Origin of the sequence: Sphaerisporangium fuscum (assembly GCF_018531465.1) — a bacterium.
GTDB classification, from domain to species: domain Bacteria; phylum Actinomycetota; class Actinomycetes; order Streptosporangiales; family Streptosporangiaceae; genus Sphaerisporangium; species Sphaerisporangium fuscum.
In genome coordinates this window covers 111,788-167,538 of record NZ_JAHDTF010000006.1, presented here as the reverse complement: position 1 = coordinate 167,538, position 55,751 = coordinate 111,788, and the positions used below count along the sequence as shown (strand labels likewise).

The 55,751-nt window shown below is 71.2% G+C and carries 56 protein-coding genes and 2 pseudogenes (2 of these 58 running past the window's edge); 18 read left to right on the top strand and 40 right to left on the bottom strand.

The annotated features are described in order from the left end of the window. The 7 genes from KIK05_RS09835 to KIK05_RS09805 form a co-directional block, all read right to left on the bottom strand. Positions 1–1,385, bottom strand: partial view of a family 20 glycosylhydrolase gene (locus KIK05_RS09835; protein WP_214410292.1) — the 5' portion only. It extends 184 nt beyond the left edge of the window; 1,385 of the gene's 1,569 nt are visible here — the first part of the coding sequence; the start codon lies at positions 1,383–1,385; the stop codon falls past the left edge of the window. Further along, positions 1,382–2,575 (bottom strand): glycoside hydrolase family 1 protein, encoded by a 1,194-nt coding sequence (locus KIK05_RS09830; protein ID WP_308249840.1) that lies wholly within the window; start codon positions 2,573–2,575, stop codon positions 1,382–1,384. Before KIK05_RS09830 ends, KIK05_RS09835 begins: the two co-directional genes overlap by 4 nt. Positions 2,576–2,601: 26 nt before the next feature. Continuing rightward, complete coding sequence (locus KIK05_RS09825; protein ID WP_214410290.1) at positions 2,602–3,456, bottom strand: carbohydrate ABC transporter permease; 855 nt, start codon at positions 3,454–3,456, stop codon at positions 2,602–2,604. After that, positions 3,453–4,415: a carbohydrate ABC transporter permease gene (locus KIK05_RS09820; RefSeq protein ID WP_214410289.1), complete on the bottom strand. Its 963-nt coding sequence runs from the start codon at positions 4,413–4,415 to the stop codon at positions 3,453–3,455. The genes KIK05_RS09825 and KIK05_RS09820 overlap by 4 nt, the downstream gene beginning before the upstream one ends. Positions 4,416–4,418: 3 nt before the next feature. Then, on the bottom strand, positions 4,419–5,681 hold the full coding sequence (locus KIK05_RS09815) for an extracellular solute-binding protein (RefSeq protein WP_214410288.1): 1,263 nt from the start codon (positions 5,679–5,681) through the stop codon (positions 4,419–4,421). Between the two features lie 120 nt (positions 5,682–5,801). Further along, positions 5,802–6,875, bottom strand: a complete 1,074-nt coding sequence (locus KIK05_RS09810; RefSeq protein WP_214410287.1) for a LacI family DNA-binding transcriptional regulator — start codon at positions 6,873–6,875, stop codon at positions 5,802–5,804. A 93-nt stretch (positions 6,876–6,968) separates the two neighbouring features. Continuing rightward, a complete protein-coding gene (locus KIK05_RS09805; protein ID WP_214410286.1) occupies positions 6,969–7,583 on the bottom strand; it encodes a TetR/AcrR family transcriptional regulator in 615 nt (204 codons plus the stop codon). 118 nt (positions 7,584–7,701) lie between these two features. Here KIK05_RS09805 and KIK05_RS09800 point away from each other — a divergent pair, with 118 nt between their 5' ends. Then, the gene (locus tag KIK05_RS09800; protein WP_250562516.1) at positions 7,702–8,721 is read left to right on the top strand and encodes a glycoside hydrolase family 113 protein; all 1,020 of its coding nucleotides are present in this window, start codon (positions 7,702–7,704) and stop codon (positions 8,719–8,721) included. A gap of 212 nt (positions 8,722–8,933) precedes the next feature. After that, positions 8,934–10,124, top strand: a complete 1,191-nt coding sequence (locus KIK05_RS09795) for a serine hydrolase domain-containing protein (RefSeq protein WP_214410285.1) — start codon at positions 8,934–8,936, stop codon at positions 10,122–10,124. Positions 10,125–10,185: 61 nt separating this feature from the next. Here KIK05_RS09795 and KIK05_RS09790 read toward each other — a convergent pair whose 3' ends face one another. After that, positions 10,186–10,770, bottom strand: a complete 585-nt coding sequence (locus tag KIK05_RS09790) for a helix-turn-helix domain-containing protein (RefSeq protein WP_214410284.1) — start codon at positions 10,768–10,770, stop codon at positions 10,186–10,188. A 112-nt stretch (positions 10,771–10,882) separates the two neighbouring features. Here KIK05_RS09790 and KIK05_RS09785 point away from each other — a divergent pair, with 112 nt between their 5' ends. Together KIK05_RS09785 and KIK05_RS09780 are read left to right on the top strand one after the other, a co-directional pair. Beyond that, complete coding sequence (locus KIK05_RS09785; protein ID WP_214410283.1) at positions 10,883–11,719, top strand: EamA family transporter; 837 nt, start codon at positions 10,883–10,885, stop codon at positions 11,717–11,719. A gap of 42 nt (positions 11,720–11,761) precedes the next feature. Continuing rightward, the gene (locus KIK05_RS09780; protein ID WP_214410282.1) at positions 11,762–12,409 is read left to right on the top strand and encodes an FMN-binding negative transcriptional regulator; all 648 of its coding nucleotides are present in this window, start codon (positions 11,762–11,764) and stop codon (positions 12,407–12,409) included. Between the two features lie 33 nt (positions 12,410–12,442). Here the strand turns inward: KIK05_RS09780 and KIK05_RS09775 are convergent, their stop codons facing one another. Beyond that, entirely contained in the window at positions 12,443–13,180 is a 738-nt protein-coding gene (locus KIK05_RS09775; RefSeq protein ID WP_214410281.1) for an SAM-dependent methyltransferase, read from the bottom strand. A 178-nt stretch (positions 13,181–13,358) separates the two neighbouring features. Here KIK05_RS09775 and KIK05_RS09770 point away from each other — a divergent pair, with 178 nt between their 5' ends. Together KIK05_RS09770 and KIK05_RS46745 are read left to right on the top strand one after the other, a co-directional pair. Next, on the top strand, positions 13,359–14,303 hold the full coding sequence (locus KIK05_RS09770) for a phosphotransferase family protein (protein WP_214410280.1): 945 nt from the start codon (positions 13,359–13,361) through the stop codon (positions 14,301–14,303). 162 nt (positions 14,304–14,465) lie between these two features. Continuing rightward, positions 14,466–15,464 (top strand): sensor histidine kinase, encoded by a 999-nt coding sequence (locus tag KIK05_RS46745; protein ID WP_214410279.1) that lies wholly within the window; start codon positions 14,466–14,468, stop codon positions 15,462–15,464. A 29-nt stretch (positions 15,465–15,493) separates the two neighbouring features. Here the strand turns inward: KIK05_RS46745 and KIK05_RS09760 are convergent, their stop codons facing one another. The 13 genes from KIK05_RS09760 to KIK05_RS09700 form a co-directional block, all read right to left on the bottom strand. Continuing rightward, entirely contained in the window at positions 15,494–16,408 is a 915-nt protein-coding gene (locus KIK05_RS09760) for an LLM class flavin-dependent oxidoreductase (protein ID WP_214410278.1), read from the bottom strand. A gap of 29 nt (positions 16,409–16,437) precedes the next feature. Then, a complete protein-coding gene (locus KIK05_RS09755; protein ID WP_250562565.1) occupies positions 16,438–16,620 on the bottom strand; it encodes a hypothetical protein in 183 nt (60 codons plus the stop codon). Beyond that, positions 16,599–16,769 (bottom strand): hypothetical protein, encoded by a 171-nt coding sequence (locus tag KIK05_RS09750; protein WP_214410277.1) that lies wholly within the window; start codon positions 16,767–16,769, stop codon positions 16,599–16,601. Before KIK05_RS09750 ends, KIK05_RS09755 begins: the two co-directional genes overlap by 22 nt. 13 nt (positions 16,770–16,782) lie before the next feature. Continuing rightward, positions 16,783–17,874, bottom strand: a complete 1,092-nt coding sequence (locus KIK05_RS09745) for an NAD(P)/FAD-dependent oxidoreductase (RefSeq protein WP_214410276.1) — start codon at positions 17,872–17,874, stop codon at positions 16,783–16,785. A 511-nt stretch (positions 17,875–18,385) separates the two neighbouring features. Then, the gene (locus KIK05_RS09740; protein ID WP_214410275.1) at positions 18,386–19,030 is read right to left on the bottom strand and encodes a response regulator transcription factor; all 645 of its coding nucleotides are present in this window, start codon (positions 19,028–19,030) and stop codon (positions 18,386–18,388) included. Next, positions 19,018–20,235, bottom strand: a complete 1,218-nt coding sequence (locus KIK05_RS09735; protein WP_214410274.1) for a sensor histidine kinase — start codon at positions 20,233–20,235, stop codon at positions 19,018–19,020. Before KIK05_RS09735 ends, KIK05_RS09740 begins: the two co-directional genes overlap by 13 nt. Before the next feature lie 194 nt (positions 20,236–20,429). Beyond that, a complete protein-coding gene (locus tag KIK05_RS09730) occupies positions 20,430–22,394 on the bottom strand; it encodes an acetoacetate--CoA ligase (protein WP_214410273.1) in 1,965 nt (654 codons plus the stop codon). Then, entirely contained in the window at positions 22,391–23,230 is an 840-nt protein-coding gene (locus tag KIK05_RS09725) for an SMP-30/gluconolactonase/LRE family protein (protein WP_214410272.1), read from the bottom strand. Before KIK05_RS09725 ends, KIK05_RS09730 begins: the two co-directional genes overlap by 4 nt. Next, positions 23,227–24,717: a bifunctional 3-(3-hydroxy-phenyl)propionate/3-hydroxycinnamic acid hydroxylase gene (locus KIK05_RS09720; RefSeq protein WP_214410271.1), complete on the bottom strand. Its 1,491-nt coding sequence runs from the start codon at positions 24,715–24,717 to the stop codon at positions 23,227–23,229. The genes KIK05_RS09725 and KIK05_RS09720 overlap by 4 nt, the downstream gene beginning before the upstream one ends. An 11-nt stretch (positions 24,718–24,728) precedes the next feature. Beyond that, the gene (locus KIK05_RS09715; RefSeq protein ID WP_214410270.1) at positions 24,729–25,958 is read right to left on the bottom strand and encodes an MFS transporter; all 1,230 of its coding nucleotides are present in this window, start codon (positions 25,956–25,958) and stop codon (positions 24,729–24,731) included. Between the two features lie 119 nt (positions 25,959–26,077). Continuing rightward, entirely contained in the window at positions 26,078–27,043 is a 966-nt protein-coding gene (locus tag KIK05_RS09710; protein ID WP_214410269.1) for an amidohydrolase family protein, read from the bottom strand. Between the two features lie 56 nt (positions 27,044–27,099). Then, complete coding sequence (locus KIK05_RS09705; protein ID WP_214410268.1) at positions 27,100–28,026, bottom strand: VOC family protein; 927 nt, start codon at positions 28,024–28,026, stop codon at positions 27,100–27,102. Between the two features lie 13 nt (positions 28,027–28,039). Next, a complete protein-coding gene (locus tag KIK05_RS09700; protein WP_308249839.1) occupies positions 28,040–28,822 on the bottom strand; it encodes a fumarylacetoacetate hydrolase family protein in 783 nt (260 codons plus the stop codon). Between the two features lie 166 nt (positions 28,823–28,988). Between KIK05_RS09700 and KIK05_RS09695 the strand changes: the two genes are divergently transcribed. Next, the gene (locus KIK05_RS09695; protein ID WP_214410266.1) at positions 28,989–29,684 is read left to right on the top strand and encodes a GntR family transcriptional regulator; all 696 of its coding nucleotides are present in this window, start codon (positions 28,989–28,991) and stop codon (positions 29,682–29,684) included. Between the two features lie 71 nt (positions 29,685–29,755). Here KIK05_RS09695 and KIK05_RS09690 read toward each other — a convergent pair whose 3' ends face one another. Both KIK05_RS09690 and KIK05_RS09685 read right to left on the bottom strand, forming a co-directional pair. After that, on the bottom strand, positions 29,756–30,493 hold the full coding sequence (locus KIK05_RS09690; RefSeq protein WP_214410265.1) for an SDR family NAD(P)-dependent oxidoreductase: 738 nt from the start codon (positions 30,491–30,493) through the stop codon (positions 29,756–29,758). Positions 30,494–30,498: 5 nt separating this feature from the next. Next, on the bottom strand, positions 30,499–30,816 hold the full coding sequence (locus KIK05_RS09685) for a hypothetical protein (RefSeq protein WP_214410264.1): 318 nt from the start codon (positions 30,814–30,816) through the stop codon (positions 30,499–30,501). Positions 30,817–30,886: 70 nt separating this feature from the next. Here KIK05_RS09685 and KIK05_RS09680 point away from each other — a divergent pair, with 70 nt between their 5' ends. After that, positions 30,887–31,777 (top strand): LysR family transcriptional regulator, encoded by an 891-nt coding sequence (locus tag KIK05_RS09680; protein WP_214410263.1) that lies wholly within the window; start codon positions 30,887–30,889, stop codon positions 31,775–31,777. A 68-nt stretch (positions 31,778–31,845) separates the two neighbouring features. On the opposite strand, the gene KIK05_RS09675 is transcribed toward KIK05_RS09680, so the two are convergent. Next, a complete protein-coding gene (locus KIK05_RS09675) occupies positions 31,846–32,538 on the bottom strand; it encodes a TetR/AcrR family transcriptional regulator (RefSeq protein WP_214410262.1) in 693 nt (230 codons plus the stop codon). A gap of 53 nt (positions 32,539–32,591) precedes the next feature. Between KIK05_RS09675 and KIK05_RS09670 the strand changes: the two genes are divergently transcribed. After that, the gene (locus KIK05_RS09670; protein WP_214410261.1) at positions 32,592–33,746 is read left to right on the top strand and encodes an FAD-dependent oxidoreductase; all 1,155 of its coding nucleotides are present in this window, start codon (positions 32,592–32,594) and stop codon (positions 33,744–33,746) included. A gap of 112 nt (positions 33,747–33,858) precedes the next feature. On the opposite strand, the gene KIK05_RS09665 is transcribed toward KIK05_RS09670, so the two are convergent. After that, entirely contained in the window at positions 33,859–34,467 is a 609-nt protein-coding gene (locus KIK05_RS09665) for a histidine phosphatase family protein (RefSeq protein WP_214410260.1), read from the bottom strand. 11 nt (positions 34,468–34,478) lie between these two features. Then, entirely contained in the window at positions 34,479–35,708 is a 1,230-nt protein-coding gene (locus KIK05_RS09660; protein ID WP_214410259.1) for a PEP/pyruvate-binding domain-containing protein, read from the bottom strand. Positions 35,709–35,767: 59 nt separating this feature from the next. On the opposite strand from KIK05_RS09660, the gene KIK05_RS09655 reads away from it, so the two are divergent. Together KIK05_RS09655 and KIK05_RS09650 are read left to right on the top strand one after the other, a co-directional pair. Continuing rightward, positions 35,768–36,163 carry a DNA-binding protein gene (locus KIK05_RS09655; protein ID WP_214410258.1) on the top strand — a complete coding sequence of 132 codons (396 nt, stop codon included), beginning with the start codon at positions 35,768–35,770 and terminating at the stop codon, positions 36,161–36,163. Continuing rightward, entirely contained in the window at positions 36,160–36,795 is a 636-nt protein-coding gene (locus KIK05_RS09650; RefSeq protein ID WP_214410257.1) for a DUF885 domain-containing protein, read from the top strand. The genes KIK05_RS09655 and KIK05_RS09650 overlap by 4 nt, the downstream gene beginning before the upstream one ends. A gap of 111 nt (positions 36,796–36,906) precedes the next feature. Here KIK05_RS09650 and KIK05_RS49395 read toward each other — a convergent pair. Continuing rightward, positions 36,907–37,008 (bottom strand): annotated as a pseudogene (locus KIK05_RS49395) (AraC family transcriptional regulator); the annotation flags it as partial. A gap of 645 nt (positions 37,009–37,653) precedes the next feature. After that, positions 37,654–38,652 carry a LacI family DNA-binding transcriptional regulator gene (locus KIK05_RS09640; protein WP_214410256.1) on the bottom strand — a complete coding sequence of 333 codons (999 nt, stop codon included), beginning with the start codon at positions 38,650–38,652 and terminating at the stop codon, positions 37,654–37,656. A 131-nt stretch (positions 38,653–38,783) separates the two neighbouring features. On the opposite strand from KIK05_RS09640, the gene KIK05_RS09635 reads away from it, so the two are divergent. Beyond that, complete coding sequence (locus KIK05_RS09635; protein WP_250562513.1) at positions 38,784–39,566, top strand: SDR family NAD(P)-dependent oxidoreductase; 783 nt, start codon at positions 38,784–38,786, stop codon at positions 39,564–39,566. Positions 39,567–39,608: 42 nt separating this feature from the next. On the opposite strand, the gene KIK05_RS09630 is transcribed toward KIK05_RS09635, so the two are convergent. The 6 genes from KIK05_RS09630 to KIK05_RS09605 form a co-directional block, all read right to left on the bottom strand. Next, the gene (locus tag KIK05_RS09630; RefSeq protein ID WP_214410255.1) at positions 39,609–40,460 is read right to left on the bottom strand and encodes a permease-like cell division protein FtsX; all 852 of its coding nucleotides are present in this window, start codon (positions 40,458–40,460) and stop codon (positions 39,609–39,611) included. An 85-nt stretch (positions 40,461–40,545) separates the two neighbouring features. Next, positions 40,546–41,445 (bottom strand): MEDS domain-containing protein, encoded by a 900-nt coding sequence (locus KIK05_RS09625; RefSeq protein ID WP_214410254.1) that lies wholly within the window; start codon positions 41,443–41,445, stop codon positions 40,546–40,548. Between the two features lie 164 nt (positions 41,446–41,609). Then, the gene (locus KIK05_RS09620; protein ID WP_214410253.1) at positions 41,610–42,086 is read right to left on the bottom strand and encodes a PPOX class F420-dependent oxidoreductase; all 477 of its coding nucleotides are present in this window, start codon (positions 42,084–42,086) and stop codon (positions 41,610–41,612) included. A 50-nt stretch (positions 42,087–42,136) separates the two neighbouring features. Next, positions 42,137–43,597, bottom strand: a complete 1,461-nt coding sequence (locus KIK05_RS09615) for an MFS transporter (RefSeq protein ID WP_308249838.1) — start codon at positions 43,595–43,597, stop codon at positions 42,137–42,139. A 73-nt stretch (positions 43,598–43,670) separates the two neighbouring features. After that, a complete protein-coding gene (locus KIK05_RS09610; protein WP_214410252.1) occupies positions 43,671–44,159 on the bottom strand; it encodes a MarR family winged helix-turn-helix transcriptional regulator in 489 nt (162 codons plus the stop codon). Between the two features lie 74 nt (positions 44,160–44,233). Then, complete coding sequence (locus tag KIK05_RS09605; RefSeq protein WP_214410251.1) at positions 44,234–44,956, bottom strand: FadR/GntR family transcriptional regulator; 723 nt, start codon at positions 44,954–44,956, stop codon at positions 44,234–44,236. A gap of 136 nt (positions 44,957–45,092) precedes the next feature. Here KIK05_RS09605 and KIK05_RS09600 point away from each other — a divergent pair, with 136 nt between their 5' ends. From KIK05_RS09600 to KIK05_RS09580, 5 genes are all read left to right on the top strand, one after another. Then, entirely contained in the window at positions 45,093–45,683 is a 591-nt protein-coding gene (locus KIK05_RS09600; protein ID WP_214410250.1) for a gluconokinase, read from the top strand. After that, on the top strand, positions 45,680–47,053 hold the full coding sequence (locus KIK05_RS09595; RefSeq protein WP_214410249.1) for a GntT/GntP/DsdX family permease: 1,374 nt from the start codon (positions 45,680–45,682) through the stop codon (positions 47,051–47,053). The genes KIK05_RS09600 and KIK05_RS09595 overlap by 4 nt, the downstream gene beginning before the upstream one ends. Before the next feature lie 104 nt (positions 47,054–47,157). Further along, positions 47,158–47,640 carry a cation:proton antiporter regulatory subunit gene (locus KIK05_RS09590; protein ID WP_214410248.1) on the top strand — a complete coding sequence of 161 codons (483 nt, stop codon included), beginning with the start codon at positions 47,158–47,160 and terminating at the stop codon, positions 47,638–47,640. Between the two features lie 6 nt (positions 47,641–47,646). Next, complete coding sequence (locus KIK05_RS09585) at positions 47,647–48,804, top strand: cation:proton antiporter (RefSeq protein ID WP_214410247.1); 1,158 nt, start codon at positions 47,647–47,649, stop codon at positions 48,802–48,804. A gap of 47 nt (positions 48,805–48,851) precedes the next feature. Continuing rightward, on the top strand, positions 48,852–49,409 hold the full coding sequence (locus KIK05_RS09580) for a ferritin-like domain-containing protein (protein ID WP_214410246.1): 558 nt from the start codon (positions 48,852–48,854) through the stop codon (positions 49,407–49,409). Positions 49,410–49,434: 25 nt separating this feature from the next. Here the strand turns inward: KIK05_RS09580 and KIK05_RS09575 are convergent, their stop codons facing one another. Both KIK05_RS09575 and KIK05_RS09570 read right to left on the bottom strand, forming a co-directional pair. Continuing rightward, complete coding sequence (locus KIK05_RS09575; protein WP_214410245.1) at positions 49,435–50,406, bottom strand: MBL fold metallo-hydrolase; 972 nt, start codon at positions 50,404–50,406, stop codon at positions 49,435–49,437. A 265-nt stretch (positions 50,407–50,671) separates the two neighbouring features. Further along, the gene (locus KIK05_RS09570) at positions 50,672–52,033 is read right to left on the bottom strand and encodes an MFS transporter (RefSeq protein ID WP_214410244.1); all 1,362 of its coding nucleotides are present in this window, start codon (positions 52,031–52,033) and stop codon (positions 50,672–50,674) included. A 133-nt stretch (positions 52,034–52,166) separates the two neighbouring features. Here KIK05_RS09570 and KIK05_RS09565 point away from each other — a divergent pair, with 133 nt between their 5' ends. Further along, positions 52,167–52,796 (top strand): TetR/AcrR family transcriptional regulator, encoded by a 630-nt coding sequence (locus KIK05_RS09565; RefSeq protein ID WP_214410243.1) that lies wholly within the window; start codon positions 52,167–52,169, stop codon positions 52,794–52,796. Between the two features lie 480 nt (positions 52,797–53,276). Here the strand turns inward: KIK05_RS09565 and KIK05_RS46735 are convergent, their stop codons facing one another. The 3 genes and pseudogenes from KIK05_RS46735 to KIK05_RS09555 form a co-directional block, all read right to left on the bottom strand. Then, positions 53,277–53,753 carry a hypothetical protein gene (locus KIK05_RS46735; RefSeq protein ID WP_250562606.1) on the bottom strand — a complete coding sequence of 159 codons (477 nt, stop codon included), beginning with the start codon at positions 53,751–53,753 and terminating at the stop codon, positions 53,277–53,279. Positions 53,754–53,871: 118 nt separating this feature from the next. Further along, positions 53,872–54,570: pseudogene (locus tag KIK05_RS46730) on the bottom strand (MFS transporter); the annotation flags it as partial. 352 nt (positions 54,571–54,922) lie between these two features. Continuing rightward, positions 54,923–55,751 carry the 3' portion of an amidohydrolase family protein gene (locus KIK05_RS09555; RefSeq protein ID WP_250562512.1) on the bottom strand. Its footprint extends 380 nt past the window's final position, so only the last 829 of its 1,209 coding nucleotides appear in the window; its start codon lies off the right edge, out of view — the gene reads right to left on this strand; it ends in the stop codon at positions 54,923–54,925.

The following is a 55,751-nucleotide window of genomic DNA, read 5'->3' as shown; positions in this document are numbered from 1 at the left end:
AACGCCAGGTCGTCGAAGCCGGTGATGGTCTCCGTCCAGATCGCGGCTTCCACACCGGCGATCCGGACGTCGAGTCCCGAGACCAGTGACCGCGGTGTCCAGTCGAACATCTCACGCAGCGTCTTGGCCGGATAGTCGCGGAACCCGAGCCGGGCCCGGCGGGCCTCTCCTTCGGCGTCGGCGGCCGGTTCCGCGTACGGGCGGTCGAGGTACAGCACGTCGCTGGAGGACAGGAGCACCGGCAGTCCGGCGGCCGCGGCGGCGGGACCGTCGGAGGGGGCGAGGGCGAACAGGTCGACCATCTGGTCGACGAACGGGTGGGCGGCCGGCGGCAGCTGGGCCTTCTTGGCGTCGGCGTCGATGCTCGTCTCCGCGCCGATCCACAGCTGCACGATGTCGTCCGGGCCGAGGGCGCCGGTCCGTACGGTCTCCTGCCAGCCGACGACCTGCCGTCCGGCCCGGTGCGCCGCGGCCACGGTGGCGCCGACCGCGCGGGCGTAGGCCTGGTGCGGCATGCCGAAGGGTTCGTCGCCGCCGACGTGGACGAAACGGCCGGTGGACGCCCGCGCGAACTCGGTGACGGTCTGCCGGAGGAACGCCTCGGCCTCCGGCGCGGAGGGGTCCACATAGCCCAGCCGGGCGGCGGCCCCGCCGAGGGTGAGACGCGGGTAGGCGCGGACCGCGGCGAGGGAGTGACCGGGCAGGTCGATCTCGGGCACGATCGTCACTCCGCGCGCCGCGGCGAAGGCCGTCAGCGCGTCCAGGTCACCTCGTGTGATCAGCTCGCCCGGCGAGGTGGCGTTCAGTTTCGGACGGGACCGCGACTGCAGCCTCCACCCCTGGGTGTCGGTGAGGTGAAGGTGCAGGACGTTGAGCTTGTAGCGGGTCAGCAGGTCGATGACGCGGCGGATCTCCTCCAGGGTGAACGGGTGCCGTACGACGTCGAGCATCAGGCCGCGCCAGGCGAGGGCGGGCCCGTCGGCGATCCGTCCCGTCGGCAGCCGGCCTTCGGAGCACTCGGCCAGCTGCACCAGCGTCGCGGCTCCCCGAAGGACCGCCTGGGGGCAGGCTCCGGTCACCGTCACCTCACCGGGGGTGATCGTCACGGTGTGCCGTTCGTCCTGCGCGACCTCCTGCGGCGCGACCCCGCCGGCCGCCGGCACGTCCCGGGGGGCCTGCCCGATCAGCAGGACGATGCGCAGCGGCGGTGGATCGCCGGCGGGGGTGGTGGCGCCGGCGAGGCGGGTGAGCCGGTCCTGGAGCCACTGGCGGGCATCGCGCAGCGTGTCCTCGGCCTCGATCGTGACGCGGCCGGGGTCCAGGAGCGTCGTCGTGGCGCCGTCGAGGGTGACCGTGTGCGGCCACGGCACCAGCGCGGGCCTCACCGCCGGCCTGCCCGCGGATCGGCGTGGCCGCGGGCGAGTCGTCCGAGCCAGCGCGCGCTGGGTTTGACCGTCCGCCGGAACGTCGTGCGGTCGACCGCGACCAGGCCGAAGGTGGGTTCCCAGGAGCCCCATTCGAAGTTGTCCAGCAGCGACCAGTGCAGATAGCCGCGTACGTCGATGCCGTCGCTCATCGCGCGTGACAGGCCGGTCAGGGCCTCGCCGGTGTACTCGATCCGTTCGTCGTCGTCGCCGGTCGCGATGCCGTTCTCGGTCACCAGCAACGGTGTCGATCCTCCCAGGCGTGCAGCGGTGTGACGGACCGCGTCCTCCAGGGCGCGGGGGTAGTACTCCCAGCCGTTCATCGTGCGTCTGTCGGCCGGGCCGGGGGCGATGACGCCCTGCTCCCCCGCCCGGAGCCGGCTGTAGGCCTGCACGCCGACGAAGTCGTCTCCCTTCGCGACGTCGAGGTACTGATCGTCGATCAGGTAGGACATCTCGGCGGTGCGGTCGGCGCCGGCGCCGTGGTCCTGGACGTTCTGGTTGGCGACCGTCCATCCCGACCTGACGCCGGGGACGGAGGCGAGCAGTTCCCGGGCCTGCGTGTGCGCGCGTGTCAGCGCGGCGGTCATCTCGGGATCCGGGGGGACGAAGGAGGGGGCGGAGGCGGCCCGGTCGGCGCGCCGCGCCGTCGTCCAGGCGAGCATGTTGGGTTCGTTGATCGTGCAGACCCAGGGCACGCCGTCGAGGATCGGCAGCACCGCGCGGACGTACTCGGTGAAGTGCGCGATCGCCTCCTTGGACGTCCATCCTCCTTGGTCTCTCAGCCATGCGGGGCTGGTGAAGTGGTGGAGCGTGACGACCGGCGTCAGGCCCCGCTGCCCGCATCCTTCGATGATGCGGCGGTAGTGCTGCAGCACCGCGAGCGAGGGGTGACCGGGTGTGGGGACCACCCGCGCCCATTCGATGCTGAACCGGTAGGCGTTGAGGCCGAGGCTCTGCACGATGTCGAGGTCTTCGGCCCAGCGGTGGTAGCTGTCGCAGGCGTCCCCCGACCGGTCGGGAAGGCTCCAGGTGCCGTCGTTCTCCGCCTGCCAGAAGTCGCTTCCCACGTTGTTCCCCTCAACCTGGTGCGCCGCGGTCGACGCTCCCCAGAGGAACTTCTCGGGGAAGGCCAGGGCGTGCGGATTCACTACGTCTGCTCCTTGTGTGGGTGGTGTCATTTGAGCCCTGCGGTGGCGATGCCCTGGACGAAGTAGCGCTGCAGGAAGACGAACAGGGCGAGGATCGGTGTGATGATCAGGACGGCGCCGGCGAGCAGGGTGCCGTAGTCGGTGGAGTACTGGCCGGTGGAATAGAGCGAGAGCGCCACCGGCAGGGTGTACATGGACTCGGACTGGCTGGCCACGATCGGCCACAGGAAGTTGTTCCACGAGCCGAGGAAGGTGAGGATGCCGAGCGTCGCCAGTGCGGGGCCGCAGAGCGGCATCACGATGCGGGTGAAGATCCTCAGCTCCGACGCGCCGTCGATGCGGGCGGCTTCCATCAGGGAGTCGGGGATGTCGAGCATGAACTGGCGCATCAGGAAGACGCCGACGGGCTGGGTGAGGAACGGCAGCACCAGGGCGCCGTAGGTGTTGAGGATCCCGAGCTTGGCGACGATCACGAAGAGGGGAACGAAGGTCACCACGCCGGGCACCATGATGGTCACCAGCACGACGCCGAGGAGGACCCGTTTACCGGCGAAGTCCATCTTGGCGAGGGCGTAACCGACCATGGAGCAGAACAGCAGATTGCCCAGCACCGTGATCACCGCGACGAGGAGACTGTTGGTGAAGTAGGTGCCGAAGTGCAGCTGTGTGAGCCAGCGTGTGAAGTTCCCGGTCGTGGGAGACCGTGGCCACCATGTCGGAGGATCGGCGAAGATCTCGTCCTGCGTCTTGAACGAGCCCAGCACCATCCAGGCGAACGGCATGAGCCACACCGCAAGGCCCGCGGTCAGCGCCGCGTGGCTGAGCGTTCGCGCCGGGGGGAGTCCGCGCCAGGGCCGGGAGCGTGCGGTCGTGCGGGTCATGTGGTTCTCCTGAGCACACGGAACTGCACGACACCGGCCACCGCGATGACGACGAACATGATGTAACTCGCCGCCGACGCCTTGGCGAGGTCGCCGAAGCCGAAGCTGTTGAAGGTGTAGTAGGTCATGGAGAGGGTGGAGCCGAGCGGCCCGCCCTGGGTCATCACGTAGGCCTCCTCGAAGAACTGCAGGTAGCCGACCGAGATGAGGACACCGCCAAGGAGCATCGTGGGGCGCAGCAGCGGGAGCGTGACGCTGCGCAGGCGGCGCCAGGGCCCGGCGCCGTCCATCGCGGTCGCCTCGGTGATCTCGGCCGGGATGCCCTGCAGGCCGGCCAGGAAGATCACCATGAGCGTTCCGGTGTTGCGCCAGGCGGCCATCACGATCAACGACGGCAACGCCCAGGTGGGGCTGTTCAGCCAGTCCGGCCCCTGGATGCCGGCCACCGCCAGGAGCATGTTCAGCAGTCCGTCGCGGGCGAGGATGTAGCGCCAGATGACCGAGACGGCGACGACGCTCGTCACCACCGGCGCGTAGAAGCCGAGGCGGTAGATCGGCCTGAACCGCCGGGTCCCCGAGTTGAGCGCCAGTGCCAGCGCCAGGCCGAGCCCCACGGTGAGGGGGATGCCGACGAGCACGAACAGCGCCGTCACGCGTGCCGCGTGCAGGAACTGCGGGTCGGTGAGCACGTCGGCGTACTGCCGCAGCCCGACGAAGTTCACGTTGAACGGCTTTCGGATGTCCCGGGCGGTCATGTCGGTGAAGGAGAAGCCGAGTGAGCTGAGGATCGGAAGGATCATGAACACCGCGAAGATGACGACGAACGGCGCGGCGAACATCCAGGCGATCATCGTCTGGCGGCGCCGGCGGGCGGAGCCCGGTCCTCCTGCCGGGCGGGGGCGCACGTCGCCGGACGTGCGCGCCCGCCCTGGCGTCGCCAGGAGTGTGGATCTCGGCACGGCTCAGGACTCTCCGATGGCGTCGGCCCGCTGCTGGAGTTCCCGCAGCGCGTCCGCCACCTTCCCGCCGCCCTTGACGATCTTCTCGATCGCGGAGTCGCCGGCGGCGCCGACCTTGTCGAAGGAGACGATCTGCGGTGGCGCCTTGGCGGTCTTGAGCTGCTCACCGAACGCCGCGAGCGTCGGGTCCGAAGCCAGTGCCGGGTCCTGCCACGCGCCGCGCACGGCGGGCAGATCCCCGCTGGCCGCGTACCAGGCCGCCTGGGTCTGGGCCTGACTGAGCCACTGCACCAGCTTCCATGCCGAGTCGGGGTTCTTGGCGGCCTTGAAGACCACCAGGTTCGACCCTCCGACGAACGATGTGGAGCTCTTCTTCGCGGGAAGCGGCGCGGTGGCGTACTTGCTCGCGAACTGCTTGCCGGCGGCCATGGCGATGATGCTGCGCACATAGGGGCCGTCGACCACCATGGGCGTCGTACCGGCCAGGAAGTCCTTCACTTCCGCGGCGGTGGCGGTGTCGACGTTCGGGTCGGCGATGCGCTGGGTGAAGTACGACGCCAGGTACTCGTAGGCCTCGGCGAACCCGGGGTTGTCGAGCGTCCACGCCGACCGGTCGGCGTTCATGAGGTCGGCGCCGTTCGACCACGGCATCCACAGGGTGGACAGGAACGATCCCGTCGTGCCGGCGGGCAGGCGGATGCCCCATTTCGCGCCGGCCTTCTGCTGCATGTCCTTGGCCATCCGCCGCAGTTCGTCCCAGGTGGCGGGGGCCTTCTTCCAGCCGGCCTTCTCCGCCAGATCCGTCCGGTAGTACAGGACGCGGACGTCGACGTACCAGGGGACTTCGAGCAGCCGGCCGCCGATCGTTCCCGTGGAGACGGCCCCGGGGTACATGCCACTGGTGTCGATGGCGTCGGGGACGGGGGCGAAGGCGTCCTTGAAGACCGGCAGGCCGGGCATCATGGCGACGTCTGGAACGTTCCCCGACGCGATGGCGGTCTGGAACTTCTGGTAGGCCGCGTCCCAGGGCACCGCGGTCACCTCGACGGTGACGCCGGGATTGGCGTCCTGGAATTTCTTCACGAAGCCGGGCAGGAGTTTTCCTTCGTTGCCCATGGCCCACATCGTGATCGTGCCCGTCGCCTTCGCCGCGACGGTGGAGGACGGCTGGGCCTGCCCGCCGTCCTCGTCGGTTCGGCCGCACGCCGTGAGCGTCGCCGCCATGGCGAGCATGGCCACGACAGCCCCCGCAGGTCTGTACCGCACGTCCGGTTCCTTCCTTTTTGTCGACCTCCTGCGAGAATCTAAGCGCTTAACAGACACAAAATCTAGTTCTATACGCGATTGAGACCCAACTTGGCCGGGCAGGTCACGCGGCCGATGTCGTCACAGACAGCCGCAGCTGCCGCCGATCACCACTCGCGTCGGCAGCACATAGGACTTCGGGTGTTCGAGCCCCGCCGCGGCGTCGGTGAGGATGCGCACCGCCAGACGGCCCATCGACGCGAACGGCTGACGGACCGTGGTCAGCCGGGGGGCCGACAGGCGCCCGGCGATGATGCCGTCGAAGCCCGTGATCGCGACGTCCTGCGGGACCCGGATGCCATGCCGGGCCAGAAGATCGAGCACGGTGAGCGCGAGCTGGTCGGTGGCGCACACCAGCGCGTCCGGCAGGGCGCCGCAGGCGATCGCCTCCCGCAACGACCGCAGACTGTCGCGGGTGAGCGCCGTGGTGTCGAAAGGCTCCTCGGGGACCGGCAGCCCATGGGCGGCCAGCGCGACCTGGAACCCTCTGAAACGCGCGGCGATGTCGGGGGCGGCCAGCTCCCCCAGGAACGCGACGGACCGATGGCCGTGGTGATCGACCAGGTGGTCGACGAGCTCCCGCACGGCGGTCTCGTTGGCCACGGTGATGTGATGCAGCGAGTCGTCCATCGGCGGGCTGCTGAAGATCACCACGGGAACGCCGCGCCCCACGTGCTCCAGCAGATCGCGCGCCGCGTCCCCCGGGAAGATCGCCAGCCCGTCGACGCTGCCGGCCAGGTCGATGCTGCCCAGAGAGTCGCGGCTCGCCCCCGACCCGAGCATCACCGAACGCCCCAGCCGCCGCGCCTCGAGCTCGAACCCGCGCTGGATCTCATCGACGTACAACGGGAACCGGCGTACGTCGCCCAGGCCGTCGAGCTCGCGCTGGACCAGGGTGTCCAGGTCCGCGGGGGCGGCGCTGAGGTCGGAGGGCAGGAACATGTCGAAGGCGTACAGGCCGAGCGCCTGCGATCGGCCCTTCGCCAGCCCCCGCGCGCTCCCGCTTGGCACGTACCCCAGGACCCGCGCCGCCTGCAAGACCAGCTCACGGGTCTCGGGACGAACCCTTTCCGGCTGCCGGAAGGTGTACGACACCGTCGCGATGGACACGCCCGCCCGCTGGGCGACGTCGTAGACGGTCGTCCTGTTCGCCATCGGGCAACCCACCGCCTCTCCGGACATCTCCCCCGGGGACGATCGTAGCCGCTCGCGTCACCGCCGCCGGGACGGCGTGGGATGGGGAGCGCCTCACGCCGGGCCCCGTCGCCGCACCAGGGGCAGGTACACCTCGTCGACGATCTCGACGAGAACCTCGTCGGGTGCGGTAGGGGCTCCACGCAGGACGAACTCGTTGCGCAACAGGACGATGGCGACGGTGGCGACCCGCGGATGGAGCGCCTGGGGGTCCGCCTCACCGCGCGCGACCGCCCGCCCCAGGAGGGTCAGCCAGGGGGCGGCCGCGGCGTCACCGGACTGGTCCTGCAACCGCGCCAGGAGTTCCGGCGCACCGCCGGCCGCGGCGAACAGCTCGCGCAGGATCGCGCCGAGCGGGGAACTCCAGTGACGGTTGGCCTGGCGCAGCAGTTCAAGGACGTCGCCGCGCAGGCTGCCGGTGTCCGGGAGCGGGACCGTCGTGGCCAGCCGCCGGTAGGCGGCGACGCCGAGCGCCAGGCTGTTCGGCCAGCGGCGGTAGATGGCGTTCTTGTTGGTGCCGGCGCGGGCGGCGACCTTGTCCATGGTCAGCCCGGCGTATCCGGACTCGGTGAGCTCGTCCACCGCGGCCTGCAGGATCGCCTCCTCCAGGGCCGCTCCGCGCCGCCTCGTCTGCCTGGCACCTGGGTGCCGCGCCGGATTCCCCTCCATGGCCCCTTCCCGGGAACGGTACCGATCGTACCTTCCCATTCTGGTTGACATCCCACGAACGACAGCAAGTAGGGTACGGCGCGTACCGTAATGGTCTTCACAGGAGGAAGGGAACCACGTGCGCGCCAAAGGCATCAGCTACGACACCGGCTTCGTCAAGAACGGAGCGATCTCCCGTAAGCGCTTCGACCCGGAGGTGGTCAGGCGCGAGCTGCGCGTCATCCGCGACGACCTGCACTGCGACGCGGTCCGCGTCATGGGCGGCGACCCCGAACGGATCGAGGTGGCGGCCGGGCATGCCGCCGACCTGGGCCTGGAGGTCTGGTTCTCCCCCTACCCCCTCGAACTGGCCGCCGAGGAGATGCTGTCGCTGTTCGCGGACTGCGCCGAACGGGCCGAGCGGCTGAGGCGGCGGGGAGCCGAGGTGGTGTTCGTCACCGGCGCCGAGCTGAGCCTGATGAATCCCGGGTTCCTGCCCGGCGACGGCACCGGGGAGCGGATCGCGTCGCTGACCCGGTCGGATCAGGTGCGCGAGCACATCCAGGAGGCCGGCGCACGCGTCAACGAATTCCTCGGCAGGGCGGTGCCGCTGGTCCGGGAGCGCTTCGGCGGCAAGGTGACCTACGCCTCCGTGCCGCTCGAGCGCGTCGACTGGGCGCTCTTCGACATCATGTCCATGGATCTGTACCGGTCGGCCGAGATCGCCGACCGCTTCGCCGAAGGCGTCCAGGGCCTGGTCGCGCAGGGGAAGCCGGTCGCGATCACCGAGTTCGGCGCGGCCGGCTACCAGGGGGCCGGCGACAGGGGCGCTCTCGGCCTGGAGATCGTCGAGTACGACGACGAGGGCCCTGTCCGGCTGAACGGCGAGTACGCCCGGGACGAGGCCGGTCAGGCCAGGTATGTGCGGGAGCTGCTGGAGGCGTTCGACGCCGGCGGCGTCGACACCACGTTCGTGTTCACCTTCGCGCTGTACGACCACGTGCACCGTCCCGACGGTTCCCCCCGCGAGGACCTGGACCTGGCCAGTTACGGCATCGTCAAGGTCTACGAGGACCGCTTCGGAGTCACCTACCCCGACATGCCCTGGGAACCCAAGGCCGCGTTCGCCGCCCTCGCCGACTTCCACCGGGAGCACTGAGACGGCGACGGCCGCCTCAGCCGGCGATCCGCCCCGCGGACGGCGTGTTCGCGGCGCCCCTGCCGCTGCCGGGGTGATGCTCGTGGGGGGTGCGAGGTGGAGCCGGGTCCACCCTGGATCGGGCAGCAGGCGTCACTGTCATCCGCCTCTGTCTCTGTGAGGCTGGTCCAGCCCGGCCGGGCTTTCGGTGAACACCTCACGAGAGGATCGACGTGGCCGTTCTATCTTTGAGCAGGAGCCTGACCGCGGCGGCGGGCGCGGTGCTGTGCGTGGTCGCCGCCGCGACCGCGGTGCACGCCTCACCCGGACGCGACCCGGCGGCGCTGCAGAGGCGACTGGACCGGATCGTCCGTGAGGACCGGATCCCCGGGATCCTCATCACCGTGACCGAGCCGGGGCCGCACGGCCGCCAGGCGACCCTGCGGGCCGGTACGGGCGACCTGCGGACCGGGCGGCCGGTGCCGCCGGACGGGCGGGTACGGATCGGCTCGGTCACCAAGGCCTTCGTCGCCACGGTCGTCATGCAGCTCGCCGGCGAGGGCGGGATCGGGCTCGACACGCCGGTGGAGCGGTATCTGCCCGGGGTGGTGCGAGGAAGAGGTGGCGACGGGCGGGTCATCACGATCAGGCAGCTGCTCCAGCACACCAGCGGCCTGCCCGATCCCGGGGACCTGCTGCCGCACGACGAGAAGTTCGCGCGGCACCGGTTCGACCACCACGACAGGGACGAGCTGATCCGCCACGCCCTGGGCAAGCGGCCCACGTTCGCCCCGCCCGGGGCGGCCGGGAAATGGTCTTACACCAACACCGGATACCTGCTGCTCGGAATGGTCGTCGAGAAGGTCACCGGGGCCAAGGACTGGCGTGATGAGGTCCGCCGCCGGATCGTCGTGCCCCTCAGGCTCCGCGGGACCTCTCTGCCGCGTCCCGGCTCCTACGGCATCCCGGGGCCGCATCCGCACGGATACATCCGGGTGGCGTCCGGCCTGGCCGACGTGACCGAGCAGGACACCGGCCACCTGGACGCGGCCGGCGGCATGATCTCGACGCCGGGCGACGTCAACCGCTTCTTCACGGCCTTGCTGCGCGGTGAGCTGCTGCGCCCTGCCCAGCTCGCCCAGATGACCCGGATGATCGAGGCCGCGCCGGGCGGGGCGGTGGAACGCTATGGCCTCGGCCTGGAACGCAACGAGCTGTCGTGCGGCGGTTTCGTCGGCCATTCCGGTCAGATGCACGGCTACTCGACGGCCGCGGGGCTCCTGGTCGACCGTGCCGGCCGTCTCGGGCGTGCCGTCACCATGACGATCACCACCGAGCCGCGCGACCTGGAGGAGTTCCACCACCTCATGAAGGTCGTGGACACCGCCCTGTGCGGACCCCGCCCATCACCTGCGGCGAGCTGACGCGGATCCGCGGTGCCGGGCGCCTCGACACCCCTGCGGGCCCGGCGTGCGCGCCGGACGGTCAGGTCCTGGAAGCGGGACCGGGCGGCAGGTGGACCGTCATGATCAGGTGGCAGGTCTCGGTGCCCGAGCCGCGGTAGGTGTGCGGGGTGTCGCCGTCGAACGTGGCGGTCTGCCCGGCGTGGACGACGTGCTCGATGCCGTCGACGACCAGGGTCATCCGGCCGGAGGTGACGCTGACGGTCTCCACGACCCCGGCCCCGTGGGGATGGCTGGGGTATTCCTCGTCCGGTTCCAGTCGCCAGCGCCAGACCTCGACGGGGGCCGGGCCCGATGTCGTGAGCATCAGGCGGGCCTGACCGCCCCGTTCTCCGGTCCACAGTGGTGCCACGGCGTCGGCGGACACGACGCGGACGCGGCCTTCGGGCGGTCCCTGCATCAGGGCGGACACCGAGACGCCGAGGGTGTCGGCCAGCCGGACCAGGGTGGCCAGGTTCGGGTTGCCCTGGGCCTTCTCCAACCCCACCAGGGCACCCTTGCTGACCTGGGCGCGCCGGCTGAGTTCCTCCAGCGACAGTCCGGCGCGGACGCGGGCCGCGCGGACGTTGTGCGCGACCGTCCGCAGGGCTGCGGCCGTCTCGGCCATCTGCTCACCATCCTCGCAGTGGACCATTCGAGTGAACCATTCGGTCATTTGGCTGACTCGGTCGGTCTGTTGTACTGTTTGGTCGTTCTAATGAATGGTAAGGGATGTGGCCGTGATCGCTCTGCTGCTGGCCCTCGGCAGCTCGCTCGCTTACGGATGCGCCGACTTCCTCGGCGGCCTCGGCGCCCGCAGGGCTCACGTGCTGCGTACCGTGATGATCGCCGCCCCCGCCAGTCTCGCGGTCGAGCTGCTGCTGTGGCCGCTGCTCGGCGCCTCGTTCAGCGCCGCGGCCCTCGGCTGGGGCGCCGCCTCGGGGGCCGCCTCGGCCGCCGCGTTCGCCCTGCTCTACCGCACCCTGGCGATCGGCCCGATGAACGTGCTGTCGCCGGTGACCGCGCTGGTGTCGGCCGCGCTGCCCGTCGGCGCGGGACTGCTGCAGGGCGAGCACCTGGCCGCCGCCGGGCTGGCGGGCCTGCCGCTCGCGCTGGTGGCGGTGGTGCTGGTCAGCGCCGGGCTCGGCGCGGGCTCGGCGCGCCCCTCACGTACCGCGCTGCTGCTGGCATTCGGCGCGGGCACCGCCATCGCCCTCCAGCTGATCTTCCTGCACCAGGCGCCGTCCGACAGCGGGGTGGCTCCGCTGATCGTGGGCCGGGCGGTCTCCTCGGCCCTCACCCTGGCCGCGGCGGGGCTGATGCGCCGCAAGCTGGGCTCCGAGCGGCCCGCGTACGCGATGTCGGCGGCCGCAGGAGGGCTGGACTCCGTGGCGAACCTGCTGTTCCTGATCGCCGCCCGCGGCGGGGACCTCGCCGTCGTCGCCGTGATCACGGCCCTCTACCCGGCCGGCACGGTCCTGCTCGCCCGCTGCGTGCTCGCCGAACGCGTCCACCGCGGCCAGCTCGTCGGCCTGGGCGCCGCGGCCGTCGCCGTCGGCCTCCTGGCCCTGGCCTGAGCCAGCCCGCGACCCACCACACCGCCCCACCAAGGAGACAGCATGTTCGTACAGCCCTGGGACGCCGGCCTGGACGAAGCCGAGTGGCGGACCTGGATCGCCGAAGGCCACGACTTCGGGCAGCTCAGCGTCAACGGCCCGCCCGGCCACCCGCCCGTCGTCGTCCCCACCCACTTCACGTGCGACGGACCCGACCTCCTGGTCCACCTCGCCAGGCCCAACCCGGTCTGGAAGGCGATCGAGCGCGACCCGAACGTCGTCCTCACCGTCATCGGCGACTACGCCTTCATCCCCGGCCCCTGGCGCGCCAAGGCCGGCACCCCGCCCCGCGACGGCGTCCCCACCAGCTACTACACCGCCGTCCAGTTCACCTGCCGCGCCGGTATCGTCGACGACCCCGAGGCCAAGGCCGAGCTGCTGCGCCGCCAGCTGGCCCACTTCCAGCCCGGCGGCGACCACGCCCCCGTCGCCGTCGACCAGCCCCCCTACGGCCGGATGCTGTCGGGCATCCGCGGCCTGCGCATGGAGGTCACCGAAGTGCTGGCCAAGTTCAAGTACGACGACCACAAACCCGTCGAGCACCGGACAGATGTCGCCGACCGTCTCACCGCGCGCGGCCAGGGCCTGGACGTCCCCACCGCGCGCCAGCAGCGCCGCCGCCTGGACCGCATCGGCCCCTGGAAGCCCTGACCCGCACCGAAGGAGGCGAGCGGGGGCCGGTGGTCAGGCGGGTGTCTCCCGTAGCACCAGGCACAGGAACCCGAAGACGTCCCGGTAGACGCGCAGCCATTCGGTGCGGCGGGTGGTGGCGGTCGCGAGCACCTGCGGACTGCCGGGGTCGGACGGGTGGTCCAGTGCCCAGGCGGCCAGCGATCCCCAGCAGGCCCACTCGTAGCCGTCCAGCTCCTCGCGGGTGCTGATGTGCCCGTGGACGGGGGTCCATCCGCCGGCGACGACCTGCTCCACGGTCGCCGGCAGGTCGCTGAGGTCTCCCAGCATCTCGGCGGCCTCCGGAGAGGGATCACCCGACCAGAATCCCTCCCCGATCAGGACGCGCCCGCCGGGGGCCAGATGTTCGCGGGCCGCCGCCAGAGTGGGCGCCAGCCCGCCGAAGGCGTGCGTGGCCCCGACGCTGATCACCAGATCGAAAGGGTGCGGGGAGGTGAACGCCGCGGCGTCCTGGTGGTGCAGGACCAGGCGCTCCTGGACGCCGAGGCGGCGCGCCGCCTGGCGAGCATGCGCCAGGGCGTCCTCGGAGGTGTCCACCCCTTCGGCGTGCAGGAGGGGGCGGGTGGCCAGGGCGCGCAGCAGCCACTCCCCGCCGCCGCAGCCGAGGTCGAGCACACGTTCGTCGCCGCGCGGCAGGCCCTGCTCCAGCAGGCGGCTCACCGAGCCGTCGCCGAGCGGGGACTTTATCGGGTGATCGGCATGGGCGATCCTGGAGATCTGTTCACGGTTCACCGGCGCAGTCTGGCAGCGCCCGAAAATCTCGCGCACCTCGTTTTCCCGCGACCCGCGCGGAGTCCCGTCCCTGCTCACCGGGACGGGACTCCGGCCGCCGGTGGTGGCGGGCGTCCCCAGTCCACCGGCGCCGAATTCCGGTTGAAGCTCGCGAACCGCCCGGCCTATGGTGTCCCGCGTGCCTGATCGATCTCTGACGCCGCGCCAGGCCGGAGCGGTCGCCGGCCTTGTGTGGCCGCACGCCACCGTCACCGGCGTCCTCGCCCGGACGGGCGGGCAGCTGAGCGCCGTCTACGAGGTCCGCCACACCGAGTCGCCGGACCCGGTGATCGTGAAGATCTACTCCGAGCAGTGGCGGTGGAAGCTCGCCAAAGAAGTGCACCTCTATCGCGTCCTGAATGACCACGGTGTCGCGGCGGTCCCGACGATCATGCACGCCGAACGGAGCACCGACCTCATCGGCTCCGCTTTCACCATCATGACAAGGCTTCCCGGCCGGCCGCTGTCGGAGGTGGCCGGCGAGCTGGACGGCGGCGAGCTGCGCGGCATCTACCGGCAGATGGGCGAGGCCCTGTCGGCGGTGCACCGAATCGGGCAGGACGCCTACGGCTACCTGACCACCCGCGTCCTTGATCCCGCGCCGGACAACACCACCTACATGAGGCGGCAGTTCGCCAAGAAACTCCGCGAGTTCGGGGAGTACGGCGGCGATCCCGCGCTGCACGACGCGGTCAGGGCGCGCGTCGCCGAGCAGAGCAGGCTGTTCGCACGGTGCGAGAGCCCGTCGCTGTGCCACAACGACTTCCATGAGGGCAACGTCCTGGTGGCGCACGGAGCCGGCGGCTGGACGCTGACCGGATTCGTCGACGTGGAGAACGCCGTCGCCGCCGACCCCCTGCTGGACCTGGCCAAGACCGACTACTACGCGATCCGCGGTGACCGGGCCAAGCTCTCCGGCCTGCTCGACGGCTACGGGCCGTTGCCTCCCGACTGGCCCGAACGCCTGCGTCTCTACCGGCTCTACCACGCCCTCGAACTGTGGGACTGGTTCGCGTCGATCGGCGACACCTCACCCTTGCCCGGCATCGCCGACGACATCCGCACCCTGACCGGCCGATCCTGACGGGCACCGCCGGGCAGAGCCATGAGGTCCCGTTCGGAGGGGGTCGTGACCGGGGGGCCCGCCCATTCCATTACTGTTTAGTAGATGTGTCACGGCTAGATCCAGGGCGTTTCCGGGATGATCAGCTTCAGAGCGTGGCATCACTGCTCCGTCAAAACCCGTGTGACCACCGTGGCGAGCGCCGTCATGGCGCTGCTCTGCGTCTTCGCGACGCTGCTGCTGCTCGCCGCTCCCCAGCCTCCACGCTACGACAGCTCGGCCGCGCTGGCCGGATTCGTCGCCGGTTCGCTCCTGCTGATCGCGGCCACCGCGCTCGGGACGTACTGGATGATGAGCAAGACCTTGCAGCCGGTGCGCGCCATCAGCGGGAAACTGACCACGATCCGGCCCTCCAGCCTGGGCGAGCGGGTCCCGCTGCCGAGCCATGACGACGAGTTCAAGGAGCTCGCGCAGGCCACCAACCAGACGTTGGAGCGGGCCCAGGCGGCCATCCAGGACCAGCTGAGATTCGCCTCGGACACCTCCCACGACCTGCGCAACCCGCTCGCGGCGATGCGCACCGAGATCGAGGAAGCGCTCATGCGGCGGGAGGAGACCGACTGGGAGGAGACCGCCGGCAGGCTGCTGGACTCCCTCGAGCGGCTGCAGGACCTGGTGACCAACCTGCTGGAGATCTCCCGGCTCGACGCGGGGGCCGTCGGCCAGTACGACCTGCTCAACCTCGCCGTCCTGGTGGACGGCGAGCTGGACCACCGGCAGGACAAGGTCAGGGTGGTCAGGAGGTTCAGCAGCGGCGTGATGGTCCACGGGGAGCGGATCGGCCTCACCCGGCTGCTGCACAACCTGATGGACAACGCCGAACGCCACGCCCGCTCCACCGTCATCGTCACCGTCGAGCACCGGGGCGACGCCGCGGTGCTGGAGATCTACGACGACGGGAGCGGGGTGCCGTACGAACAACGGGAGGTCATCTTCGAGCGCTTCGCCCGGCTGCAGGACGCGCTCGTCAAGGACACCGGCGGCAGCGGCCTGGGCCTGCCGATCGCCCGGCAGATCGCCGAAGAGCACGGCGGCACCCTCACCCTCGAGGACAGCCCCTCCGGGGCGCGGTTCGTCGCACGCTTCCCCCGGCCGGCCGCGTTGGCGGCGGGCAGCAGATAGCGGGCGGGCCGAGTGGTGCGGGACCGGCCTCAGCCGTTCTCCTTGGCGATCGCCTCGCGTACGGCGGGGACGATCTCCCCGGCCCAGCGGCCGAGGGTCATCAGGTCGGCGGTGCCCTGACTGCCCGAGAAGAGGATGAAGCCCGACGCGTCGTGCTCCAGCACGGCTCCGGTCAGCTCCTCGACCCACTGGCCGGCCGAACCGCCGATCCAGCGGCCCTCGTGGTCACGGGTGGCGGGCAGTGGCCGGTCGGTGATGCGGCCGGGGAAGTTGTAGATCGTGCGGATCTCGCGCGGGTCGCGGCCCACAGCCGCCGCCGCCTCGTCGATGATCGGCCGTGAGGTCCGGTAGCGCTCGCTCAGCCAGTCGGCCGCGTGGCCGGGGATCCAGCCGTCGGCCACCCGGCCGGTGGCGGCCAGGGATCTCGGCCCGTTCGACCCGGTCCACACCGGCGGCGCGGCCACGGGAGCCGGGTCGATCTGGTGCACCTGGTAGTGGCGGCCCTGGAAGGTGACCGGCGGGCCGCCGCCCGACAGCTTCTTCACCAGGACGATCGCCTCCTCGAAGGCGTCCACGGCGTCGCCCTGCGACAGCCGCGGCACGCCCATGTCGGCGATCCGGTCCCACAACCCGCCCGCGCCCATGCCGAGCACGACGCGGCCGCCGGACAGGGCCGACAGCGACGTCACGGTCCTGGCCAGCATGGGAGCGGGCCGGGTGGGCAGGTTGGTGACGTTGGCGAGGCCGGCGATGTGCTGGGTGCGCCCGAGGATGAAGCCGATGGCGGCGTAGGCGTCCAGCCGTCCGCCGATGTAGGGGTGGTCCGACAGCGAGAACAGGTCGAGCCCGTCGCGGTCGGCCTGCTGAGCCATGCGCAGCAGCTCCGGGGCCTCGTCGATGCCGCTGTGCGCGCCGAAGCCGAAGACGATGTCGTGTCCGGTCAAGGTTCTGCCTTTCCTTTCGAATCTCCTGATCACCAGGCGTACGCCTCGGGTGCGGGTTCGGCCCCGTTGGGCGCGGGCGGCGGGAAGAGCGCCTCCAGCCTGGTCAGCGTAGTGTCGTCGAGCGTGATCTCCTGCGCGCGCAGCGACCCGTCGAGTTGCCCGGCCGTCCGGGGGCCGATGATCGGCCCGGTCACCCCGTCCTGGGCGAGCAGCCACGCCAGTCCGACGTGGGCGGGATCCTCGCCGATGTCGGCGCCAGCGCGTGACTGTCGGCTTCGGAGGTCTCCTGCCCGAAGTTCATGGTGCCCAGCACGAGCCGGGACACCGAAAGGCCGCTGCGGCCGAGGCGGGTGTACCGCATGGTGTGCCTCCTTTCAGGCGGAGCCGAACTGTTCGGTGAAGCGGCCGGTGAACAGGTCGGCCCCCTTGTACTGGACGACCGTCTCGACCGGGACGACGGCCGGGCCGTCGGGGGTGGGCAACTGGCCGACGCCGCCGCGCGAGCCGAGCGGGAGCAGGATCATCGGGTGGGGCAAGGGCTGGTAGGTGGCCGTGGGCCGCTCACCGCGCAGTTGGGCGATGATGTTGCGCGCCACCACCTCGGCGTGCTGCATCGCGTACCCGGCCATCTTGGCCTCGGCGACGTCGGTGATGTCGCCGATCGCGTAGACGTGGTCGTACCCGCGGACGTTGAGCGTCTCGGTGACCGGGACCTGCCCCTGCCGGTTGCGCGTGGTGAGCCGGCCGTCGGCGAGGTAGTCGCTGTTGACGCGCACACCGTGGGCGCGGAACCAGATGTCGGCGGTGATCTCCTCCCCGCCGCCGGTGGTGACGGTGAAGGTCTCGGCCTGGCCGGGCCCGGTGGCCGGCGGCGCGGTCAGCTCGGTGCCCAGCCGCAGGTGGACGCCCAGCTCGTCGAGCTGGCGGTGCAGGTCGTGACGCAGCTCCGGCTCGAACCCGGGCAGCAGCCGCTCGGCCGGGTCGACGACGGTCACCTGCTTGTGCGGCCAGACCTCCTTGATCTCCCCCGCCAGTTCCAGGCCGACCGGCCCGGCGCCGAGGATCAGCACCCGTTCGGCGCCGGCCAGCTCCTTGTGGGTCAGGCGGAGGTCCTCCAGGATCTGCTCGGTGGGGTCGGCGGCGGGCTTGGCCGGGTAGGTGTAGCTGGACCCCGTGGCCAGGACCACATAGCCGGCCTCGATCCGCTCGCCCGAGGCCAGGGTGACGCCACCGGGATCCACCGAGACCGCGCGGTCGCGGATCACGGTTCCCCGGGTCAGGAAGTCGGCGTAGGGGAAGAACATGGTGCTCCCCCAGTCGGGCCGGGCCAGCGCCCGCAGCGACCCCGCCGTGTTGACGAACGCGTCGCGGGGATCGACGAGGACGACCTCGGTCTCGGCGGCCAGCGCCTTGGCGAGCGCCGAACCCCCGTAACCGCCACCGACGACCACCACTGCACGACTCATGATTGCACGCCCCAAACGAAGAAATAGGTTGCAGTTCGTGTCACGAACTATATTGGTTCGTGGCACGAACTGCAACTCCGGTCGCCTGTGTTCAGGGGTGGGCTCGCGTGCCGGGCGGCGAGGACGGCATTCGGGCGCCCTTCAGTTCGCGGGGCGAATTACCTCTCCCTTTGGCTCAGGGCGCTGTCGAGCGGGCCGGCGGGCACGCCCGGACGCGTCCGGCAGCGCTGTCGCCGGCCGCGTCCGGGCGGTCCGTGAGCGACGGGGCCCGCGTTCAGAGGACCTTCTTCGGGTCGGAGTCGGACCAGCGTGCGCGTACGGCTGCCACGACCTTGGCGATCTGGGCGTCGAAAGCCGAGGGTGTTCTCGATGGTGGCCGGCGTCGGACCGACCACGATCAACCCGGCCATGGAACAATCGCCAAGAGGAATCGATCGAGGTGAGAAGGGCGGTGACGATGGAGGCCCGGCAGCTGCTTCCGCGCTGACCCTGCGCACCGCCGCAGGCCCCATCAGGCCTTGAGGTAGGCGAGCACGGCCAGCACACGGCGGTGGCCGTTCTCCGAGGGGGGCAGGCCGAGCTTGTCGAAGATGTTCCTGATGTGCTTGTTGACCGCGCCGTCGCTGAGGACGAGCCGCTGGGCGATCCCCGCGTTGGCGTGCCCCTCGGCCATCAACCCCAGCACCTCCCGCTCGCGTGGCGTGAGGTTGTGCAGCGGGTCGCTGGAGCGCCTGCGCACCAGGAGTTGCGCGATGACCTCGGGGTCGATGACGGTCCCGCCGTCCGCCACCCTGCGCAGGGCGTCGATGAACTCCCCCACCTTGCCGACGCGCTGCTTGAGCAGGTAACCGACACCGCCCACGCCGTCGTGGAGGAGCTCGGCGGCCGTGCTGTCCTCCACGTAGGACGACAGCACCAGCACCGGCAGTCCCGGTCGCCGCCTGCGCGCTTCGACGGCGGCTTTCAAGCCCTCGTCGCGGAAGTCCGGTGGCAGGCGCACGTCCACCACCACGGCGTCGGGAGCGGAACCGCCGATCGCCTCCAGCAGGTCGCCGGCGTTGTCCACGGCGGCCTCCACGGTGATGCCCTCGCTGGTCAGCAGCATGACCAGCCCTTCCCGCAGCAGGGCGTCGTCCTCGGCTATCACAACCCGCATGGCAGCTCCACTCTCAACACGGTCGGCCCGCCCGGCGGGCTGATGAGCAGGGTACGGCCGCTGAAGGCCGCGACTCTCCTGTCGACCCCCGCCAGACCGCCGCCGGGCCTGGCGCGGGCGCCACCGTACCCGTCGTCCTCGACCTCGGCCACCAGCAGGTCGGCCTCGGCGCGCAGCCGCACCTGGGCGCGGGTGGCGCCGCTGTGCTTGGCGAGGTTGGTGAGCGCCTCGGCGACGGCGAAGTAGGCGGCCGTCTCGACCGCGGCGGGCAGTCTGGGGAACGGCTCGACGGTGAGGGTGCAGGGAACGGGAGAGCCGGCGGCCAGGGCGGCGATCGCGCCGTCCAGGCCGCGCTCGGTCAGAACCGGCGGGTGGATGGTGCGTACGACCTGGCGCAGGTGGGTCAGCGCGTCGGAGGCGGCGTCGTGGGCGCGGGCGGCCAGCCGCCTGGCGGGCTCGGGGGCCTCGGCAAGTGAACGCTCCAGCATGCCGAGGTTCATGAGCACCGCGACCAGGCGATTCTGCGTCTCGTCGTGCAGGTCGCGCTCGATGCGCTTGAGCTCCCGTTCGTGGGCCTCCAGAGCGGCGGCGCGGGCGGCGCTCACCGCTGCGAGCCTTACCCTCTTGGGCGGCCGCAGCAGGACGTGGCTGAGCCGCGCGGTGGCCGCCGCGAGCGGGTCGAGCAGTACGACGGCGAGCAGCGTGTAGCCCAGGCCGACGGCGATTCCGCTGAACGCCGCGGGCCAGGAGTCGATGGGGTAGCCGAGCAGGGACGGCTCCGGCACCGCCCACCACCACAGCGGGACGGTGAAGGCGTTGACGGCGAACAGCGGCAGCGCCACGGCGACGTAGCCGCCGGCCGTGCCGATCACGCCGTACACGCCCAGCCAGGCGATGTCGCGGTATGTCGCCGGGTCGGACAGAGCGCTGCGGACCTGCCGCGTCAACGGCCCGTCCAGCGGCCGGTGGCGTGTGGGCAGTGGCACGCCCAGGCGCGTGGCGACCCGTCGCCGCTGCCAGGACGTCAGCGTGCGCGCCCAGACGGTCAGCGGCGGGATCGCGGGCAGCCCCACCCCGAAGGGCGTCAGCGCGGCGACGATGATCACCGCGGCGAAGGTGAACAGCGCGAGGAGACCCAGCCCCAGGCCGACGACCAGGTGCCGGACGGCCCCGCTGGTGGCGACGAGGCGCGGGCGGAGTTGCACATCGCACATTGTGGCGGGTCCTGCCGGGGGTGGTGCCCGCGCCACCTTCGACGCACCCGTTGACGGGCTGTCGGCGCGGGATCGCCCGGCCGTACGTTCTCCGGGTGATCCACAAAGCCACTCACCCCCGGACGGGTCCGCCGTCGGTTTCGCGACATCCAGCAGCCCGCACGGCGGACAAAAGGGGCAGTTCATCACCTCATGTCGGTCGGTTTCGCGCGGTGTGCGATGCCGATTTCGCGATACCAGTCGATCAGGCCGGGTTGGTCGATGCTGCCGGGGTCGAGCACGGTGGCCGGGTCGTCGCCGCGGAGCAGTCGTTTGATCGGGACCTCCAGCTTCTTCCCCGTCCGGGTGTGCGGGATGCCGGGTGCCGAGATGATCTCGTCGGGCACGTGCCGCGGGGAGGCGCGACGGCGGATCGCCTCGGTGATGCGCCGTCGTAATGCCTCGTCGAGGTCGACTCCGTCGGCCGTGGTCACGAACAGCGGCATCCAGTAACCCCCGTCGGGCTGCTCGACGCCGACGACGAGGGCCTCCTCGACCTCGTCGAGCTCCTCGACGGGGCCGTAGATGTCGCTGCTTCCCATGCGCACGCCGTGGCGGTTCAGGGTCGCGTCCGAGCGGCCGTGGACGATCAGCGAACCGTGGCCGGTGATGGTGATCCAGTCGCCGTGGCGCCAGACACCGGGGAACGTGGCGAAGTACGCGGCGCGGTAGCGGGCGCCGTCGGGGTCGTTCCAGAACCGCACCGGCATGGACGGCATAGGACGCCGCACGGCCAGCTCACCGACGGTGTCCCGGACGGGCCGCCCATCGGGCCCCAGAGAGTCGACGGCCACCCCGAGGCAGGGTGCCGACAGCTCGCCCGCCCACACCGGTGTGGTGGGCGCCGCGCCGGCGAAGGCCGTGACCACGTCGGTCCCGCCGCTGCTGGAGACCACTTGTACCCGATGCCCGATCTCGTCGGCGACCCAGCGGTGCAGATCGGCCGGGAACAGCGATCCGGTGACCCCGACCCGCACCAGCGGCCGCAGGTCGTGCTCCCGCAGCCGGACGCCGGCGTCGCGGCATGATGCCAGATAGCCGGGGCTGGTGCCCAGCACTGTGACGCGCAGGCGAGCGGCCAGTCGCCACAACATGTCCGGATGGGGGAAACCGGGGCTGCCGTCGTAGCACACGACGGTCGCTCCTGTCAGGAGAGCGCCGACGAGGAAGTTCCACATCATCCAGCTCGGCGTCGTATGCCAGAGGACGCGGTCTCCCGCACGCAGGTTCAGGTGGAACGCGGATTGTTTCAGGTGCTCGAGGACGACGCCGCCGTGGCCGTGCACCAGTCCCTTGGGACGTCCGGTGGTCCCTGACGAGAACAACACCCACAGCGGGTGGTCGAAAGGAACCTGCACGGGTTCCAGTTCACGGTCGCCGCCGGTGATCGACGACCACGCGATCGCTCCGGGCACCGAGGCCGCGTCATCGGTGACGACCGTGGCGGCCAGGGTCGGCAGCGCGGCGCGCAGGCCCGCTACGTCGTCGCCGCGATCAACGAGGCGGCCGCCGTGCACCGACCGGATCGCGGTGATCAGCACGGTCGGCTCGAGCTGCGCGAACCGCGCCTGCGCGGCCGAACCCACGTAGTCCATGCCGCACACGGCCCAGATCGCCCCAAGGCCGGCAGTGGCCAGAAACGCCACCACCGCCTCCACCGAGTTCGGCAGGTATCCCACCACCCGATCGCCGGGACGCACGCCCAGATCGGTCAGGGCCGCCGCGACCGAGGCGACCTGGCGGCGCAACTCGCCCCAGCCCACCTCGACGGGAGCGCCGTTCTCGGTGATCGCGACCACCGCGGTGTCGGCATCGTTTCGACCGCGGAACACCTCGGCCGCGTAGTTCAGCGTGCTTCCCGGAAACCACACGCTGCCCGGCATCGCCTCGGTCGCCAGCGAGGGTCGCCCCGCCGGGCGGGCAGGCAGTCCGAAGTAGTCCCACACCGCTGACCAGAAGCCGTCGATGTCCCGCACCGACCACTCCCACAGTGTCCGGTACCCGCCCGTAAGATCGCGGCCTGTGCGGGCCGACGCGTACCGCGCGAAATCAGTGATCCGCGCCTGCTTCACCTCATCGGGGGACGGGACCCACAACGGCCGCCCGGTCACGGCGTGTCCTTCGTGGCTGGCTCGACGACCGCGACCGTGGTCTCGACGGCCCTGGCCGCGAGAGCTTCGGACAGTGGCCGCCCCCCGGTGTCGGCGAGGGTGACGAACAGCCTGTCCCCGCCGTCGCCGCAGCACGCGATGGGAAACGCGGAACCGGTGTCGATCGTGGTGATCAGGGTGTTGTCCCGCACCAGGGCAACGGCATGCCCGGTCGTGGTCGCCACCCAGACTCCGTGGGGTGTCGCCCAGATTCCGTCAGGGCGGGCGTCGACACCCACCAGACCGGCGATGTCGGCATAGAGACGCCGGTCGCCGAGCGTGCCGTCGGAATCGACGGTGAAGGCCGTCAGCCGTTGCGCGCTGGTTTCGGCGACGATCAGTGTGCGGCCGTCGTCGAGGAAGGCGAGACCGTTGGGGAACTCGATGCCCTCGGCGACGACGGTTACCGAGCCGTCGGTGGCGGCCCGCAGCAGCCGGCCTGGCCGGGGTGGTTCGCCGGCGTGCGCGGCGAAGCCGACGTCGTCGACGTACAGGTTGCCCTGCCGGTCACCGACGAGGTCCCCGAGCGGGCCGGTGGCCAGGGCGCTGAGGTCGGCGTACGTCGTGAACCGCTCACCGGTCCAGACGCCGATGCGCTTCTCGTGCATCATGGCCGCGGTGAGCCGGCCGTCGGGCAGGAACCACAACCCGTTGGAGGGTGAGTCCAGGTCCCTGGCTTTCCAGCTTCCGTCGTGGTCCGTCCACAGCTTGCCGCCCTGGGTGTCGGACAGCCACAACGCCCCGTGGTGCCAGCGTGGTCCTTCGCCCCAGGTCATTCCGGTGGCGTACTGCTTCATGCGCTCACGTCCTGGGTCGACATGATCCGGAACAGATCCTTGGTCGCCGTCTCCAGTTCCGCCGTGTCACCGGCGAGGGCGAACGTGTAGCGGTCGGGGCGGATGATGGCCGCGGTCGCCGAGTTCGTGGCCAGCCAATCGTCGACGTGCGGGCCGGTGTCCGTGACGACCACGACGCCGAGCCGCCGCCACAGGTTCGCGACCTCGGGCGACACGGCCGCGGTCACGGCCCGCCTGCCGACGACGGCGAAGTTGTATCCGGTGGCGTCATCGAGTTTCGCGCCGTCGGCGGCACGGGGCTGGGGGCTCAGCAGGCCCACCGCCCCGTGCGGCCGCTCGGCGATCCCGGGCCCCAGGGGCGGCCGAAGTGGCGCGAGGGTCCGGGGTCCGGCCGGTTCCGGGCGGGTCTCGTCGGTTCCGAAGGATTCGATGAGATTGGATTGGCGCGCTGATTCGACGATGTACGGGCGGACGTGCGCGGCGCGCTCGCTTTCGTAGGTGTCGAGCAGGCTGTCGGCGCTGGTGCCCTGGACGACGGCGGCGAGTTTCCATGCAAGGTTCGCCGCGTCCCGGAGTCCGGAGCACATGCCTTGTCCGAGCATCGGTGGCATCTCGTGCGCGGCGTCGCCGGCGAGGAGCAGTCTTCCTGATCGCCAGCCGTGCGCGAGCCGGGCGTGCCACTCGTAGGTGTCGGTTCGCATGATGCGGTAGCTGCCGGGTTCGATCCAGCGGCTGAGCTCGTCGTACACCGCCTGCGGGCGTTCGAGTTCGGCGGCGTCGTCCCCGTCGAGCAGCATGAATTCGAACCGCAGCATCGGCGGGAAGATCGGCACGTACGTGACGGGGCGCCGTCCCTGGCACAGGATGAAGCCGGTTGCCGGGGGGAGCGCCGGGGGGTGCCGGAAAGGATGGATGTCGACGATGAGCGAGCGCTGCGTGCCCCGCAGGTCCTCGAGGTCGGCGCCCATCACCTGCCTGACGAACGAGTTGGCGCCGTCGCAACCCACGGCGTAGGCCGCCTTCATCGCGGTCACCCGGTTGGTCGTACGGTCCACCAGCGTGAGGTTCACCGCGCTGGAGTCCTGGTCGATCGCCGTGACCGTCCAGCCGAACCACAAATCCACGTGCGGGTCGCTCGCGAGCAGACCGCGTAGCCGGGACTCGAAGTCAGGTTGATGGAACTGGTAGTCGGTACGCCACCCCTGGCCGGCTTCCTCGACGGGCATGGCGAACTCGAGGAACGGCGCTCCGTCCGGCCGGTGCAGGGTCCATCCGGTCTGACGCAAAAACCTCTGCTCCATGTCGGCCGCGCCCAGGGTCTGCAGGGTGCGCATGGTTTCGTCGTCGAGGTGGGTCGCCCGCGGATGGTGGCAGACGATCCGGTTCGGATCGATCGCGGCGACCCGGAGCCCCTTCATGCTCAGCAGTCGCGCGAGGGCCAGACCAACCGGTCCGCAGCCCACGATGGCGACGTCGTAGGTGTCCATGCCTGTCTCTCTCATCGTGCCGGTCCGGCCGGCTCTTCGGCCGGTCGCATGACATGGGGCTCCCCCTGGTGCGGTGAGAGCCTTCTTGACGCATCGGCCAGGGCGAGAACCGCGCCGAGGAGCGCCGGTATCGCGAAGAGAACGAAGTTCCATCGCGGCGCGAGACCGGCGGCGAGTATCAAGCCGCCCAGGGTCGGGCCGGCGATCGCGCCGATCCGTCCTATTCCCAGCGCGACGCCTACCGCACTGGCCCGGGCGTGTACCGGGTAAGTGCGCGAGATGTCCACGTTGAGGAGCCCTTGAACGCCGATCGCGCCCGCGCCGCCGATCATCACTATCGGGTAGAGAACGGCCGGTGACGACTTGATGCTCAAGGCGGCAATGGCGCCCGCGGCGACGATGAAACACGCGATGATGGGTCTTTTCGATCCGGCGCGGTCGGCGAGTACCGCCATGGCGAGCCCCCCGACGGTCGCGCCGAGATTGAGCAGCATGAGGAAGGTCAACGAGGAACCCAGGGGATACTCCGCCGCCCGCATCAACTGCGGCAACCAGGTGTTCATCCCGAAGATGAGCACGAATGAGCAGGTCACCATGCCGCAGAACAGCGCTGTCGTTCCCGCGTACGGTGGCCGCAGCACAACACGCATTCCGCCGTCCCGAGGCCCGCTCCGCACGTGGGAGGATTCGCCGCGGTATGCCGGTGATTCGGGCAGCCAGATGTACGTCATCGCCAACAGCAGCAGCCCGGCGCCACCGCCGATGAGGTACTCCAGCCGGAAATCATGTCCGCGCAGGAAGACGTCGGCCGCCAGGGCGGCCACCGATCCACCTACCGTGACGCCGCACTGCACGATCGCCGAGCACAGGTTCTTCCGCGCCGCCGGTGCGAGCTCGAAGATCAGCGGTGCCATCGCGGGGAAGATCGCGCCCACCCCCAGTCCGACGACGAGCCGGCCGGCACCGAACATCTGCGGGTCGAGGGCGAACGCGCACGTGAACATTCCCAGCGAGACGACCACAAGGCTGACCAGCGTCGTTCGCCGTCGTCCGTATCGATCGGTGAGCTGCCCGACCAGCAGGGCGCCGAACAGCATTCCGGCGGGTGTGAGACCGCCCAGCGCACCCAGCGCCGGAAGAGAAAGGCCCCACGGCTTGTATTGAAGCAACATCGGTGCCGTCGCGCCGAAGGCGACGAGGTCGTAGCCTTCCAGTGTCATGACGGCCAGCCCGATCGCCATGGCCTTCCATGGCAGAGAAGACATTGCCCCCGGTGATACGTCGGCGCCCACGCCCGGTTGTGGTGTGCTCACGCACGGACTCCTTTGCCCATCGCCGTCACGGCTTCCGCCGCGACGGCCTACATTCGCGGCGGATCGGGTCGGCTGTGCAGGTGCAGCACCCGTTCGGCATTGCTGTGACCGATCTTCGCGCGGTCGGTGTCGCTAATCGGCGCCTGTTCGAGGAACCGGACGGCCTCAGCGGTGTCTTCGAAGGGGTAGTCGACGGCGAACATGATGGCGTCGGCGCCGATCGCCAGGACCGCGCCGGCGAGAGCGGCAGGAGAACACACGCCGCTGGTGGTGATCAGGATGTTGCCGCCGAAGTACTCCGACGGCTTGCGGGCAAGTGGCTGGTGTGCCTGCCGGGCGTACCGCGAGTCGAGCCGCGCGAGCTGAAAGGGCAGGAATTCGCCCAGGTGACCGAGGATCACCGTGGCCCGTGGATGCCGGTCGAAGACCCCGCCGAAGATGAGCCGGAGGGCGTGCCCGCCCGTCTCGGCGGCCCAGCTCCACAAGGGACCTTGCAACTCGGGGCGGCCCGCGAGCACCCGCCATGTCTCGGTCGGCGGGGCGCCCGGGTGGAGGTACAGCGGCACGTCCAGGTCCTCCAGGGCGGCCCACACCGGTTCGTAGCGCGGGTCGTCGAGATAGCTGCCCGCGGTGTGGTCGTTGACGAGTGCGCCGCTGAGCCCGAGTGAGCCGACGGCGCGGTGGAGTTCCGCGACGGCGGCCTCGGGGTCCTGGAGCGGCAGCGCGGCCAGGCCGCGGAACCGGGCCGGGTGGGCGGCGATCACGTCGGCCAGGTGGTCGTTGGCCACGCGGGCGTCGGTGATCGCCTGCCGGGCGTCGGTCAAGCACTGGACACCGGGGGCGGTCAGCGAGAGCACCTGGATGTCGATGCCGTGCTCGTCCATGTCGGGCAGCCGGTGTCTCGTGTAGTCACACAGCCGTGCCGCCCAGTGCTCGACCCAGTGGGCGGCGGTCGCCGTCCTGGGCACCGGGTAGCCGGCCTGCAGTTGGGGGATGGCGAAGGCTTCTTCCATGGCGATGAGGCGCAAAGCACGTGCCTTTCTGCCGGAGCCGTACATGTCGGCGGCTCTCAGCTGCCTTCCGCGTGCGCGCCTGTCATGTGCGCAGCCAGGTCTTCGGGGTTGATGAACGACGGAGGGGGCGGTGGCCCCCATTCGTAGAGCGCCCGGACGCCCTCGAACGAGCGCGGCGTCCAGAGCTGGTCATCGACGATGGCGTCCATGTCGGAGTAGTACTCGGAGAAGTTCCCGGCGGGATCCTTGAGGTACCAGAAGAAGTTCGACCCGATGTGGTGCCGGCCCAGTCCCCACACGTGGCGTTCCGGGTGCTCGGCGAGCATGCTCATGGCCCCGCGACCGACATCGTCCACATCCGCGACCTGCCAGGAGGTGTGGTGCAGGAAGTTGATCGGCGCCTGCTGCACCAGCAGGTTGTGGTGATCGGTGGAACATCGCAGGAACGCGGCCCTGCCAGTGACGACGTCGCTGACCTTGAACCCGACTCCTTCGGTGAAGAACCGCTGGGTCGACTCCTGGTCGACGGTCCCGATGACGACATGTCCCAGCGCGAGCGGCCTCACGGGGTCGGCTCTGGACAGCACGGGCGCCCGGGTGTCGGGCCGGTCCAGCCGGCCGGGGCCGTTGTACGGGGTGGCCGCCACCGTGGCGCGCGTCGACCGAGGCTCGACGGTGGCTTCGAACTCGATGTCCGCGACCGGCTCCCGCGCGCGCAGGGTGGTTCCGTCCCACTGAACGGGTACCTCCAGCCTCGTCAGGTTCGCGGCGATGCGGCCGAGGTCATCGGTGTCGTCGACGGCGATCGTCATGCCCAGCAGGCGCCGCACCCGCGAAGGCTTGAGCATGAACTGCTCGCCACCCTCGACCGTGGCGAACCTGCCCGGTGCGACCTGTTCCAGCCCGAAGTCGACGTAGTAGTCGGCTGTCCTGGCGACGTCGGGCACGCCGACCGTCAGCGACTTCAGCCTGTGCAATGCCATGGAACCGCTCCTCTCATGCCGCGACGCATGTCTGCCGGAGTTGCCCGATGCCCTCGATCCGGGTGACCACCTGATCGCCAGGGCGCAGGTAACGCCGCGGGGTACGGGCGTGCCCGACGCCCGCGGGCGTACCGGTGAAGATCAGGTCGCCGGGGAGCAGCGGGCACACCGCCGAAAGCCGGGCGATCAGCTCGGCGACCGGGAAGACCATGGACGACGTACGTGATTTCTGCACGCTTTCGCCGTTGACCAGGCATTCGATGGCGAGATCGTCAGGGTCGGCGAACTCGTCCACGGTCACCAGGACCGGCCCGGTCGGCGCGAAACCCGGAAACGACTTGCCCAGCGAGAACTGAGGGACCGGTCCAACGGACTGCACGACTCGCTCGGAGTAGTCCTGTCCCACGGTCAATCCCGCCACATGGCGCCAGGCGTCCTCGGCTGCGATCTTGTCCGCCCGCCTGCCGATCACGGCCACGAGCTCCGCTTCCCAGTCGACGAACGCGCTGGGCAGCCTCAGCTGAGTGTCCGGGCCCGTGATCGAGGTGACGAACTTGGTGAAGGTGGCCGGCGACTCCGGAAGCGCGAGCCCGGCTTCTTCCGCGTGGTCGCGGTAGTTCAACCCGATGGCGAACACCTGTCGCGGCGTGGGCGCGGGGCTCCCGGTCGGCCCCGCGGGCGCGGCCGGTCCGTCGGGCGCCCCCCTTGCCCACTCCACGAACTCGGGCCAGCGCTCGAAGACCGCGAGCGGATCGGCCGGGAACCTGCCGGCGCTCGCTCGCGCAACGTCGATCACGCTGTCGCCCGACACCAGGCACATTCGGCCTGACCGCGTCGTCGTTCTCATTGTCGGCGTCCGTCCTCACTTCCGATGTGTTTGAGCAGTGAATACCAGGAATCTCGACAAGTCAATAAAATCTCGAGATTCATCGGTCAATGCGAGATCAGGTAGGATCTGCGACATGACCGCCGCCCGCAGCACGACCCGCGTCGAGGACGTCTACCAGCGTCTCCGCGCGGACATCCTCAACGGTCGTCACCGACCCGGATCCCGGCTACGCGTCGAAGCGCTCAAGGACGACTACGGCGCGAGCAGCGGCGTGCTGCGCGAAGCGCTTCCCCGGCTGGTGGGGCAGGGGCTCGCCACCTTCGCGCCGCAGCAGGGGTTCCGGGTCATCGAGGTCTCCCCCGCCGCGTTGCGGGACCTGACCCAGGCGCGAGTGGTCATCGAAACGCATGTGGTGGCCGAATCCCTCAGGGACGGGTCCATCGAGTGGGAGTCCGACCTGCTCGCGGCCCACCACAATCTGGCGCGCGCGCCGTTCGCCGGCGCGGACGGAGCCATCAACGAACGATGGCTCAGCGCCCACGCCCGCTTCCACCAGGTCCTCCTGGAGGGGTGCCGTAACCAGCGGCTGCGGGAGATGGCGACCCAGTTGCGGGAATCTTCGGAGGTCTACCGGTGCTGGGCCCGCGAACCGACCGAACACAGCGGCCGGGACATCGCCGCGGAGCACAGACTCCTCTGCGAACGGGCCATCGAGCGAGACGTCCCGGGCACCGTCGAAGCACTTCGCGACCACATCGAGCGCACCACGACGATACTGCTGGACGAGTACGGACGCCGGCGCGGCGACCTCGACGCGGACCGGGCCTGAGCGACACCGGACGCGCGCTCGCTCGTGCGGCGGCCGATCCCCGCGATGCCGTCGAGCCGAGCACGACGCCCTCAGGCCCGTCGTCCGCCGTCGACCGACAGCGCGATCCCGGTGACATAGGAGGCGGCGTCCGAGCAGAGCCAGACCGCCGCCGCCGCGACCTCCTCCGGCGTGGCCAGCCGGCCGAGCGGGGTGATCGCCTCCTGCCGCGTGATCATGTCGGGGCCGGCCGCCACCTTCTCGAACCCGGCGGTGCGGGTCGGGCCGGGGCAGACGGCGTTGACCCGGATGTCGCCCGGCGCGTAGTCGACGGCGGCGACCTTGGTGAGCCCGATGATGCCGTGCTTGGCGGCCACGTAGGCGGGGGCGGTCGGGATCGCGTACAGGCCGCCGTTGGAGGCGATGTTGACGATCGCGCCGCCGCCTTTGAGCAAGGGCAGCTCGTACTTCATGCACAGGAAGGTCCCGGCCAGGTTGACGTGGACCACGCGCTCGAACTCGCTCAGGGTCATCTCGTCGAGCCGGCGGTGGTGGGAGGCCATGCCGGCGTTGTTGACGGCGAAGTCCAGGCGACCGTACGCCGTGACCGTGCGCTCGACGGCCGCCCGCACGGAGCGTTCGTCGGCGATGTCGACGGTGACGGCCAGTGCTTCCCCGCCGTCTTTCCTGATCATCTCGGTGGTCTCGGCCGCCGTGCCCTCGTCGATGTCCAGGACGGCGACCGAGGCGCCCCTCTGGGCGAACTCCAGTGCCGTCGCGCGGCCGATCCCGCTGCCGGCGCCGGTGACCAGCCCCACCTTTCCAGACATGTCGCTCATGCCAGCGGCTCGTGGTTCGCCCAGGCGACCTTGTACGGGTGCCGCGACTGCCAGCGGTCGATGACCTCGTGCAGGGCAGGCGCGGTGAACGCCTTGGCCAGTGTGTCGATGTCGGTCAGGGAAACCTGCACGATCGCGGTCGCGATCAGCGCTGGGATGGCCTCCTCGCCGGGGATGGGGATGTGCCGCCGGGCCACGACCGACTGTGCCAGACCGGTGTCGAGCATGGTTCGTTCGATATCTGCGAGGTATTGGTCGAGCTCGGTGTCAGGCAGCGGCCGATCGAAGGAAACGATCATCGTATGGTTGATCACGCATCGATTCTCGCGGGCGCATGCCATCGACGTCCAAGACCGATCCGACAATCACCGATAACCTACAGGCATGGTCGAACTGGAAACCCGCGAGCTCGAGTACTTCATGGCGGTCGCCGATGAGCTGCATTTCGGCCGGGCCGCCGTCCGGCTCTCGATCGCCCAGCCGGCGCTGTCGAAGGCGATCCGGCGGATCGAGACCCGGCTCGGCGTCCCGCTGTTCGTCCGCTCCAGCCGGCACGTCGAGCTCACCCCGGCCGGGGAGGCGCTACGGGAACACGGGCGGCATGCGCTCAACGCGGTCAGCGCCGCGGTCCAGAGCGCCCGGCGCGCGGGCGACACCCAGGCTCACCTGCGGCTGGTACTCAAACCGGGCGGGGACGCCGGCCTGCTGTCCGGGATCCTGGCTCAATACGCCCACCAGCCCGACGCCCGCCGGGTGGACATCCTGTTCAGCGGCCCCGCCGACCGCTCCGACTTCCTGCGCGACGGCCGGGCCGACGTCGGCCTGCTCTACGCGCCGTTCGACGATCTCGACGGCCTGGCCCACGAGACGCTGCACGCCGAGGACCGCGTGGCCATCGTCCCGTCCGGGCACCGGCTGGCCGCACAGGCTTCGGTGCTCATGTCCGATCTGGAGGGCGAGACGCTGCCGCGCTGGAAAGGGGTCCCCGGAGGGAACGGCGCCGGTCCCGAGGTCGCCGACGTGGTCCAACTGCTTCACATGATCGCGTTGGGCCGGATGATCGGGGTACTGCCCCGCTCACTGGTCGAACCGGCCCCGGCCGGCCTGGTCTGCGTCCCGGTGGCCGACGCGCCGCCCAGCAGTCTCGTGCTCGCCTGGAACGAGCACGAGCGCAGGCCGCTGGTCGCGTCGTTCGTGGCCGCCGCGCTGGATGCCCGGTCGCACCGGACGATCTCGGGACGGGTACAGAAGCTACCTTCGGCTTCCACCCGATGACGGTCTCCCGGGCGGCTTGAACCGCCGGCCCTCGTGCTGTGGCGGGCAACGCCGGCTCCAACTGAGGGTCACGCCGGTGGCCGGGCGAGTTTGGCGGCCACGGCGTCGAGGACCCAGTCCAGGCCGGCCGCGAAGGACGTCTCGGGATCCATCTCCGGGCCGTCGTGCACGGCCTTGGCCAGCGCGGGGAAGCGGCCCGTGGCCAGCATCCTCATCAGGTGCGGGCCGGAGGCGCGCTGCCAGTCGCGCTTGGACAGGCCCGTGGCGCGCTCGGCCCGCAGGTCCGCGATCTCGCGCCTGATCGCGCCGGTGAAGTAGGCGCCGACGGTCTCCACGGCGCGCATGACGGTCTCCAGGTCGGCGAGCCCGTCGAGAGCGGCCAGCGTGGCCTCGGTCACGGCGAGGGCGTTCGGACCCAGGGTGGGACGGCCGCCGAGCAGGTCGGCCAGCCATTCGTGACGGAGGGCGGCCTGCCTGGTGCGGTGGGCGCGCACGCGCAGGACCTCCCGCCAGTCGCCGGGCTGCTCCTCCGGGAGGATCTCGGCGTGGACCTCGTCCACCATGAGGTCGAACAGCTCTTCCTTGCTGGAGATGAACCCGTACAGCCGCATGGGCCCGGCGTCGAGCCGGGCGGCGACCTTGCGCAACGACACCGCCTCCAGCCCGCCCTCGTCGGCCAGGGCGATGGCGGCGGCGACGATTCGCTCGCGGTCGAGCGGGACGGGGCGAGTCGGCGGCTCCGGCCGGTCCCACACAGTCATGGGTACATCGTACTGTTGCGATACAGCGTATCGAAGAAATACAGTGTATCGACATGAGACATCGTATCGCCGTGATCGGGGGCGGCCCCGCCGGCCTTACCTTCGCCCGCGTCCTGCACCGCCACGACCAACCCGTCACCGTAATCGAACGCGATCCCGCCCCCGACGCCCGTCCCCCGGGCGGCACGCTGGACCTGCGCGAAGAGCTGGGCCAGCTCGCGCTGAGCAAGGCGGGGCTCCTGGCGGAGTTCCAGGCGCTGTCCCGTCCCGAAGGGCAGGCCATGCGCATCCTGGACGTGGACGGGACCGTCCTGCGCGACTGGCGACCCCGTCCCGACGAACGTGCCAATCCGGAGATCGACCGCGGGCAGCTCCGTGACCTGCTGCTCGGCCCCTTGGACGTTCAGTGGGGGCGGGGCGTGACGGAGGTGGTGCCGGGGACCCGCGATGGCGTGCTGGTCCGTTCCGCCGACGGGCGAGAGGAGACGTTCGACCTCGTGGTCGGCGCGGACGGCGCCTGGTCCCGGGTCCGCCCGGCGGTCTCGCCCGCGACGCCGCACTACACCGGCGTCACCGTGGTCGAGACGTCCCTGGACGACGTCGACACCCGCCACCCCGGCCTCGCCCGGCTGATCGGCGACGGTTCCATGGCCGTGTACGGCGTGAACCGCGCCCTCGTCGCCCAGCGCAACAGCGGCGGCCACGTCAAGGTGTACGCCCAGTTCCGCGCGCCGCTGGACTGGCACACGGACCTGGGCCGGTACATGGGCCTGAACGGACGCACGGGCCTGGACCTGGCCGACGCCGAGGCCGTGCGATCAAGCCTGCTGGCCCTGTTCGACGGCTGGGCCGCCCCCGTCCTCGACCTCCTCCGCCACGGCACCGCTTTCGCCCACCGCCCCCTCTACGTCCTGCCCGTGTCCCACATCTGGGCCCACGTCCCCGGGGTGACGCTACTGGGCGACGCCGCCCACCTGATGCCCCCATTGGGGGTGGGCGCGAACCTCGCGATGCTGGAGGGCGCCGAACTCGCCGAGTCCGTCGCCGCCGCCCCCGGCGATCTGGACGAGGCCGTCCGCGCCTTCGAGGAACAGATGTGGGCACGGGCCGGCAGGTGGGCGAAGATCACGACGGCCGGTCTGGAGCGCCTCGTGAGCCCTGACCCTGCCGAGGCCCTCGCCCTCTTCGACGAACTTCAGCCATCCTGACCGCCGACCGCCACCTGGCGGCCGGCGGCGGCGAGCTGTGCTGCCGGAGGCCACCTCCAGCCGGCCGTCCGGCACGACCTCCCCGGATCGGGACGTTCTCCGAGGAGCCGCCTCATGGCCTCATGCCGTCGGGGAACCCGGTCCAGCGCAGGTCGGCCGGGAGGTGGCTCATGTCGTTGAACATCACGAGCGTCGGCGGCAGGCCGGTGCGGTGGTCGATGACCGTGAGTGCGGCGTTGGCGCTGTTGAGGCCGAGCCACCGCGACGGCGGCGCGTCCAGGGCGTGCCGTACCAGCCAGGCGATCTGGTAGGCGTGCGTCACCAGGACCTCGTGGGTGTCGCGCCGGGTCCCTGTCATCTCGGGGGACTTGGTGAACCGGGCGACCAGGGCGTCGGCGAGCTCCTGGCCCGAGGCCGCCTCGGCGTCGTCGTAGCCGTCGAAGAAGCCGGCCCAGGATGGGGGCGTTTCGGCCGGTCGAGGAACGTAGGGCACATGGTCGATGAGTTCGGCGGCCTCGGCGACGGGCGCGTTCCGCAGGTGCCGGGCGAGTTCGTGCGCGCTGGCCGCGGCACGCGGTAGCGGAGAGTGCCACACGGTGTCGACCGGTAGGCCGGCGAGCCGTTCGCCCAGCAGGCCCATCTGCCGGCGGCCGATGTCGGTGAGGTTCCCGAATGCGTCGGCCGCGCCGTGGCGGGCCAGGTAGAGGTGTCGCGTGCTCATTGGAGTATCGGTCACGCATCGGCCGCCGTGACGGTGCCGGTGCCGCCGTCGATGGTGATGGTGCTGCCGTCGTGGATTTTGCTGGTCGCGTCCGGGATGCCGAGGACCGCGGGGATGCCGTGCTCGCGAGCGACGATCGCGGCGTGGGACAGCACGCCGCCGGTTTCGGTGATGACGCCGGCCGCGATGCGCAGCAGTGGCGTCCAGGCGGGGTCGGTGAAGGGGCAGACGATGATGTCGCCCGGGTGCGCGCGTGTGAAGTCGCGGGGACCGCGGACGATCCTGGCGGGGCCGGTCACGACCCCGTGGCTGCCGGGTGTCCCGGTCAGCGTGGCCGAGGTGTGGCCGGTGGGCGAGGGCCACGCCGGGGGTGCGGCGGTGACCGGCCGTGCCTGCAGGATCCAGGTACGCCCGTCGGCGATCGCCCACTCGACGTCCTGCGGTCCACCCTGGACGGCGGCGATCTCCCTGCCCAGCTCGGCGAGCAGTCCGGCGGTCGCGTCGTCGATCGTCGGCCGGTCGCGGGCACGGGTGGGCACGTCCGACATGACGAGCCGCCCGCCGCGCCGGTCGAGGCGGGTCCGTTTGTGCGCGACCGCGCGGGTGACCGACCCGTCCTCGGCGACGCGGTAGGCATCGGGGGTGACCGTGCCGCCGACGATGCTGGGGCCGAGCCCCCAGGACGCCTCGATGCGGATCGCGTCGTCCGGGTCCGCGGGGGTGAACATGACCCCCGACACCTCGGCGTCCAGATGGCGTTGCACGAGGACGGCCATGACGAGATCGTCGAAGGGCCGGCCGGCGGCGTCCCGGTAGTCGACGGCGCGCGAAGTGAACAGCGAGGCCCAGCAGGCGCGTACGGCGCCGGTGACCGCCCCCACTCCGCGCACGGCGAGGAAGCTGTCGTGCTGACCGGCCGCCGACGTCTGGCCGGTGTCCTCATGCGCGGCCGACGACCTCACCGCGACGGGCGGATCGCCGAGCGCGCCGAGCGCGCGTCCGAGCGCGTCGATCAGGGTGGCGTGGACCGGGCGGGCCTCGATCGCCCGCCGCACGGCGTCGAGATGGTCCGGCTCGCCGGTGGACCGCTCGAGGTCCAGGTCGCGGATGGCGGCGCGGTAAGCGGCGAACGGCACGACGAAGCCGTCGGGAACCGGCAGTCCCGCGCGGAGCAGCGCGCCGAGCGCACCGGCCTTGCCTCCGCACGTGTCGGCGGCAGCCGACCTGAGGGGCACGAGCATCCACCCCGCCTTTCAACGAATGATTGACAATAATTCGTTGATTGTGGATCATGAGGGGCATGTCACGCAAGCAGGACATCGCTCACACCGGGCGCGCGGACCACGCCCAGGCCGACCGCGAGCACGCCGCGAGCGAGCGCCTTCTCCGCCTGGGCGCGGACGCGCTCGACGCCCGTCCATGGCGTCCCTCACCGGCCCCGCCGTCGGCCGTCGACCTCGTCCAGTTCGCCGTCTGGCGCAACGCCGACCTGGACCCGGAGGACGTCCTGGGCGCGCTGGCCCTCCTCCCGGCCGCCCGCGCCGAAGTCGAAGGACTCGAATCCGCCCTGCTGTTCATCGCCCGCAGCGCCGGACTGACCTGGGCGCAGATGGCGAACGCGATGGGATTCAACTCCCCCCAGGCGTGCCAGCAGCACTACACCCGCCTGACGGCACGACAGGACGGCGGCTCGTGACCCGCGACTCTGCACCCGGCCTGCTGATCCTGCACGCGGTACGCATCCTCGGGTTCGCGGACACCCCGATGATCGCGCAGCGCTACGGGCTCGATGCGGCCCAGGCCGAAGAGCTGCTGCTCGACGCCGAGGCACGCGGCTGGGCCGGGCACACCGCCTTCGCCGGCTCCGCGGGCTGGTCACTGACCGAAGCGGGCCGGGCCGAGAACGAGCGCCTGCTCGCCGCCGAGCTCGCACGCGTCGGCGGCGCCGAGGAGGTCCGGAACGTCTACCGGGAGTTCCTCCCGCTGAACGCCCTCCTGCTACGCGCCTGCACCGACTGGCAACTCCGGCCCACCGCCGGCGACCGGCTCGCCGTCAACGACCACCGCGATCCCGCCTGGGACGCCCGGGTCCTGCGCGAGCTCGACGGCATCTCCCGCGCGCTCACGCCGCTGGCCGACCGGCTCGCGAGCGTCCTGACACGGTTGCGCGGATACGACACCCGATTCACCGCGGCCCTGGCGCGCGCCCGGGCCGGGGAGAGCGCCTGGGTGGACCACACCGACGTCGACTCCTGCCATCGCGTCTGGTTCCAGCTCCATGAAGACCTCATCGCCACGCTCGGCATCGACCGGCACGCGCATCCTTGACCTGGTACAGGTGGCGGGTTCCGGTCCTGAGGAGCGCAGCAGCGGGTTCACCGCCCTGGGCGTCAGGCCCAGCATCTCCCGCATCCACCGCGTCAGGTGCGCCTGGTCGGCGAAGCCGCTCGTGGTCGCCGCGCCGGCCAGTGACTCCTCGTCGCGCAGCGCCTCGACCGCTCTGCGCAGCCGGCGCCAGGCACGCCAGCGCGCCAGCGGCATGCCGAGCTGGCCGCGCGCCAAGGAGCGCAGACGTTGTGGGGACAGGCCGACCCTCGCGGCCACGTCCGCCAGCGGGACCGATCCGTCCGACAGCGCCGCCATCGCCGCGAGCAGGCGGGGGTCGAGTTCGCCGGCCGGCCTGGCGCCGGCGTGGCGGACGTCGCTCTCGGCGAGACGGCGCAGTTCGGGTGCGGCGGTGATCCTCTGGCCGTAACGCCGGCGCAGCTCGTCGGCCATCGCACATTGCGGCTCGACGAAGAACACCCGAAGGTCGGCCGTGGCGAGCAGCTGGTGCCGCACCATGGGCGGCACGACGAGCGCGGGCGCCTGGTGACGCCCGCCGTCGGCGTCCACCATGACCACCTCGCCCACGGGCGCGACGGCGATCTGAAAGGCGGCGTGCCGGTGCGGGGCGCTGTCCATCGACGGGCCCTGGTAGAAGGCGTAGCCACGCCCGACGACGAAATCGGGCCCCAGCCTCTCGCCGCCCCGTTCATCGCCGGCCATACGGCAACCCTAATCGGCCACACCGTCGCCCACGTCGGGCCGCCTCCGCGGTACATGGGGCATTGCTCCGGTGTGAGACCGGCGCCGCCCTTCACCTCTGGAGACCCTCCTTCGGGCCGCGGCGCGTCGCGTGGCCGGTCATGTCGTCCTGCGGACGACCAGCTCCAGTTCCAGGGCCAGGTCGCGGGCGGTGGTGCGGTGCTCGAGCCGCTGGATGAGGCGTTCCATGGCGGCGCGACCGGAGTCCTCCAGCGGCTGGCGGATGGTGGTGAGGTCCATGACCTCGGCGAGTTCGCCGTCGTCGAAGCCGACCACGGCGACGTCGCGGGGAACGGCGAGACCGAGGTCGCGGGCCGCGCGCAGGACCCCGGCGGCGAGGGTGTCGTCGGCGGCGAAGACGGCGGCCGGGCGCTCCGGCCGGGACAGCAGTTCGCGGGCGGCCGCCAGGGCCTCCCGCGCGCGATGGCGGACCAGCCGTACGTCCTCGTCGCGCAGGGGGTGACCGGCCTCGGCGAGCGCGGCGCGGTACCCCTCGAGTCTGCGCTGGGAGGGCGAGACGTAGCGCTCGGAGGTCTGGGCCTCACCCAGGAAGCCGAATCTGTGATGGCCGCGTTCCAGCAGGTGCCCGGCGGCCATGCGACCCCCGGCGGTGTCGTCGGTGTGCACGGCGTCGAAGCCGGGGTGGCGTACGTCGAGCAGGACGGCCGGGAGGGCCAGGCCGGTGAGGCGGCCGGCCACGGTCTCGTCGAGGGGGATGCTGATCACGATGAGCCCGTCGAGGCGGCCGGTGACGGGCAGGCTTGCCAGCAGGGGCGATGCGCTTTCGGCGGCCGACTCCTGGTCGAACAGGACGACTTCCAGCGGCCGCGGGCCGATGGCGTCCAGGATGCCGTTCAGGCGCCGGGCCACCGAGGGATAGGAGGTGAAGGGCGCGATCACGCCGATGCGGCCGACGCCACGGCGGGCCTTGGCCACGGCGTCCGGTTTGGGGGTGAAGCCGAGCGCGTCCACGGCGGCGAGCACCCTGCTGCGGGTCTGCTCGCTGACCCTCTCGGGCGAGTTGAGTGCCCGTGAGACGGTGGAGATGCTGACGCCCGCCTGGGTGGCCACGTCGTAGATGGTCGGCGGGGTCGTCACGGCGCGCTCCCTCCTTGGTCCGTCGACGAACGGATTCTGCTATGGAAAGTGCTTCCATGCAAGCACTTGACATGGCGGTGATCCTCGCATGTCCTGGTACGGCGGCCGGGAACCAGGGATCGAGGAGGACCATGAGTGGTTCGTACGTGGTGACGGGTGGGGGCCGGGGCATCGGCCGCGCCGTGGCCGAGCGGCTGGTGGCCGCGGGCGGCACGGTGGTGGCCATCGAGCAGGATCCGGCGAGCCTCGCCTGGACGAAAGGGCATCCGGCACAAGGACGTCTGATCGGGTTGGCGGGCGACGCGGCCGACGATCGCGTCGCCGAGCGGGCCGCCGACGCGGCCGAGGCCGCGGCGCCCCTGGCGGGCTGGGTCAACAACGCCGCGGTGTTCCGCGATGCCTCGGTGCACTCGTCCACCGCCCGGCGGGTACTCGAGTTGATCGCGTCGAACCTGGAGGTGGCCCTGATCGGCTGCGCGACCGCGGTCCGCCGGTTCCTCGCCGCCGGATCCCCTGGGGCGATCGTCAACGTCTCCTCCCACCAGGCGCGCCAGGCGGTCCCGGGTGCGTTGCCGTACGTGACCGCCAAGGCGGCCATCGAGGGGATGACCAGGGCGCTGGCCGTCGAATACGGGCCGTGCGGCATCCGCGTCAACGCGGTGGCGCCCGGCTCGGTGCGCACCGAGCGCTACGCCGATCACCTGGCCGCCCAAGGCCCGGAAGCCGCCGCCCGTATCGAGGAGCAGATGGCCGCCGTGCACCCTCTGGGCCGCGTGGCGGACGCCCACGAGGTCGCCTCGGCCATCACCTACCTGCTGTCACCCGAGGCCGGCTTCATCACCGGCGCGACCGTCCCGGTCGACGGCGGCCGCACCGTGCTCGCCCACGACCCGGAGGCCAGAAGGTACGCGTGACCGGTGAAGAGCCATCCGCCCGTACCCGCGGGTCGCGCGCTGTCAGGAGAGCTCCTTCTCGACCGTGCTCACACCGGGGAGCTCGCCGACCGCGCGCCTGACGCGGTCGTGCGCGTCCGGAGCCGACAGGACCAGATGGAAGGTCTCCGGGATGTGCACGAACAGCTGCCGATCGTCCGGTGGCCGGGCGGACACCACCCACATGGCGTCCTTGAAGGCGTGCTCGCGATCTTCCAGGTAGATGGCGCCGACACCGTCGATGGTGTGAAGGGCCTGGTAGACGGCGTCCTTCTCGGCCGCGGTGGCCGCGCCGCGCCCGGCGCACCGCTCGTCCTTCTCCAGAGGGGTGGGCGGGCAGAGCCGGACGAGCACATCGGTCCTGCCGGCCCAGAAGGTCGTCCCGCCCAGGTAGACGTCAGATACTCCGGGCAGTGCCCGCGCCTTGGACCGGAAGTCCCCTGTCGTGGTGGTCAGCTTCATCACGAAGGATTCCGGCATGTCGGATTCGCCGACCTCTTTAGGAGGCAGGCCGATCGCCTCCGTCGAGTGGCCGAAGACCTTGGTGAAGTTCTTCAACGCCTCCGCACGGGACTGGAACCGCACGGCGGACACCTCGGGCATGCCCCGGAGGGTGCGTTCGAGCGTCAGGCGCTGCTCGGCCGTGATCTCCCGCCGTCCGCAGCCCTGCACACTGACACCCCCGCACAGGAACACCAATGCCTCCCCCGTCGCCGGCCACGGGACCGCCGGCGGCGGCAGCGGCCCCGCCGGCGGACGCCGCGCGACCCACACCCCCACGCCCAGCCCGGCGGTGATCAGGACCACGACCACCGCCACCACCAACGGCCATCTCCACCGCGCGCCGGGATGCTCCAGGACTTCTTCGAGGGACATGCGCACGACTGTGTCCGGCGCGCGTCTCAAGGTCAACTCGCGTGGGACGGCGTCCGTGGGCGATCGGGCCGCAGGGCCGGTGAGCTCAGGCGATGAAGCGCCTCTGGTCACCGGAGGAGCACCCGTCGAGTGGCAGGGGGACGGGGCGCAGGTCGAGCAGGGTGAGCAGGTCGGCGAGCGGGTCGCCTACGCCCGCCAGGTGCACGCGGGCGGGGGCGGTGTTGACGGCGCATACCAGCAGGCGGGCGGCGTCCATGTCGGTGAGGGTGAGGTCGCTGACGTCGACGGTGACGGTGTCGACGCCGGCCGGGGTGTCCTCGAGGAGGTGGTCGAGCATGACGGCGAGGGCCTCGCGGTTGCTGCTGTCGGCGTTGCCGCTGAGGACGAGGGCGTCGGGGGCGCGGCGCATGCGCAGCAGGGGCCGCCAGTGCTCCTTGACGCCGGCGCCGGCCTGAGCTGTGCCGGGGTGGGCGCGGCTGAGGCGTTCGAGTTCGGCGGTGGTGAACAGGCGACGGTCGTAGCAGCACAGCACCATGGCCCGGCCTTGGGAGAAGATGCGGTTGGCCTGCGCCTCGTACCAGGCGAGGCGTTCGACGCCGGAGACCTGGTGGACGCTCCAGCCCATGTCGGCGGCGACCCGCAGCCCGGTGTAGCCCTGGGCGTGGGCGTCGTCGATGGCCTTGCTCCAGCCCCGCAGGGCGTGTTCGGGGTCGACGGCGCCGTAGGCGAGGTAGGACTCGTCGGAGGTGGAGACCTGGAGCTGGCCGTCGCGGCGGGGGCCGTCGACGTCGACACCGTAGGCGCCGAGGGCGGCCAGGAAGGCCTGGGGCAGGAAGGTGTCGGTGAGGTAGAGCACCTGGTGGTGCTGGGCGAGGCCGCCCTGGACGAACCGGGCCAGGGCGTTGAGATGTCGCTCGTGGTCGTCGAAGGTCCAGCAGACGTGGTCGCCCAACGTGAGCGCGTCGACCGTGGTCGGGTGTGCCATGAGGGTTCCTGCTGGTAGGGGACGTCGGGCTCGGCAGCGACGGTCACAGCGCCAACGGCCCGGCAGCCGGTCCCCGCAGTCCTTCATGCTATCCGACGGGGAATTCCAGGAAAATGCCCGCATCCGGGGGTGGCGGCGCCTCCCCCGGGGGTGCGGGCCCGCCGTCAGACGCCTTCGGGGACGTCCAGGGCCGTCCCGTACAGGCGGGTGACGGCGATGGTGAGCACGACGCGTTCGTCGGCGACCATCTGTTCCAGGAACGCCGCTTCGTCGGCGGGGTCGTCGAAGCCGGGGGTCAGGGCCAGCAGTTGGCGGCCGACGGCGTCGCCGGGGGTGCGGCTGGGCTCGGAGACCTCGGCCAGGCCCTCGGCGACGGCGTAGGAGAACGGGCCGGCGCTGACGTGCAGGGTGGCGCGGGGGTCGTTGCGCAGGTGGCGGGCCTTGAGGCGGCCGGCGGTGGTGGAGATCCGCAGCCGCCGCTCCTGCGGGCTCCAGGCGTAGAGGATGGTGGCCAGGTGGGGGTGGCCGTCGCGTTTGAGAGTGGCCAGCACTCCGAACTTCTGTCCGGCGAGGAGCCGGGAGAGTTCCTGCTCGCCGAGGAGGCGGGGGGCGGGGCCGGATCCGGGCTTGGTGGTGGTCATCGTGGCGCCTTCGGGGTGCGTGGTGCGGGCGGCTGTGGTGCTCGCGGTGGTCAGGGGGTGTGGGCGGGGGTCGTGCTGGGGTGCGCGGCCTGGTCGGCGGTGGCGGGGGTGCGGGCGGGGCGCAGCATGATGAAGGCGACGGCGAAGGCGGCGACCATCAGGCCGGCGCCGACGGTGAAGGCCAGGCGGTAGCCGCCCGTCAGCGCCTGCGCGGTGCCGGCGCCGGCCGCCAGCAGGGCCTGGGTGCGGGAGGCGGCCAGGGTGGACAGCACCGCGACGCCTGCGGCCGCGCCGATCTGCTGGGTGGTGTTGAACAGCCCGGAGGCGAGGCCGGCGTCCTGCCGGCCGGCGCCTGACATGCCGAGCGTGGTCAGCGAGGGCAGGGCCAGGCCGAAGCCCGCGGCCAGCAGCATCACCGGCAGCAGGTCGGTGAGGTAGTGGGCGTGCACCGGGACGCGGGCGAGCAGCCCCAGTACGCCCACCAGCAGCGCGATCCCGGTGAGCAGGACGGCGCGGTCGCCGAAGCGGGCCGACAGGCGGGCCGACACGCCCAGCGACACCACGCCGATCATCAGGGCGGCCGGGAGCATGGCCAGGCCCGTGCCGGTGGCGTCGTAGCCGGAGACGTTCTGCAGGTAGAGGGCGAGGAGGATCTGGAAGGAGAACAGGGCGGCGACCATGAGGATCTGCACCAGGTTGGCGCCGGAGACGCTGGCCGAGCGCAGGATCCGCAGCGGCATGAGCGGCCTGGAGGCGGTGGCCTGGCGGACGAGGAAGGCGGCCAGCAGGACGGCGGCCGCGGCACCGAGGCCGAGGGTGTGCAGGGAGGTCCAGCCGTATTCCTCGATCTTGACGACGGTGTAGATGCCGAGCATGAGTCCTGAGGTGACCAGCGCCGCGCCGAGGACGTCCGCGCCGGCGGACAGGCCGAGGCCGCGCTCGGCGGGCAGCGAGGGGACGCCCAGGGCGAGGGCGGCCAGGCCGATGGGCAGGTTGATCAGGAAGATCCAGTGCCAGTTGAGGGCGTCGGTGAGGACGCCGCCGAGGACCTGGCCGATGGAGGCGCCGGCGGCGCCGGTGAAGCTGAACACCGCGATGGCCCTGCCGCGTTCGCCGGGCCGGGTGAACAGGGTGACCAGGATGCCCAGGCCCACGGCGGAGGCCATCGCGCTGCCGGCTCCCTGGAGGAAGCGGGCGGCGATCAGCAGGGCGGGGGTGGTGGCGGCGCCGGCCAGCAGCGAGGCGAGGGTGAAGGCGGCGGTGCCGAGCAGGAACATGCGCTTGCGGCCGAGGAGGTCGCCCAGGCGTCCGGCGAGCAGCAGCAGGCTGCCGAAGGCGATCAGGTAGGCGTTGACGACCCACGTGAGCCCGGCGGGGGTGAAGCCGAGGTCGGCCTGGATGGCGGGCATGGCGACGGTGACGATGCTGCCGTCCAGGACGGTCATCAGCAGCCCGGTGGCGATCACGCCGAGGGCCATGGGGCGTGAGCGCAGCGCGGAGGGAAGGGGCACGGTTTTCTCCTGTCGATCGGAGCGACAGAAGAACCGTAGCAGATAGTTTTGTTGTAGACGATCCTCTTCGGACCTAGTTGGCGCGCTGACGCGCCCGCCGTACGGGCTGGGGGCCCTCGGCGGGGAGGGCCAGGTGTCCGGTGACCAGGTGTTCCAGGGCGCGCAGGAAGACCTTGCGCTCCTCCTCGGGCAGGGCCTCCAGGGCCTCGCGGTGGACCCGGTCGACGATCTCCTGACTGGTGCGCGCCACCTCGGCGCCCCGCTCGGTGACCGCGATGACGCGGGCCCTCCGGTCGGTGCTGGAGGGGCGGCGCTCCGCCAGTCCGGCCTTCTCCAGGGCGTCGACGGTCACCACCATGGTCGTCTTGTCCATGTCGCCGAGCTCGGCGAGCTGGATCTGGGTGCGCTCCTCCTCCAGGGCGTGCACCAGCACGCAGTGCATGCGCGCGGTGAGCCCGATCTCCGCCAGCGCCGCCGTCATCCGCGTGCGCAGGACGTGGCTGGTGCGGTCGAGCAGGAACGACAGGTCGGGCTGGGTGCGCGAGGGTGCCATGGCGGTCATACCGCCAGCATAACCGTCCGCTTGCGGATAATCCGCTGACAGACATCCAGTGCGGGTGTCGCCCCGGCCGGCGGTCAGGGGGCGGGGTCGGGCGGCGCGGTCAGCATCGCGGCGGTGGCCTCTTCGACGATGTCGCGCATGGCGCGTTCGGCGGCGGCGGCGTCGCCCGCCTGGACGGCCTGGGCGACCTCGGCGTGCCACCGGATGGCGACGGGTTCGGGATGGTCGGGCATCAGATGGTGGTGGGTGCGCCCGGCGAGCACCTCGGCGACCACGCCGGACAGCGCGGCGAGCATCTCGTTGCCGGAGGCGGCCAGCAGGGTGGCGTGGAACAGGATGTCGGCCCGCAGGTAGGCCTCCAGGTCCCCCGACCTGCCGTGCACGGCCATCTGCATGACCGCCCCGGTGAGGACGCCGCACTGCTCGGGGGTGGCATGGTGGGCGGCGAGGGCGGCGGCCACCGGTTCCACGCCGCGGCGCAGGTCTCCCAGAAGGCGCAGCTGCTCCTCGCGGTCGCCGCCGTCCAGCCGCCAGCGGATGATGCGCGGGTCGAACAGGTTCCAGGCGGGGCGCGGGGCGACGGTGACGCCGACGCGGCGGCGGCTGGTGACCAGCCCCATCGACTCGAGGACGCGGATGGCCTCGCGGACCACCGAGCGTGAGACCCCGAAGCGCTCTTCGAGCTGCTCGATGCGCAGCACGTGGCCGGGCGGGAGCTCGCCCGAGGTGATCAGCACGCCGAGCCGGTCGAGGACGGTGCCGTGCAGCCCCGCACTGGTCTGGTCATTGGCCCCCATGGAGGCCAATACTCGCACGTTCCTCGCCTCAGGCCGTCCCGGACCGTAAAAGATATGATTAATCAGGGGTTACCTCTTGATTACGGATGATTATTCGTGCCACGCTGTCGCACAGTTTCGTCCGGGAGGACCGCCGATGAACCCTCAGCAACCCTCGCCGCCCGCTGCCCCCGACGGGCCGGGCCAAACCCCCGTCGCTCCCCTGCTGGTCGTCATGGGCGTCACCGGCTCGGGCAAGACCACCGTGGGCGCGGCCCTGGCGCAGCGCCTGCGGGTGCCGTTCGCCGACGCCGACGACTTCCACAGCGCCGCCAACATCGCCAAGATGTCGGCCGGCATCCCGCTGGACGACCACGACCGGCTGCCGTGGCTGCGCTCCATCGGCGTCTGGCTGGCCGAGCACGCGGCTCGCGGAGGCGTGGTCAGTTGCTCGGCGCTCAAGCGCTCCTACCGCGACGTGCTGCGCCGGGAGGCGCCCTCGGTCGGTTTCGTCCACCTGCACGGCGAGCAGGACGTGGTACGCCGCCGGGTGGCCGGCCGGCCCGGGCACTTCATGCCCGCCTCCCTGGTCGCCTCCCAGTTCGCCACCTTGGAGCCGCTGCAGGACGACGAGCGCGGCACCGTGCTGGACCTCACCCGCGGCGTCGACCGGCTCGTGGAGGACTACCTGGCGACCCCGCCGGCGATCCCGCCGCGCCGCGGCGAGGGCTTGGGGGAGGAACGGTGAACGTCGCCTCCCTGGCGGCGGCCGCGCCCGCGGCGGCCGCCACCGGCCGGCTGCTGCCCGCCGCGCTGGCCGGCATCGCCCTGATCGTCGTTCTGATCACCCGGCTGCGCCTGCACCCGTTCCTGAGCCTGACGCTCGGCTCGCTGACGGTGGGCGCGGTGGCCGGGGTGCCGATGACACAGACGATCACCAGCTTCAGCGACGGGTTCGGCGCCACCGCCGCCGGCGTGGGCACGCTGATCGCCCTGGGGGCGATGTTCGGCAAACTGCTGGCCGACTCCGGCGGCGCCGACGAGATCGTCGACACGATCGTCGCGCGCAGTGGCCCGCGTTCGCTGCCGTGGGCGATGGCCGCGGTCGGCGCCCTGGTGGGCCTGCCGATGTTCTTCGAGATCGGGCTCGTGCTGCTCATGCCGGTGATCTTCCTGGTGTCGCGCCGGTCGGGCCTGTCGCTGATCCGGGTCGGCATCTCCGCGCTGGCCGGCCTTTCGGTCATGCACGGGCTGGTGCCGCCGCACCCGGGGCCGCTGGTGGCCATCGACGCGCTCAAGGCCGACCTCGGCCTCACCCTCGGCCTGGGGGTGCTGGTCGCGCTGCCGACGGTGGCGCTGGCCGGGCCGCTGTTCTCCCGCTACGCCGCCAGATGGGTGGACGTGGCCGCGCCCGCCCCTGACGACTCCGGCGAGCGGGAGGAACGGGGACGGCGGCCGTCGTTCCCGGTGACGGTGGCCACCGTGCTGCTGCCGGTGGTGCTGATGATGGGCAAGGCGGTGGCCGACCTGGTCGTCGCCAAGGGCACCGCGGCGCGCACGGTGCTGGACTTCCTCGGCACGCCGCTGGTGGCGCTGCTCATCGCCGTCATCGTGGCGATCTTCACGCTGGGGCGCGGCGCCGGAATGGACCGCGGGGCGCTGGCGGCCACCTTCGAGCAGGCGCTGCCGCCGATCGCCGGGGTACTGCTCATCGTCGCGGCCGGCGGCGGGTTCAAACAGACCCTGGTCGACACCGGCATCGGCGCCCTGGTGGCCGACTGGGTTCGTCACAGCGGCCTTTCGGTGCTGCTCCTGGCCTGGGTGGTCGCGGTGCTGATCCGCCTGGCCACCGGTTCGGCGACCGTGGCCACGGTCACCGCCTCGGGCATCCTGGCCCCGCTGGTGACCACCCTGGACCGCGGGGAGACCTCGCTTCTGGTACTGGCCGTGGGGGCGGGGTCGCTGTTCCTGTCGCACGTCAACGACGCGGGGTTCTGGCTGGTGAAGGAGTACTTCGGGGTGAGCGTCGGACAGAACCTCAAGACCTGGTCGGCGATGGAGACCGTGATCTCGGTGACCGGCCTGGTGCTGGTGCTGGCACTGGACATAGTGGTGTGAAAGGTGCGACTCGCGCATGTTAGCCTCGAGGCGCACCGCCCCCGGCGTCCTCCGCCAGGGGCGCGGCCGGTGACGATGAACATGAAACGGGGGGCGACGGCGCCGTGGACATCGAGCAGACCGCGCTGCCCGGCATCGGTCTCAAGCACGAGTTCACCACCCAGTCCGGACGCCGGATCGCGGTCGTCTCCCACCGCACCGGCCGCCGCGACCTCGTGCTGTACGACAAACACGACCCCGATCGGGCGTGCGAGGCCGTGCAGCTCAACGACGAAGAGGCCGACGCCCTGGTCGAACTGCTCGGCGCCCCCCGCATCGTGCAGCGCCTCAACACCTTGCACCGCGAGGTGGAGGGCCTGGTCAGCGTGCAGCTGCCCATCCCCGCCGGCTCACCCTACGCCGGACGGCCGATGGGGGACGCGCGGGTGCGCACCCGCACCGGCGCGTCCATCGTCGCGGTGGTGCGCGGCGGGCAGGTCCACGCCAGCCCCTCCCCCGACTTCGTCCTGACCGCCGGCGACGTGGTGGTCGTGGTGGGCAGCCGCGAGAGCACCGCCGCCGTCGCCGACATCTTCTCCCAGGGGTAACCCCGCTTGCACACTGCCGCCGTCTTCATCGAATTGGGCGCCATCATCTGCGCCCTCGGCGTGCTCGGAGCGCTGGCGTTGCGCGCCGGCATCTCCCCCATCCCGCTGTACCTGGTGGCCGGACTGGCGTTCGGCAAGGGCGGCATCCTGCCGCTGGCCACCAGCGAGGAGTTCATCTCCATCGGCGCGGAACTGGGCGTGGTGCTGCTCCTGCTCACGCTGGGGCTGGAGTACAACGCCTCCGAACTTCTGACCAGCCTGCGCGGCAACGCCCGCGGGGGCCTTGTGGACCTGGTGCTCAACGCCGCCCCCGGCGCCGCGGCGGCCCTGCTGCTCGGCTGGGGGCCGGTGGCGGCGGTGGCGATGGCCGGGGTCACCTACGCCACCTCCTCGGGCATCACCGCCAAGGTGCTGTCGGATCTCGGGTGGCTGGGCAACCGCGAGACCCCGGTGGTGCTGTCGCTGCTGGTCTTCGAGGACCTGACCATGGCGCTGTACCTTCCGGTGCTGACCGCCGTGCTGGCCGGAGTGAGCCTGGCCGCCGGCGCGGCCACCGTCGCCATCGCGCTGGCCACCGTGAGCGTGGTACTGGTGGTGGCGCTGCGCTTCGGCCGGGTGATCGAGGCCTTCGTCGCCAGCCCCAACTCCGAGGTGCTGCTGCTGAAGGTGGTGGGGCTGGCGCTGCTGGTGGCGGGAGTGGCGCAGAAGCTGCAGGTGTCGGCGGCGGTCGGGGCGTTCCTGGTCGGCATCGCGCTGTCGGGCGAGCTGGCCCACGAGGCGCGGGCCCTGCTGATCCCGCTGCGCGACCTGTTCGCCGCGGTGTTCTTCGTCTTCTTCGGGCTGCAGACCGACCCGGCGGCGATCTGGCCGATGGCGGGGGTGGCGGCGCTGCTGGCACTGGCCGGCATGGTGACCAAGCTGGGGGCCGGCGCCTACGCCGCGCGGCGCGCCGGGGTGGCGCGAGCCGGTCAGGCCAGGGCCGGGATCGCGCTGATCCCGCGCGGAGAGTTCAACATCGTCATCGCCGGGCTCGCGGTGGCGGCCGGCGCGCATCCCGACCTCGGGCCGCTGGCGGCGGGGTACGTGCTGATCCTGGCGGCCTTCGGGCCGCTGGCGGCGCGGCTGCTGCAGCCGCTGATCACGCTGGTCGCCCGGCGCGGCTGACCGCGGAGCCGGGCGTCCTGGCCCTGTGACCTGGGTAGACAGTCGTTATGGGCGATTTTGTGATGGATATCCAGGCGTTGCGGAACCGGGCGCGGGCGGAGATCGACAAGGGGCCGGTCACGGAGGCCTACGGCGCCGACCTGCCGAGAGTGATCGAGGTGTGCAACGAGGCCCTGGCCACCGAGATCGTGTGCGTGCTGCGGTACAAGCGGCACTACTACACCGCCAAGGGCATCCACGCCGAACCGGTGGCCGCCGAGTTCGCCGAGCACGCCGCCGACGAGCAGCGGCACGCCGACCTGCTGGCGGCGCGGATCGCCCAGCTGGGCGGGGATCCCGACTTCGACCCGGCGCGGCTGAGCTCACGCGCGCACACCGAGTACGACGCCAGCACCAACCTGATCGACATGATCAAGGAGGATCTGGTGGCCGAGCGGGTCGCCATCGCCTCCTACACCGAGATCGCCCAGTGGCTGGGCGACGGCGACCCGACGACCAGGCGGCTGTTCGAGCAACTGCTGGCCGACGAGGAGGACCACGCCGACGACCTGGCCAACCTCCTGACCCGCCTGCCCGCCGAGACCGGCGCACAACCACCGGCATGAGCGCCCGGGAGCGCCCCTTCGGTGCTCATGGACTGCGGTGCTGGTGCTGCTCGGGCAGGTGACCGTCCGGGTGCACCCACAGCAGGACGTTGCCCGGCCGCGAGGTGCCCATCTGCTCCCACTGCCGCCGGAAGAACGTGAGGACCTGCCGGTCGGAATGGCGCAGGCTGAAGTGGGTCAGGACGAACAGCGTCCGCGGGTGGGCCTCGACCACGGGTCGCAGCCGGCTCCAGACCGTGTGCCCGACGCGTTCCGCGCGCTCCAGTTCGGTGTCGTCGAGGAAGGTGCATTCGGTGATGACGACCGGGTAGTCGAACAGCCACGGGTTCCGTCCGAACACGTTCACGTGCGTATCCCCGAGGAAGGCGAACAGCGGTCGCCGGATCTCGTCCTCGACCGCGATCCCCTCCGCGCGTTTCCGCGCCATGATGCGTCCGAACTCACCGGCTCTGCCCTGCTCTACCAGGGACCGGCGCAGCTGTTCGAACTCCGGCCGTAGCGCCTTGCTTCGCTGGGAGAAGGCGTATCCCACGCAAGGCACCTTGTGCTCGCACTCCACCACCCGCACGTGGTGTCCCCGGCGTCCGAAGCCGAACTCGTCGCCGCCCCGCACACCGTGCAGGCGATGGCCCGCCGCCAGGGCGGGGTCGAACCCCGCTCCGTGGTTGAGTTCCGCGGATGCGCGTATGTAGGACTCCGCGTACGGCACCGCCTCGGCCGGCAAGTAGATGTCGGTCCCGGAGGGGTTGGCGGCCAGGTGGTCGAGGTCCTTGCTGTGGTCGTGGTGGGTGTGGGTCAGGAAGACCGTGTCCACCTGCCGTCCTTCGCACAGCCCCGCGTCGAGGCTGCACCGCAGCTCGGGGATGTGGAAGAACGTCTTGTCGTTCGCGCGGGAGTAGCCGGTGAGGGTCAGCTCTGTGCCGGGTATCCGCCAGGTCTTCCACTGCCGGAACGGGTGTCCCCGCTCCAGGCGCGGGGGGTGGTCCGCTTGAGTCATCAGTCGGTCGGTCTCCTCGGATCGGCCAGGCGGCATTGCAGCATCGAACGGTAGCGGTCGCGCCGCGCCGCCTCGGGCGGCTCATCGGCCCCGACCGGACACGACGGGCCTGACTCGTCACCGATCACGGCACTCCTCCAAGACGCTCGGGGCGTCGTCCACCGAGGACGAGGCCCGTCCGAAACGCGCCCGGAGTCGCCGGTACGCCTGAGCTCCCGCAGAACCTTCGCACAACGCCGCCGGAAGGGGCCACCGGAATTCGGATCTAGACGCAGGCGGCGGCCGCCGCGGTGGCCTCGCGGTGTTCGGGCAGATGGATGAGCCGCCAGGCGATCAGGGCGCCGGCGATGTAGGCGGCGCCGACGAGGAGGAACGAGAGGGCCGCTCCGGTGGTCCAGTCCGGGGTGAGGGCCAGGACGGCGCCGATGGCGGCGATGCCGATGAGAGACCCGATCTGCCTGTTGGCGTTGAGGACCGAACCGGCGGTGTTGGAGTGCCGCGTGCCCGCCGCGTTCACCATGGCCGCCGTCATGGCGGGAGAGATGATGCCGCCCGCGACGCTGGTCAGCCCGAGGGCGATGCCGAGCATCCAGTACGGGGTGGCGGGCGAGAGGGCGGCCAGGGCCAGCGAGGCGGCCCCCGCGACCAGGAAGGACACGGCGAGGAGCGGGCCGGTCGCGACGCGGCCGGAGACGCGGGCGAAGATGATGTTGCTGAACGGGATGAAGATCGTGAGAGGCAGGATCTCCAGCCCGGCCCGGAGCGGGGTCGCGCCGCGGGCGTGCTGGACGTACAGGCCGACCATGAAGAGCGAGCCGTAGAACGCGGCGTTGAACAGGAAGCCCACGGCGTTGGCGCCGGCGAAGCGGGCGCCGCGGAACAGCGTCCAGGGCATCACCTGGTTGTCCGTGCGGCGCTCGTGGCCGATGAGCAGGACGGCGGCGAGTGCCGCGGCGGAGATGGCGCCGATCACCGGGGCCGCGGCCCAGCCGAGCTGCGGTCCTTCGATCAGCGCGAAGCTGATGCCGGCCAGCAGGATGATGACGGCGGCGTGCCCGGGGGCCGCCAGCGGCCGGGCGTCCCCTTCGGACCGGGCGATGTGCCGGTGGGTGAGGAGCATGCCCGCGATGCCGACCGGCAGGTTGATCAGGAAGATGCTCGGCCAGCCGAACGCGCCGACCATGACGCCGCCGACCGTCGGGCCCAGCGCCAGCGACGAGGAGACGATCGCCGACCAGACGCCCAGCACCTTGGTGCGTTCGCGCGCGTCCGGGAAGGCCCGCACCAGCAGCGCGAGCGAGCTCGGCATGAACAGCGCCGCCCCGGCCCCCTGGAGGAGCCGCGCCGCGATCAGGACCTCGATGCCCGGTGCCAGCGCGGAGGCCAGCGACGCGACGGCGAAGATCCCCATGCCCCACATGTAGACCCGTCTCGCGCCGACCCGGTTCGCCAGGCCGCCGGCCAGCATCAGCAGGGCGGCGAAGGTGAGGACGTAGCCGTCCACGGCCCAGGTGAGCTGGGAGAGGGAGGCGTGCAAGCGGTCCTGGATCGTGGCCCCGGCGACCTGCATCACGGTGGTGTCCAGGCTCGCCATGACGAACCCGGCGGCCAGCGCCGTGATCCTCATCGTGGACATGATCGACCTCGCATTCCAGAGGTAAATGGACAGGTTTCGTCCGGATGCGGACGCTACTGCAAGCGGATGGGATCTGTCCACATAAATCGGACTGGTTCGGTCCACTTACTGCTAGGCTGGCCATATGACAGCAGTGCCTGCGGTGGACCGGCTCCTGGACGACGGTTCGGGCCGACGTCCGCGCGCCGATGCCCGGCGCAACCTGGAACGCCTCGTCGTCGCCGCCCGTCAGGCCGCCGCCGAGGGTGGAGAGATCACCGCCCACGAGATCGCGCGCCGCGCCGGCGTGGGCATCGGCACGTTCTACCGCCGGGTCGGCTCCCCCGAGGTCCTGCTCAAGGCCGTACTCGGCGAGGTGCTGGAGGAGATCGTCGCCAAGGGCGACGAGGGGATGGCCGATCCGGACCCCTGGGCGGGCTTCGCGACGTTCGCCCTCTCTTACATCCGCCTCCGCAACGAGCTGTGCGACGTCAACAAGCGCCTCGGCGACGTTCTGGACCACTCCCGAGCCGAACTGCGCGACCGCATCCAGGCCCTGGTGGAGCGAGCCCAGCGGGCCGGAGTGATGCGTGCGGACGTGACCTGGGAGGACGTGGCGTTCCTCATGGTCGCCGCGTCCTCCACCGGGCCCCACACCCTGGGCCTCCAGGCGGGCGCCCGCCAGTGGGACCGCAACCTCCAGGTCGTCCTGGACGGCCTGCGCACCCCCGACCCCGGCCCTCTCCCCGGCGAACCGCCCGCCCTGGCCCCCTGACCACGGCAGGCCTTACCGCCGGGTGGCCGCGAGGGAAGCTCTGACGCATGTCGATCTTGGTCCGGCCCGCCGAACGCGGGGACGTGCCCGCTCTCGTCCGGCTGCGCGTCGCCAACGCCGAGCTGCACGTCCAGCTCGCACCCCACCTCTACCGGGTGCCCGACGCCGAAGCGGTGCGCAGGCACTTCGAGGAGGTGATCGAGAAGATCAGTGTGCGGCGGAGCGGAAGGTGGAGCGGGCCCCAAGCTGCTCGAGGCGGTGGAGTTCCGCTCCAGCGACGAGGTGTTCCAGCCGGTCATGGACGCCCTGGCGCTGCTGGACCGTTACGCCGGCTCACGACGCCGAGCACTACGACGCTGCGGAGAGGTTGCCGCTGGAGCATGTGGTGCCCGAGGACTGGCGGGAGGCGGTACTCGATCCCGGCCACCGGCCTGATCGACCGCTACCGCCAACGGCTGTCCCGTTGTTCCCCAACCCGGGCTACTGAGCGTTCACGGGCGGTTCCGAAGCGGCGGCCGGGGCCGGTTTCGCTCCGGGTTTGCCGCGCAGCGGCACCTCCTTGATGAACGCCGCGGCGGCGAATCCGGCAGCCGCGATGAGCGCCCCGACCAGGAAGATGTGCTGGGTTCCGTCGACGACCACGTGCTGGTAGGCGTCCTTGGCTGCGTGGGTCATGCCCGCGAGCGTCGGGATGTCGGCGTGCGTAGCGGCGCCAGAGCCTGCCGCGCCCGGGTGGTGGGCCTGGATGGCGTCGGTGAACAAGGAGCCGAAGATCGCGACGCCCAGGGAGCCGCCCAGGGTCCGGAACAGGTTCGTCGAGGCCGAGGCGGCGCCCATGTCCCGCAGCTCCACGCTGTTTTGCGCAATGGTGTTGGCCATCTGCAGCGTGAACCCGGTGCCGATGCCGACTAGGGCCATGTACGCGCCGGTCACGGTCCGGGAGGTGGTCGCGTCCATGGTGGAGAGCAGTCCCATGCCGATGGCGAGCGAGGTCGTGCCCAGGACAGGGAAGAGCTTGGGTCCTGGTCATCAGCTTGCCGGCGATGTTCGAGGCGAAGACGGTGCCGCCCATCATCGGCAGCAGGAGCAGGCCGGAGTTGGTGGCCGAGGCGCCCTGCACGGTCTGCTGGTATAGCGGTAGGTAGAGCGTGCCGCCGAACATGACCACGCCGGCGACGGTGAGCAGCACCGCGGCCAGCGGGAAGTTGCGGTGACCAGTGAAGATCCTCAGCGGTAGGAGCGGCTCGGCGGCGCGCTGCTGTGCGGCGATGAAGGCGATGAGCCCGGTCACAGCGACCGCGGCGAGGGCCAGGATCTGCCACGAGCCCCAGGCGTAGGTGCTGCCCGCCCAGGTCGCGGCCAGGACGATCGCACTGATGACGGCGGTCATCAGGGTGATGCCCAGCCAGTCGATCACCACCTTGCCGCGGTGGGCCGACGGCACGCGCAGCAGCAGCTGGCACCACACGATGCAGATCAACCCGATGGGCAGATTGATGTAGAAGGCCCAGCGCCAGCCGAGGTGTCCGGTGATGAAGCCGCCCACCAGCGGACCGCCGATGCTGCCGGTCGCCATGACAATGGCGACCATGCCCTGGTACCTGCCGCGTTCCCTGGGCGGCAGCAGCGCGCCGATCAACGCGAACGCCCCCGCGCCGAGTCCGCCGGCGCCGAGGCCCTGCACAGCGCGGAAGGCGATCAGCTCGTTCATCGTCGAGGCCATGCCGGACAGGGCCGAGCCGGTAAGGAAGACCACGATCGACGCCAGGAACATGTACTTGCGGTCGTACAGGTCGCCGAGCTTGCCCCAGACCGGGGGTGGAGCAGGCGGTGGTGAGCGTATAGGCCGTCACCACCCAGGAGATACGGTCGAGACCGCCGATCTCCTTGACGATGGTGGGCATGGCGGTGCCGACGATCAGCCCGTCGAGCTGCGAGAGCAGCATTGCCAGCAGGACTCCGAGCAGGACCCACCGGATGTTCTCGGGCACGGCAGGCTCGGGCGGGCCGCCGGCGGTGGGGGCCGCGGGCGCAGACATGGCGACCACTCCTTTCAAACCTGGTGAGGACGTGTGTGGCAGGGGGCGGCCGCAGGCATCAGGCCGTCTGGGCCGTGCCCATACGGTTCAGTGCTCGGATACGGCCGCGCCCCGGCGCCAGATGGCACGGATGGACAGGCTCTCGTCGATCCGGATCGTCGGGTCGCCGTCGACTAGGAGCAGGTCGGCGCGCGCCCCGGGCGCGATCCGGCCGCGGTCGGAGAGGCCGAAGCGACGGGCGGGGACGCTGGTCGCCGCGCGCAGCGCCTCGACGGGAGTGAGCCCCGCCTTGACCAATAGTTGGAGTTCGTGGTGAAGGCTCGCGCCGTGGACGACGCCGCCGTGCGAGGGCACCGGGATGGACGCGTCAGTGCCGGCGATGATGTCGACGCCGGCATCGCGCAGCGCGGCGACGCTCGCCAGGACGTCGTCCGGCTTGCCCTCGGGGTACTTGTTGAAGCTGCCACGCAGGGTCGCGAGCCACGACTCGGTCAGCCGGGAACTCACCCGCGGGTCGGCGGCCAACGCCATGCCGGTGCCGCCCATGACCGACGAGCTGACCACCAGGCACGGGGTGACGAAAATGCCGGCGTCCGCGATGGCGGAGACGATCTCCGGGGTGTGCGGCCGGTCGATGAACAGGTGGGCCAGCCCGTCCACGCCGACCTCGATGGCCTGCACGGTGGACTCCAGGGTCATCGCGTGCGCGATGACCTGCCTGCCCAGCCGGTGCGCTTCGGCCACCCCGGCCCGCAGCGTCTCGGTGCTGATCATCGGCAGGCCGGGGTGGCCCATCACGGTGCCCTCCTCGATCATGACTTTGATGTAGTCGGCGCCTTCGGCGACCCGGGCGTTGACGAAGGCCACGGCCTCCTCGGGTGTCGAGACCGACGGAGGGGTCCAGCCCTGCCCGCCG

Coding starts and splice junctions, on each gene's coding strand:
- KIK05_RS09680 (WP_214410263.1), top strand. CDS start 30,887: ATGGTCGAACTGGAAACCCGCGAGCTCGAGTACTTCATGGCGGTCGCC.
- KIK05_RS09695 (WP_214410266.1), top strand. CDS start 28,989: ATGACCGCCGCCCGCAGCACGACCCGCGTCGAGGACGTCTACCAGCGT.
- KIK05_RS09715 (WP_214410270.1), bottom strand. CDS start 25,958: ATGGCGATCGGGCTGGCCGTCATGACACTGGAAGGCTACGACCTCGTC.
- KIK05_RS09790 (WP_214410284.1), bottom strand. CDS start 10,770: ATGGCCGAGACGGCCGCAGCCCTGCGGACGGTCGCGCACAACGTCCGC.
- KIK05_RS09705 (WP_214410268.1), bottom strand. CDS start 28,026: ATGGCATTGCACAGGCTGAAGTCGCTGACGGTCGGCGTGCCCGACGTC.
- KIK05_RS09740 (WP_214410275.1), bottom strand. CDS start 19,030: ATGCGGGTTGTGATAGCCGAGGACGACGCCCTGCTGCGGGAAGGGCTG.
- KIK05_RS09655 (WP_214410258.1), top strand. CDS start 35,768: ATGTCACGCAAGCAGGACATCGCTCACACCGGGCGCGCGGACCACGCC.
- KIK05_RS09745 (WP_214410276.1), bottom strand. CDS start 17,874: ATGAGTCGTGCAGTGGTGGTCGTCGGTGGCGGTTACGGGGGTTCGGCG.
- KIK05_RS09610 (WP_214410252.1), bottom strand. CDS start 44,159: ATGACCGCCATGGCACCCTCGCGCACCCAGCCCGACCTGTCGTTCCTG.
- KIK05_RS09600 (WP_214410250.1), top strand. CDS start 45,093: ATGAACCCTCAGCAACCCTCGCCGCCCGCTGCCCCCGACGGGCCGGGC.
- KIK05_RS09780 (WP_214410282.1), top strand. CDS start 11,762: ATGTTCGTACAGCCCTGGGACGCCGGCCTGGACGAAGCCGAGTGGCGG.
- KIK05_RS09635 (WP_250562513.1), top strand. CDS start 38,784: ATGAGTGGTTCGTACGTGGTGACGGGTGGGGGCCGGGGCATCGGCCGC.
- KIK05_RS09810 (WP_214410287.1), bottom strand. CDS start 6,875: ATGGCGAACAGGACGACCGTCTACGACGTCGCCCAGCGGGCGGGCGTG.
- KIK05_RS09670 (WP_214410261.1), top strand. CDS start 32,592: ATGAGACATCGTATCGCCGTGATCGGGGGCGGCCCCGCCGGCCTTACC.
- KIK05_RS09570 (WP_214410244.1), bottom strand. CDS start 52,033: ATGAGGATCACGGCGCTGGCCGCCGGGTTCGTCATGGCGAGCCTGGAC.
- KIK05_RS09805 (WP_214410286.1), bottom strand. CDS start 7,583: ATGGAGGGGAATCCGGCGCGGCACCCAGGTGCCAGGCAGACGAGGCGG.
- KIK05_RS09675 (WP_214410262.1), bottom strand. CDS start 32,538: ATGACTGTGTGGGACCGGCCGGAGCCGCCGACTCGCCCCGTCCCGCTC.
- KIK05_RS09620 (WP_214410253.1), bottom strand. CDS start 42,086: ATGACCACCACCAAGCCCGGATCCGGCCCCGCCCCCCGCCTCCTCGGC.
- KIK05_RS09625 (WP_214410254.1), bottom strand. CDS start 41,445: ATGGCACACCCGACCACGGTCGACGCGCTCACGTTGGGCGACCACGTC.
- KIK05_RS09710 (WP_214410269.1), bottom strand. CDS start 27,043: ATGGAAGAAGCCTTCGCCATCCCCCAACTGCAGGCCGGCTACCCGGTG.
- KIK05_RS09630 (WP_214410255.1), bottom strand. CDS start 40,460: ATGTCCCTCGAAGAAGTCCTGGAGCATCCCGGCGCGCGGTGGAGATGG.
- KIK05_RS09665 (WP_214410260.1), bottom strand. CDS start 34,467: ATGAGCACGCGACACCTCTACCTGGCCCGCCACGGCGCGGCCGACGCA.
- KIK05_RS09690 (WP_214410265.1), bottom strand. CDS start 30,493: ATGTCTGGAAAGGTGGGGCTGGTCACCGGCGCCGGCAGCGGGATCGGC.
- KIK05_RS09660 (WP_214410259.1), bottom strand. CDS start 35,708: ATGCTCGTGCCCCTCAGGTCGGCTGCCGCCGACACGTGCGGAGGCAAG.
- KIK05_RS09580 (WP_214410246.1), top strand. CDS start 48,852: ATGGGCGATTTTGTGATGGATATCCAGGCGTTGCGGAACCGGGCGCGG.
- KIK05_RS09720 (WP_214410271.1), bottom strand. CDS start 24,717: ATGGACACCTACGACGTCGCCATCGTGGGCTGCGGACCGGTTGGTCTG.
- KIK05_RS09825 (WP_214410290.1), bottom strand. CDS start 3,456: ATGACCCGCACGACCGCACGCTCCCGGCCCTGGCGCGGACTCCCCCCG.
- KIK05_RS09575 (WP_214410245.1), bottom strand. CDS start 50,406: ATGACTCAAGCGGACCACCCCCCGCGCCTGGAGCGGGGACACCCGTTC.
- KIK05_RS46735 (WP_250562606.1), bottom strand. CDS start 53,753: ATGGACGCGACCACCTCCCGGACCGTGACCGGCGCGTACATGGCCCTA.
- KIK05_RS09725 (WP_214410272.1), bottom strand. CDS start 23,230: ATGAAGCAGTACGCCACCGGAATGACCTGGGGCGAAGGACCACGCTGG.
- KIK05_RS09605 (WP_214410251.1), bottom strand. CDS start 44,956: ATGGGGGCCAATGACCAGACCAGTGCGGGGCTGCACGGCACCGTCCTC.
- KIK05_RS09565 (WP_214410243.1), top strand. CDS start 52,167: ATGACAGCAGTGCCTGCGGTGGACCGGCTCCTGGACGACGGTTCGGGC.
- KIK05_RS09750 (WP_214410277.1), bottom strand. CDS start 16,769: ATGCGGTACACCCGCCTCGGCCGCAGCGGCCTTTCGGTGTCCCGGCTC.